Source organism: Streptomyces sp. NPDC091281 (assembly GCF_044757425.1).
In the GTDB taxonomy this organism is placed as follows: Bacteria; Actinomycetota; Actinomycetes; order Streptomycetales; family Streptomycetaceae; genus Streptomyces.
On record NZ_JBIVUY010000004.1, the window covers coordinates 229,196 to 286,866 of the forward strand.

Consider the following 57,671-nt stretch of genomic DNA (forward strand, 5'->3'; position numbering starts at 1 on the left):
ACGGCGTCGCTGATGCGGTCGGCGATCTTGTCCGGGTGGCCCTCGGTGACGGACTCGGAGGTGAAGAGGGTGCTGGGCATGGCGGAGGGTGCTCCTTTTCTTTTTCCTGGTCCTGGGGCGGGGCGGGGCGGGGTGGAGTGAGGGGAGCGGGGTGGGGGCCGCCGTGGTGGGACGGGGTCCGGGGCGGAGCCCCGTGGGAGGGCGGCCCGGCGGACCCGCACGGGCGGGTGGGTGGGAGAGGGACGGGGTCCGGGGCTGTGCCCCGTGGGAGGGCCGGTGGACTGGCCCGCACGGGCGGGTGGGTGGGAAAGGGACGGGGTCCGGGGCGGAGCCCCGTGGCGGGGCCGCAGACCGGCCCGCACGGGCGGCGGGCGGAGGGGTCCGGGCGCGGGCCCGGGGGTCCCTCCGGCCCACCGAGGGGGGACCCCCTACGCCCGCCCGGCGAGCAGCACCCGATGCATCGGCGTGTCCAGCAGCGCGACCCTGCGCAGCCCCGCGTCGGCGAGCCACTGGTCGTAGTCCTGGACGGTGTACGCGTCGCCGCCGCCGGTCGCCAGCATCGACGCGGCGAACAGGCGGAAGAACCGGTTCTGGACGTTCTCGGCGCCGGCCTCCTCGTCGACGATGTGGTCGACGACGGCGATGAGGCCGCCCTCGGTGAGGCCCTTGGCGGTCTTGAGGAGGAGTTCGTGCGCGGACTCGGGGGTCTGGAGGTGGAAGATGTTGACGAAGAGGGCGAGGTCGGTGCCGTTGCCCCAGTCGTCGTTCCAGAAGTCGGCGGTGAGGGGCTCGAACCGGTCGGCGACGCCGAGGCGTTCGGCCTGTGCGGAGGCGATGGCGGTGATGCGGGGCGCGTCGAGGCCGCGGGCGGTGAGCCGGGGGAACGCCTCCAGCAGGAGGTGGCTGTAGATGCCCGTACCGCAGCCGACGTCGAGGAGGAGGGCGTCGGTGTCGCCGTCCCAGCCGCGTTCGCGCAGCGCGTCCGCGAGGACGGAGACGACGGGCGGGGCCCAGAAGTTGATGCCGCGGGCGAGGGAGGTGTAGTCCTCCTCGGAGATCTGGTTGACCTGCTGTCCGCCCTGTTCGCCGCGGGCGCCGCTGCGGACGTTGTCGGCGAGGTTGCGCCAGGCGTGCCAGGCGACGTTGCGGTCGTGGGTGATCTTCCCGGCGAGGCTGTAGAGCCCGTCGGGGGCGAACACGGGGTGGAGGGCGGCGGGGAGGGTGTAGACGGCCTGGCCGTCGCCGCCGCGTTCGCGGCGCACGATGTCGTAGGCGTGGAGGCCGTCGAGGAGGACGCGGGTGGCGCGCAGGTCGGTGCCGAGGGTCTCGGCGAGGGCGGCGGCGGTGGCGGGGCCGCCGGTGAGGGTGGCGAAGACGCCGAGGTCCTGGGCGGCCTCGATGACGCCGGGCGCCCACATGCCGATGAGGTGCTCGTAGACGCGGTGGGTGGCGCGGGCGCCGCCGTCGTCGGTGGCGAGGAGCCGGGTGTCGACGAGCGGGGTGTGGTTGGCGGTGGCCTGGGGCGTGAGATCGACGGGCGCGGTCATGGCAGGTCTCCCGTGGTGGGGTGGGTGGGTGGCGTGGGTGCGGCGGGCGGTCATACGACGATCCCGCCGTCGATGCGCAGCACCGCGCCGGTGATGTACGCGGCCTTGTCGGAGACGAGGAAGGCGATGGACTCGGCGACCTCGTCGGCGGTGCCGAAGCGGCCGAGCGGGACGGCGGCGAGGGTGCGGGCGCGCTGTTCCTCGGTGAAGGCCCCGGCGGTCATGTCGGTCTCGATCATGCCGGGGGCGACGGCGTTGACACGGATGCCGAAGCGGGCGGCCTCTTTGGCGAGGGCGCAGGTCAGGCCGATGATTCCGGCTTTGGACGCCGAGTAGTTGCCCTGTCCGGGGTTGCCGGCGCCGGAGACGCTGGACAGGGTGACGATGGCGCCGGAGCGCCGTTTGACCATGGGGAAGAGGGCGGCCCGGCACAGGTGCGCGGTGCCGTCGAGGTTGGTGTCGAGGACGTCCTGCCAGTCCTCGTCGGACATGAGGAGCAGCGGCCGGTCGCGGGTGATGCCGGCGGAGGCGACGGCGACGGCGACGGGGCCGAGTTCCTTCTCGGTGCGCGCGACCCACTCCCGTACGGCCGGCGCGTCGGCGACGTCGAGGCGCTGGGCGAGCCACCGTACGCCGAGGGTGTCGAGTTCCTTGCCGAGGCCGGCCGCGGCGTCCTCGTCGGAGCGGTAGGCGAAGCTGACGGCGTATCCGTCGCGGGCGAGCCGTAGTGCGGTGGCCCGGCCGATGCCGCGCGAACCGCCGCTGATCAGCGCGACCTTGACGGCATCGGCCGTCGTGCCGGCCCGGTCGGCGCGGGCGGCGGTGGTCTCCCCCGTGGTGTGTGCGGTGTTCACCGTTCCTCCGCCTCGCCGAGCAGCCGGATCACCGCGCAGGCGACGGAGCCGTCGCGGTCGACGGAGGTGACGACGGCCGCCCGGCCGTGGGCCGCCGGGGTGCGGCGGGCGGTGGCGAGGAGGGCGGCGAGCTGGAAGGCGGCGGACGCGGCGGCGGTGTCGCCGATCCGGTCGTGGACGGTGACCCGGGTCGCCGCCTCGGTGCCGAACAGCCTTTTCAGCAGGGCGTTCTCAATGTGTCCGATACGGCCGGTGAGTCCGCCGCCGACGGCCGCCCACACCTCGGACGGGTCGACCCCGGCGGCGGTGAGGGCGTCCCGCACGCAGGCCTCGGTGGTCCCGGCGAGCGCGTCGTCGACGTCCACGCGGACGTCCACGGCGAGGAGTTCGGCGAGCGCGGTGCGTCCCTCGGGGATGCCGTCGCCGGGTTCGATCAGCAGCAGCGCGCAGCCTTCGCCGAGCGGTCCGGGGGTCTCGTCGGCGTCCCGGACGTGGTGCTCGATCCAGGAGCGGGACGGCGAGTAGTCCTCGACGGCGCCGACGAGGACGCGTTCGGCGCGTCCGGCGGCGAGGAGGCGCCGGGCGTAGCCGAGGGCGATGAGTCCGGTCGGACGGCCGCCCGCGAGCGTGGTGTTGGGGCCCTTGAGCCCGAACCGGATGGCGCTGGCGGCGGCCGGGCAGTTCATCAGCACGTTCGGCATGAACTGGGCGGGCACGTCGTACGGCTTGTCCTCGGTGAAGGAGGCCAGGGCGAAGTCGTGCTGGCTCTGGGCGCTGCCGAGGGTGGTGCCGAGGACCAGTCCGGTGCCGGTGCCGACGGGCACCGGCCGCTGCTCGCGGGAGGCCTCGTCGAAGAGTTCCCGTACGGCGGTGACGGCGAGGCCGGTGGCCCGGTCCATGGTGCGGGTACCGGCCTTGCCGAGGACCTGGCGGACCTCGAACCCCGGTACCAGGCAGGCCTGTTCGCCCGCGTGACCCTCGGGGACGGGGACGGACCGGATACGGCCGGTGGCGCGCGAGCCCGGCTGGGACGCGCCCGCGCCCGTGCCGAGGGTGGCGTCGCCGGTGCCCGTGCCCGTGCCCGTGTCGAGGGTGGCGTCGCCCGTGTCCGTGTCGTGGGTGGCGTCGGCCTGGATGCCGCGCGCGTAGTCGGCGCTGTGGACGCCGTAGGGCGAGACGGCCGACCAGGCGGTGATGTAGTGGCGGTCCGCGGGGACCGCTGCGGTCGTCATGATCAGGTCTCCCGGTGTCTGCCGAGGACGACGGCGGCGTTGTTGCCGCCGAAGGCCAGGCCGTTGTTGACGACGACCTTGAGTTCGGCGTCCACGGCGTGGTTGGGCACGCAGTCGACGGCGCACTCGGGGTCGGTGGTGCGGTGGTTGACGGTCGGCGGCACGAACCCGTGGGTCAGCGCGAGCGCGGACGCGGCGGCGCCGAGGGCGCTGGCGGCGCCCATCGAGTGGCCGAGCATCGACTTGAGGGCGACCGTGCGCGGCGGGCGGTCCCCGAACACCTGGCGGACGGCCCGGATCTCGGTGACGTCGTTGGTGGGGGTGCCGGTGCCGTGCGCGGAGACCAGGTCGACCTCCTCGGGCTTGACGCCCGCGTCGGCGAGCGCGAGCCGCATGACCTGCGCGACGCTGTCCAGGTCGGGCGCGGTGGGGTGGTGGGCGTCGCAGTTGAGGCCGTAGCCGAGGAGTTCGGCGTAGATCCGGGCGCCGCGGGCGAGCGCGGCGTCGCGGTCCTCCAGGAGGAGGACGCCCGCGCCCTCGGCGGTGAGCAGTCCCTCCCGGTCGGCGTCGAAGGGGCGGCAGCGGTCGGAGGCGACGAGGCCGAGCCGGTGGAATCCGGCGAAGGTCCGCCGGGTGAGGGCGTCGGCGCCGCCGACGAGCGCCCACTCGGCCTCGCCGGAGCGGACGGCGTCGTAGCCGTCGCCGACGGCGTAGTTGCCGGCCGCGCAGGCGGTGCCGAGGACGGAGGGCACCGCGCGCGGCAGCCGCAGTTCGCGGACGACGGCGTGGGCCAGCCGGTGGGCGGGCAGGCGGCGCGCGCCGACCGGGTCGAGGTCGGCGGGGGCGGTGCCCGCCGCCTGGGCCTCGACGAGCCGGTCGAGCGCGTCGGCCTCGCCGTCGGTGGTGCCGACGGTGACCAGGCCCGGCCCGCCGCGCAGGTCCGCCGGGTCGAGCCCGGCGTCGGTCACCGCCATGCGGGCGGCGGCGACGGAGAACTGCGTGGCGCGGCCGAGCTGTTCGGCCGGCGTGTGGCGGACCCATGCGGCGGGGTGGAAGTCGTGCACCTCGTGGGCGAGTTGCCGACGGAAGCCGGTGCGGTCGAAGCGGGTGATGGGGCCCGCCCCGCACCGGCCCTCGCGCAGGCCCCGGGTGAACTCGGTGACGCCGTTGCCGATGCTGGACAGGACCCCGATCCCGGTCAGCACCACACGCCGGGCGGTCATCGCGCCTCGGCCCGGGAGAGCACCTCGAGGACGGCCTCCAGGTGGATCATCTTGGGCAGTTCGTCCTGCTCGATCGTCACGCCGAAGGTGCGCTCCAGGGTGGAGAGCAGCTCGATCGCGGCGAGCGAGTCGGCGCCGTACTCGTCGACGAACAGGCCGGTCGGGGTCAGGTCCTCCTCCAGTTCGAGGGCGTCGGTGATGATCGCCCGGACCTGGGCCTCGACGGCGGTGTCGATGGTGATGGCACTCATGCGTGCGTTCCCTTCTCGGTGGTGTGCAGCGGGTCGTTCGGACGGGGTTGCGCGGTGCCGGCGGTCAGCCGGCCTCGGCGAGGCTCCTGGGCCGCAGGTCGGTCCAGGTGCGCTCGATGTGGTCGAGGGCCTCGGCCCGGCCGACCTCGGAGAGGACGGCGTTCCAGCCGTCGGGTATCTCCGCGAAGGCGGGCCACAGGCAGTGCTGGCCCTCCTCGTTGACCAGCACGTGGAATGTCCCGGTCTCGTCGTCAAACGGGTTTCCCATTACCGTGACGTGTCCTTTCTTTTCGCACGGTCCGCTTTTCCGCGGACCGCGCGGATCGCACGGACGCGGGCAGACTTATCCCGCGCGGGCCTTTCATGGATCGACCGGACAGGGATCGACCGGTCATGGCTCGACCGGAATCGGATCGACCGGTCATGGCTCAACCGGTCATGGCTCGACCGGAATCGGAATGCGGATTTCCGGGCGGGAATCTCCTCGGTGTTCTCGGTTCTTCCCTATTCCATGAGGTCGGTCAGCACGCGGGCGATGGCCGCCGCCGGGGTGGCGTCGAGCATGCCGTCGTGGTCGGCGTCCACCGCGTGCCGGACGATCCGGCCCGTGGTGTGCGCGGCCCAGGCGGTCTCGCCCGCGGTGCGCCGGTCCTCTTCGCGGGTGGCCGCGAAGAAGTGCAGGTCGCCCTGGTGGAGGCGGGGTCGGTGGCGTTCGGCGAGGGCGTCGAGGGTGCGGATGACGTGCAGCAGGCGGGTGTACTGGTCCTCGGTGAGGTCCGCCAGGGTGTCCCCGGCGGCGCCGAGCCGGGCGCGCAGCGCGGCACTCAGCCGGGCGTCGTCCTCGGGGCCGGCGGTGTCCCGGCCGTCGGCGCCGGTCCCCGCGGCGCCCCCGTCGGTGTCCTGCGCCGGGAATCCGTCCAGGTTCGCCAGCAGGGCGACCTTTTTCCCGGCTTCCGCCAATTGGCAGGCCATTTCATGGGCGACGACTCCGCCGAACGACCAGCCGAGAATATAGTAAGGGCCGTCCGGCTGGATTTCCACCATTCTTTCGACATAGTGGGCGGCCATTTCCGTGACGGATTCCGGCTGGGGTGTGTCGTCCTGGATGCCGCCGGCCTGGAACGCGTGGACGGGGGTGTCCGGGAGGTGGGCGGCGAGGCCGAGGTAAGGCCAGCCGAGGCCGACGCCGCCGTGCACGCAGAACAGCGGCGGGCGGCTGCCGTGCGGGCGGATCGGCAGGACGGTGGCGAACGCGGCGTCCCCGGCCGTCCCCCCGTCCCGGGCCGCCGTCTCGTACCCGGCCGTGCCCGCGGTGCCGCCGGTGCCGTCCGGGTCCTCGCCCGCCGCCCCGACGGGGACGGCGACGCGGGCCAGTGCGGCGGGTGTGCGGTGCACGAACACGTCGGCCGGGGTGAACCGGACTCCGGCCGCCCTGGCCCGGCCCACCAGCCGGATGGAGCGGATGGAGTCGCCGCCGCGGGCGAAGAAGTCGTCGTCGGCGCCCGCCCGTTCGGCGCCGAGGGTCTCGGCGAAGAGCCGGCACAGCAGCTCCTCGACCGGGCCCTCGGGGTCCCGTCCGGGCAGCGCCTCGGGTGCGGCGGGCGCGGGCAGCCTGGCCCGGTCCACCTTGCCGTTCGGGGTGAGCGGCAGGGCGGCCAGCTCCACCAGGACCGCCGGGACCATGTAGTCCGGCAGCGTCCGGGAGAGGTGGGCCCGCAGGGCGGCCTGGTCGACGCCCGCGGCAGCCTCTCCCGGCGCGCTCTCCTCCCCCGCGCCCGGTACGGCCGTGATCGGTACGACGTACGCCGTCAGCCGGTCGTCCCGCACCGTGACCACCGTCTGCGCGACGGCCGGGTGCGCCGCCAGCACCGCCTCGATCTCCCCGAGTTCGATGCGGAAGCCGCGCACCTTGACCTGGTGGTCGACGCGGCCGAGGTAGTCGACGGTGCCGTCGGCGCGCTGGCGGACCAGGTCGCCGGTGCGGTACATGCGGGCGCCGGGCGTCGTGGCGTAGGGGTCGGCGACGAAGCGTTCGGCGGTGAGGGCGGGCCGCCCGTGGTAGCCGCGGGCCAGGCCGACGCCGCCGATGTACAGCTCGCCGGTGGCGCCGGTCGGCACCGGGTCCAGGCCGGGGCCGAGGACGTAGACGCGGTTGCCGCCGAGGGGGCGGCCGACGGCCGGGGTGCCGGTGCCGTCCAGCTCGGTGGCGGTGGACCAGATGGTGGTCTCCGTCGGGCCGTACAGGTTCGTCAACTTGCGTGTGGCGGCGGCCAGTCGGGTGGCCAGGGCGGGGCTGATGGCCTCGCCGCCGGTCAGGGCGTGCAGTCCGGCGAGGGCGTCCGGGTGCTCGGTGACGAGGGCGTGCCAGAGGGTGGGCGTGGCCTGGACGACGGTCGCGCCGGAGGAGACGAAGAGGGCGGCCAGCGCCTCGGGGTCGCGGACGGTGTCGTGTCCGGCGAGGACCAGGGTGGCGCCGGAGACCAGCGGCCCGAACAGCTCCAGGTTGGCGATGTCGAAGCCGAACGTGGTCACCGCGACGAACCGGTCCCGCTCGCCGAGGCCGAGGCGGGCCCGCAGGTCGGCGAGGAAGTTCGCGAACGCCGCGAAGGAGATCACCACGCCCTTGGGGCGGCCGGTGGAGCCGGAGGTGTAGATCGTGTACGCCGCCTCGGCGCCCGAGGTCTCCGCCCCGGCGCCCGTCCCCGCCGCCGTGAACTCCGGTGCGTCCGGCACCGGTTCGTCCAGCAGCAGCCGCGGTACGGCGGTCAGCGCGGGCAGGGCGGCGGCCACGTCGGTCGTGGTGAGCGCGAGGACGGGACCGGCGTCCTCGACGACGTAGCCGATCCGCTCGGACGGGTAGGCGGGGTCGATGGGCAGATAGGCGGCGCCCGCCTTGTGGACGGCGAGGACGGCGACGACCAGGTCCGCCGAGCGGTGCAGGGCGACGGCGACGAGGCTGCCGGGTCCGGCGCCGCGGGCGCGCAGGGCGCGGGCCAGGCGGTCGGCGCGGGCGTCGAGTTCGCCGTAGGTGAGTGTCCGGTCCTCGGCGACCAGGGCGGTGCGGTCGGGGTGGCCGGCGGCCCGCTGCTCGAACCAGCGGTGCGGCGGGGTGGTCCAGGGGTGGGCGGGGGCCTGGTTCCAGTCGTCGAGCAGGGTGGCGCGCTCGCCGGGCAGCAGGGCGGAGAGCGTGCCGATCGGCTGGTCGGGGCGGGCGGTGAGGGTGTCGAGGAGGTGCGCGAACCGGTCGGCGAGGCGGCGGGCGGTGTCCTCGGTGAACAGGTCCGTGCTGTACTCCAGGCGCCCGGTGAGTCCGGCGGGGGCGCCCGCGCCGTCCAGGTCCTCGGCCAGGTCGAAGGCGAGGTCGAAGCGGGCCCCGCCGGTCGCCGCCGCACCGAACTCCACGGTCAGGCCAGGGAGTTCGAGGTCGGGGCGGGCGTTGTTGTGCAGGGCGAGCAACGTCTGGAAGAGGGGGTGGCGGGCGAGGGAGCGTCCCGGGGCCAGGGTCTCGGCGAGTTTCTCGAAGGGCAGGTCCTGGTGGGCGTAGGCGGCCAGGTCGGCGGCGCGGACCCGGTCGACGAGGGCGGTGAAGGTGGGGTCGCCGGAGACGTCGGTGCGCAGCACCAGCGTGTTGACGAAGAAGCCGACGAGGTCGTCGAGGGCTTCGTCGACGCGTCCGGCGACCGGGGTGCCGAGCGGCACGTCCTCGCCCGCGCCGAGCTTGGCCCAGAGGGTCGCGAGGGCGGCCTGGAGGACCATGAAGAGGCTGGCGTTGCCGCGGGCGGCGAGCGCGGCGGCCCGGCGGTGGGTGGCGGCCGGGACGGTGAACTCCACAGTGGCGCCCCGGAAGGAGGCGACCGCGGGCCGGGGCCGGTCGGCGGGCAGCGGGAGTTCCTCGGGCAGCGCGTCCAGGGCCTTGCGCCAGAAGGCGAGTTGTTCCTGGGCGAGACTGCCGGGCTCGTCCTCCGTGCCGAGCAGGCCGCGCTGCCACAGCGCGTAGTCCGGGTACTGCACGGGCAGCGGCACGAACCGGGGCGCGTGTCCGGCGGCGCGGGCGCGGTAGGCGGTGCCGAGGTCGCGGGCGAGGACGGCGTTGGACCAGCCGTCGGCGGCGATGTGGTGCAGGACGAGGGCGAGCAGGTACTCGTCCTCGCCCGTCACGAACAGCGCGGCTCGCAGCGGGAGTTCGCAGGCCAGGTCGAAGGGACGGGCGATCAGGGCACCCAGCTCGGGCACCCCGTCCCCGGAGGTCGGGCCATTCAGCTCCGGCATCCCGTCCCGGGCGGTCGGGGCGTCCGGCTCCGGCATCCCGCCCCCGGCGATCAGGCCGGCCGTCCCGTCGCCCTCGCGCCCGGTGGCGGTCTCGCTCACCGGCAGCGGTACGTCGGCCGTCTCCAGCACCTTCTGGTACGGCTCCCCGTCCGCCTCGGGGAACACGGTCCGCAGCGCCTCGTGCCGGGCGACCACGTCGTTCAGGGCCTGCCGCAGCGCCTCACGGTCCAGTGCCCCGGTCAGCTTCAGCGTCCACGGCAGGTGGTAGGCGCCCGCCGTGCCCTCCAGCCGGTTGAGGACCCACATCCGCCGCTGGGCGTACGACAGCGGGGGCCGCGCGGGCCGGTCGGCGGGCGTCAGCGCGGGCCGGGCCGGGCCCCCGGCGGCGTGCTCGGGCCGCTCGGCGAGGCGGGCGGCGAGCCGGGCGGGGGTGGGCTCCTCGAAGACCAGCGCCATCGGCAGTTCGGTGCCGAGCAGCGCGCGGACCCGGCTGATCAGGCGGGTGGCGAGCAGCGAGTGGCCGCCCAGGTCGAAGAAGTCGTCGTCGGCGCCGACGCGTTCGACGCCGAGGACGTCGGCGAAGGCACGGCAGAGCGCGGCCTCCTGCGGGGTGCGCGGTTCGCGTCCGGCGGCGGCCGGGTCGAGGTGCGGGGCGGGCAGCGCCTTGCGGTCGACCTTGCCGTTCGGGGTGAGCGGCAGCGCGGGCAGCACGACGACGACGGACGGCACCATGTAGTCGGGCAGCAGCCCGGCCAGCTCCTTCCTCACCCGCGCCGGTTCGGCGTCGCCCGCGAGGTGGGCGGCGAGGCGGGCGGTGCCGGTCTCGCCGTGGACCGTGACGACGGCGTCGGTGACGCCGGGCAGGGTGCGCAGCACGGCCTCGATCTCACCGAGTTCGATCCGGTGGCCGCGGACCTTGACCTGGTGGTCGCGGCGCTCCAGGAACTCCAGCGAGCCGTCCTCGTGGCGGACGACCCAGTCGCCGGTGCGGTACATGCGGGCGCCGGGCGTCCCGGCGAACGGGTCGGCGACGAACACCGCTCCGGTGCGGCGGGCGTCGCGCAGGTAGCCGCGGCCGACGCCGCGCCCGCCGACGTACAGCTCCCCCGGCACCCCGGCGGGTACCGGGCGCAGCGCGTCGTCGAGGACGTACAGGCCGGTCTCGCGGACGGCGCGGCCGATGGGGGCGCGTACGGCGCCGGGGGCGGCGGGGGCGGCGGGGCCGGTGATGAGGGCGTGGGTGACGTCGTCGGAGCACTCGGTGGGGCCGTAGGCGTTGACGAGGGGGATGCCGGGGTGGCGGGCCAGCCAGCGGCGGCACAGGTCGGCGGGGAGGGCCTCGCCGGTGACGACGAGGTGACGCAGGGCGGTGAGGGCCGGCGGGCGGGCGCCCGCGTCCCACGCGTCCAGGGCGGCGCGCAGCAGTGACGGCACGACCTCCAGGACGGTGACCCGCTCGTCGTCGGTGACGGCGAACAGGGCCTGCGGGTCGGCGGCCGTGGCCCGGCCGGTCACCCGGACCCGGCCGCCCGCGACGAGCGCGGCGAGCATCTGCCACACGGAGATGTCGAAGGTGACGGGCGCGTTGTGGACCAGCAGGGTGCCGGTGTCCAGGGCCAGGTCCTCGACCTTGGCGAGGAGGTGGTTGACCATGCCGTCGCGGTGCACCATCGCGCCCTTGGGGCGGCCGGTGGAGCCGGAGGTGAAGATGACGTAGGCGAGGTCGAGGGGGCCGCCGGGGGCGGCGGGGAGGGGCGCGCCGGGCAGTTCGTCGAGGACGGTGACGGGGATCGCGGGGGCGGCGGTCGTCGCCGCGCCGGGGAGGCCGTCGCCCGCCACGCCCGCCCCGGACGTGGCGGCGGCCGTCAGCACCTCGGCCGCCGCGTCCTCGTGGGCGGCGTCGGCCAGCAGGTGCCGTACGCCCGCGTCGCGGACGAGGCCCGCGCTGCGGGCCGTCGGGGCGTGCACGTCGAGCGGCACCCAGGCGGCGCCCGCGGCGAGGGTGCCGAGGACGGCGGCGACGAAGCCGCGGCCGGGCGCGGCGAGCACGCCGACGAGGGCGCCGGGGCCGACGCCCGCGTCGGTGAGGCGGCGGGCCACTCCGCCCGCCCGCTCGGCGAGTTCGCGGTAGGTGAGCCGTCCGTCGTCGTCGGTGACGGCGTCGGCGTCGGGCCGGGCCGCCGCCAGTTCACGCACCCGCGTGACGACGTCGGTGAAGGCGTCGCCCGCCGCGGGCGGGGTCGGCAGGTCGAGGACGTCCTCGCCGGGCAGCAGCGTCCCGATCCGGCCGAACGGCGTCGTGGGCGCGGTGAGCGCCGTGCGCAGGACGCCTTCGAGGCGGGCGGCGACGCGGGCCGCCTCGGCGGGGGCGTACCGGCCGGGGTCGTAGGACACCGTGAGGCGCAGCCGGTCGCCGGGGACGGCCATCAGGCTGAGCGGGTAGTGGGTGGCGTCCTTGGCGGCGAGGCCGGTGACGGCGAGGCCGGGCGCGGGGTCGCGCAGGGCTTCGGGGTCGAGCGGGTAGTTCTCGAAGACGAGCACCGTGTCGTACAACTCGCCGAGGCCGAGCGTGCGTTGGATGCGGGTGGCGCCGAGGTGCTGGTGGGGCAGGAGGGCGGCCTGCCGCTCCTGGAGCCGGGTGAGGATCTCGGGGAACGTCGCGTACGGGTCCAGGGTCACCCGGACCGGGACGGTGTTGATGAACAGGCCGACCATCGACTCGACGCCGGGCAGCTCCGGGGGCCGTCCGGAGACGGTGCCGCCGAAGACGACGTCGGAGCGGCCGGTGAGGGTGCCGAGGACGGCCGCCCAGGCGCCCTGGACGACCGTGTTGAGGGTGAGGCCGCGCTCCTTCGCCCAGGCCGTGAGGTCGGCGGTGAGGGCGGCGGGCAGTTCGAGGACGTGGTGTTCGGGCAGCCGGGACCCGGCGGCCACGGCACCGCTGCCGCCCCGCGCGCCGTCCCGGCCCTCGCCGGTGTTCCCCGCCGCGCCCGGCTCCCCCGCGCCCGGGTCGGCGGTGGTGCCCGGCGCGACGAGGGTGGGCTCGGTGAGCCCGTCCAGCGCCTCCCGCCAGGCCGCCTCCGCGCCCGCCGTGTCCTGGCGGGCGAGGTGGGCGAGGTAGGTCTTGTACGGCGCGACCGGCGGCAGCGGGGCCTCCGGGTCGCCGTACAGGGTGAAGAGTTCGCCGACGATGAGCGGCATCGACCAGCCGTCGAACAGGATCTGGTGGGCCGTCAGGACGAAGCGGTGGGCGTCGGGTCCGGTGCGGATCAGGCGGAACCGCAGCAGCGGCGGCCGGGCCATGTCGAAGGGCCGCAGCCGGTCCGCCTCCGTCAACTCCGCCAGCCGCCCGGCGTCTTCGGTGAGGGTGTCCTCCCGCCACGGCAGGGGTGCCGTGCGCGGGACGAGCTGGACCGGGTCGCCGTTCTCGCGGTAGCGGAAGCCGGATCTCAGGTGCGGATGGCGGTCCAGGAACCGCTCGGCCGCGGATCTCAGGCGGCCCGGGTCCAGCGGTCCGGCCAGGTCCAGCACCAACTGGACGGTGTAGACGTCCAGTTCGCGCCGCCCGGAGACCGCGTGGAAGAGCAGGCCCTCCTGGAGCGGGGTGAGCGGCAGGATGTCGCTCAGGTTGGATCGCGCGCGTGTCACAGGGAGGCCCCCCAGTCGTCCATCTCGTCCTCGAATGCGTCCAGTTCGTCCTGGCTGAGCGCCACCAGGTCCACGTCGCTCGGTGTGTGGCCGCCCGCGTCGGGGTCCTGGGCGTGGGCGACGAGCGCGGTGAGCGCCCGGAACCAGCCCTCGGCGACGTCGGCGGCGTCGCTCTCGTCGAGCAGCTCGCCCGGCCAGGTCCACACCGCCGTCAGCCGCGGCCCGTCCGGCCCGTCCTCGGTGACGGCGTTGAGGCCGAGCACGTGCGGCAGCGCGAGCCCCGGGTCGGCGCCCGCCGCGATCAGCGGGGACTCCGCGGTGGGCGCCCAGTCCGCGTCGGCGGGCGCGGGCAGCCGGCCCAGGTAGTTGAAGCCGAGCTGCGGGGCGCGGTCCAGGCCGGGCAGGGCCGCCAGGTGGCGCAGCACGCCGTGGCCGATGCCGTGGTCGGGCACCGCCCGCAGCAGCTCCTTGACCTGCTTGAGGGCCCGGCCCGCCGCCGGTCCGCCCGCCAGGGCGTCGGCCCGGTCGGCGGCGTCGAGACCGACCCGCAGCGGCCAGGTGGTGGTGAACCAGCCGACCGTGCGGCCGAGGTCGACGCCGTCGGCGATCTCCTCGCGGCCGTGCCCCTCCATCTCGATCAGCACCGGCCCGTCGCCGCCCCGGACGCGGGCCCGCCAGTCGGCGACGGCCAGCGCGTACGCGGTGACGAGGACGTCGTTGATCTCCGCGTGGAAGGCGGCGGTGACCTCGGTGAGGACCGCGCGGGTGGTGTCCGCGTCGAGGGTGCGGCGCAGGGTGCGGGCGGTGGCGTGGGTGTCCCGCGCCGGGTCGAGGGCGCGCGCGGCGAGCAGCGGGTCGGGCGCGGCCAGCGTCCGCCGCCACAGCTCGGCCTCGGCGTCCCGGCGCCCGTGCGCGGCCTCCTCGGCGAGCAGCCCGCTCCAGTGCCTGAGCGACGTGCCGACGGGCTCCAGTACGGTGGCCGCCCCCTCGGCGGAGGCGCCCCCCTCCTCGGCCGCCGTGTGGGCGCGGGCCAGGTCCTCGACGAGGATGCGCCAGGAGACGCCGTCGACGACCAGGTGGTGGGCGGTGAGGACGAGGCGGCCGGGCTGGTCGGCGCCCGCGTCGAGCCAGGTGGCCCGCAGCATCGCGCCGTCGCGGGGCGCGAGGCGTCCGGCGTCGCGGCGGGCGGCCCGGCGGACGGCGTCCGCGAGGCCCGCCGGGTCCAGCCGGGCCACGTTCTCCCGGCGCAGCAGCCACGGCGCGTTGACCGTGCCGGGCGGCCGGGTCTCCAGGGTCCACGTGCCGTCGGCGACGTGCAGCCGGGCGCGGAGCGCGTCGTGGTGGTCGAGGACGGTCTGGAGGGCGGTGGCGAGCCCGGCGCGGGTGGTGCCGGGCGGGGTGCGCAGCGCGACGGCCTGCCGGAACGCGTCGTACGGGCCGTCGAGGCCGCGCAGCCAGTGCGCGATCGGGGTCGGCGCGAAGGTGCCGGTGCCGTCGTCGGTGCCGCGCACCGTCTGCTCCTCGACCGGCCGGGCGACGAGGGCGAGCGCGGCGGGCGTGCGGTGCAGGAACACGTCCTGCGCGGTGATCAGCAGGCCCGCGGCGCGGGCCCGGCCGACGAGCTGGATGGAGCTGATGGAGTCGCCGCCGAGGTCGAAGAACCCGCTGTCGGCGCCGACTTCGGGCAGCCCGAGCACCGTCGCGAACACCGCGCAAAGTGCCCGTTCCGGCGCGGTGGCCGCGGCCCGGCCGCGGGTGGCGTCGGTGTAGTCGGGGGCGGGCAGGGCGCGCCGGTCGAGCTTGCCGTGCGTGGTCAGCGGCAGACCGTCGAGGGCGACCACGGCGGCGGGGACCATGTAGTCGGGCAACTGCCCGGCCACGTGGGCGCGCAGGGTCGCGGGGGCGGGGGCGGCGCCGGTCGCGGGGACGACGTAGGCGACGAGCCGCTTGTCGCCGGGGCGGTCCTCGCGGATGAGGACGGCGGCCCGGTCGACCTCCGGGTGGGACTGCAACGCGCCCTCGACCTCGGTGAGTTCGATACGGAAGCCGCGCAGCTTGACCTGGTCGTCGGCGCGGCCCACGTAGTCGAGGGCGCCGTCGGGCAGCCGCCGCACCAGGTCGCCGGTGCGGTACATGCGGGCGCCGGCCGGACCGGCGGGGTCGGTGACGAACCGCTGGGCGGTCAGGTCGGGGCGGCCGAGGTAGCCGAGGGCGAGGCTCGCGCCGCCGACGTACAACTCGCCGGTGACGCCCGGCGGGACGGGCCGCAGGTCGTCGTCGAGGACGTGCACGACCGTCCCGGCGAGCGGGGTGCCGATGGGCGGGCGCCCGCCGGGGACGAGGGGGGTGCTGACGGTGGCGCAGACGGTCGTCTCGGTGGGGCCGTAGGCGTTGAGCAGGACCGTGTTGGCGGCCCACTTCTCCACCACCGCGGGCGGGCAGGCCTCCCCGGCGGTGATGACGGTGGTGCCGGACGGCACCGGGCGGTCCTCCGGCCAGGCCGCCAGCACGGCGGGCGGCAGGCAGACCACGTCGACGTCCGCCTCCGACAGGAACGCGGCCAGCGGGTCGCCGGGCGCGCGCTGCTCCTCCGTGGCGAGGACCAGGACGGCGCCGGTGACGAGGGTGGTGAGGACCTCCCAGGCCGCCGCGTCGAAGCTGAGCGCCGCGAACTGCAGGACCCGGCCGCCCTCCCGCACCCCGAACCGCCCGGCCTGCGCGGTCAGCGCCGTCGCGGAGGCGTGCCCGACGACGACGCCCTTGGGGCGGCCGGTGGAACCGGAGGTGTAGATGACGTACGCCGGGTCGCCGGCCGCCGGTCCGGCGCCGGGGGCGCGGGCGGGCCGCCCGGCCAGGTCGGCGAGGACGGCGCCGTCGTCCAGGACCAGCGGCGCGGGGGCGTCCGCCGGGACGCGGTGGGCGACGGCGGCCGTGGTGAGCACCGCGGCCGGGGCCGCGTCACCGAGGACGTACGCGATGCGGTCGTCGGGGTAGGCGGGGTCGACGGGCAGGTACGCGGCCCCGGCGGCGAGGACGGCCAGGATCGCGGTGACGGTGTGCGCGGAGCGGTCGGCCATCAGCGCCACCACCTGCCCGCGCCCCACCCCCCGCTCGACGAGGAGGTGCGCCAGCCGGTGCACGCGGTCGGCGAGGTCGCCGTACGACACGGTGGTGCCGTCGGGCAGCGCCAGCGCCGGGCGGTGCGGGTCGGTCGCGGCGCGGGCCGCGAACAGGCGGGGCACGGTGGTCGGTTCGGGCCGGGCGACGGCCGCGCCGTTCCACTCGGTGAGCCGCTCCCGCTCGGCGGGCAGCAGCACGTCGAAGCCGCTGAGCGCGGTGTCCGGCCGCTCGGTGAGCGCGCGCAGGAAGCCCACCAGCCGCTCCGCGACCGACACGGCCGTGGCGTGCGTGAACAGGTCGGCGCTGTACTCCAGCAGGCCGCCGATCCCTTCCGGGCGGCCCCGCCCGTCCTGCTCCTCGGTGAGGTCGAAGGCCAGGTCGAAGCGGGCGGTGCCGGTGGGGAGCGCGCGGGTCTCCGCGACGGTGCCGGGCAGCGCCAGGTCCGCGGGGGCGTTGTTCTGGAGCGCCAGCAGCACCTGGAACAGCGGCTGCCGGGCCAGTGAGCGCTCCGGGTTGAGCGCGTCCACCAGCCACTCGAACGGCACGTCCTGGTGGGCGTACGCGGCCAGGTCGGTGGTGCGGGCGCGGGCGATCAGATCGCGGAAGGTGGGGTCGCCGGAGACGTCGGTGCGCAGCACCAGCGTGTTCACGAAGAAGCCGACCTGCCCCTCCAGGGCCGCGTCGGTGCGGCCCGCGACCGGGGTGCCGAGCGGGATGTCGGTGCCCGCGCCGAGCTTGCGCAGCAGCGCGGCGAGGGCGGCCTGGAGCACCATGAAGACGCTGGCCCCGGTGGCACGGGCGAGCGCGGTGACGGCCTCGTGCAGCTCCCGCTCCATCCGGAACTCCACCCGGCCGCCGCGGTGACCGGGCAGCGCCGGGCGCGGGAAGTCGGCGGGCAGCTCCAACTCGTCCGGTATCCCGGCCAGTTGTCCGGTCCAGTAGGCGAGCTGGCGGGCGGCGGGGGAAGCGGGAGCGATGGCGTCGGCGGTGCTCCCGGCGCCTTCGGGGCCGTCGCCGAGCAGCTCGCGCTGCCACAGCGTGTAGTCGGCGTACTGGATCTCCAGCGGCGCCCAGTCGGGGGCGCGGCCCTCGGCGCGGGCGGTGTAGGCGGTGCGCAGGTCCTCGGCCAGCGGCAGCACCGACCAGCCGTCGCCCGCGATGTGGTGCAGCACGACGAGCAGGACGTGCTCACCCTCCGCAAGGCGGAACAGCTCGGCGCGCAGCGGGAGTTCGGCGGCGAGGTCGAAGGGGCGGACGGCGCGGTCGGCGAGAAGGTCGTCGAGGGGGGCATCCAGGGGGGCGTCGTCACCCGGTGCGCCTGCGGCGTCGCCGCCTCCGTCACCGCTGCGCGGGACGTCCGTGACGGGCAGGTCGAACGGCCTGTTCTGCGGGGGCAGGACGACCTGGACGGCCCGGCCGTCGCGCTCCGGGAACACCGTCCGCAGCGACTCGTGGCGGTCCACGACGTCCCCGAGGGCGGCGGCGAGCGCCGCCGCGTCGAGCGGCCCGGTCAGCCGGACGGCGCGCGGCAGGTGGTAGCCGACGGCCGCCGCCGGGTCGAGCCGGTGCAGGAACCACAGCCGCCGCTGGGCGAAGGACAGCGGCAGTTCGGCGGGCCGCTCGCGGACGGTGACGGCGGGCCGGGCGGCCCCCGCCCCGGCGAGGTGCCCGACGAGCGCGGCCACGGTCGGCGCCTCGAACAGGGTGCGCACGGGCAGTTCGGCGCCGAGCAGCACCCGGATACGGCTGATCACACGCGTGGCGAGCAGCGAGTGGCCGCCGAAGGCGAAGAAGTCGTCGTCCAGGCCGACCTGTTCGACGCCGAGGACCTCCGCGAACACCGCGCACAGCACCTGCTCCTGCGGGGTGCGCGGCGCGCGCCCCGCGCGGTCGGCGGTGAGGTCGGGGGCGGGCAGCGCCTTGCGGTCGACCTTGCCGTTCGGGGTGAGCGGCAGCCGGTCCAGGACCACGAACGCGGCCGGGACCATGTAGTCGGGCAGGGTGGCGGCGAGTTCGGCCTTCACCTCGGCCACCTCGACGTCCCCGGTGACGAACGCGGCGAGCCGGGTGTGGCCCGCGCTGTCCACGGCGACGTCGACGGCCGCGTCGGTGACGCCGGTGACCTGCCGCAACGCGGCCTCCACCTCACCGAGTTCGATGCGGTGGCCGCGGATCTTGACCTGGTGGTCGACGCGCTCCAGGAACTCCAGCCGCCCGTCGGCGCGGTGCCGGACCCGGTCGCCTGTGCGGTACATGCGGGCGCCGGGCGCCGGGGCGAAGGGGTCCGCGACGAACACGGCCGAGGTGCGGCGCGGGTCGTCCAGGTAGCCGCGGCCGACGCCGACCCCGCCGACGTACAGCTCGCCGGGGGCGCCCACGGGCACCGGGCGCAGACCGTCGCCGAGGACGTACAGCCGGGTGTTGCGGATGGCGGAGCCGATGGGGGTGTGCACGTCGCCGAGGTCGGCGGCGGAGCGGATGAAGGCGTGGGTGACGTCGTCGGAGGCCTCGGTGGGCCCGTAGGCGTTGACGAGGGGGATGTCCGGGAAGTGGGCGAACCAGCGGCGGCACAGGTCGGCGGGGAGCGCCTCGCCGGTCACGACGAGGTGGCGCAGCGGGGTGAGCGCGGGCCGGGCGGCGCCGCTGTCCCAGTCGTCGAGGGCGGCGCGCAGCAGCGACGGCACGACCTCCAGGACGGTGACGCCGTCGGTGTCGACCAGCGCGAACAGGCCCTGCGGGTCGGCGGCGAGGGCGCGCGGCACGACCCGGGTCCGGCCGCCCGCGACGAGCGCGGCCAGCATCTGCCAGACCGAGATGTCGAAGGTGACGGGCGCGTTGTGCACCAGGACGTCGGCGGGGGTCAGCCCGAGGTCCTCGACCTTGGCGAGGAGGTGGTTGACCATGCCGTCGCGGTGCACCATCGCGCCCTTGGGGCGGCCGGTGGAGCCGGAGGTGAAGATGACGTACGCCAGGTCGTCGCCGCTGCCCGGCGCCGGGGCCACCGGCGGCGCCGACTCCTCGGCGGGCAGGGGCTGTTCGCGCAGCTCGACGATGGTCGGCCAGTGCTCGCCGGCCGCCAGCAGCTGGTGGGCGTAGCCCTCGCGGGCGGGGCTGAACAGCAGGGCGTCGGCGCCGCTGTCGGCGAGGAGGGCGGCGCCGCGGGCGACGGGCGCGTGCACGTCGAGCGGAATCCAGGCGGCCCCCGTCGCGAGGACGCCGAGCACGGCGGCGACGAACTGGGCGCCCGGATCGGCGGCCAGCGCCACCAGCGACCCGGTGGACACCCCCGCCCCCGCCAGCCGGCCGGCCACCTCGTCGGCGCGGGCGCGGAGTTCGGCGTACGTCAGCCGTACGGTGCCGTCGTCCACGGCGACCGCGCCCGGATCGGCGGCGGCCAACTCCCGCACCCGTGCGACGACGTCGGTGAAGCCGCCGGTGCGGGCGGTGGCGTTCCAGTCCTCCAGGACGAGCCGCCGCTCGGCGGGCAGGGTGACGTCGAGGCGGCCCAGCGGCAGGTCGGCCGGGGCGGCCGCGAAGCCCTCCAGGTGTCCGAGCAACCGCTCGCCGTGCGCGGCGAGTTCGGCCTCGGTGAACAGGCCCGGATTGGCGTCCAGGCGGAGCGTCCAGCGCCCGTCCGGGGCGTCCAGGTAGATCACCTGGAGGCCGGGGACCGGGCCGGTGGACAGGTTGTGCAGCCGGCCCGTGCAGGCGCCGAGGACGAGGTCGGCGCCCGACTCCAGGACGTTCACGGTCGGCCCGAACGACAGCTCCGCCTCACCGGACAGGCCGAGTTCGCGGCGCAGCCGGTCGCCCCGGTAGCCCTGGTGGCGCAGCGTGGTGCGCAGGGCGGCGGCGGTGCCCTCCAGGAGGGCGCCGCGGGTCAGCGCGGGCGGCACCGCCAGCGGCAGCGGCAGGAAGTTGGCGCGCATGCCGGGCACCGTGCGGGCGGCGGCCGTGGAGCGGGCGGGCACCGGCAGCGTCAGCAGGACGGCGCTGCCGCCGGTGACCTGGGCCAGATAGGAGGCGGTGGCCCCGACCAGGGCGGCCGGGAGGGTGACCCGGCTCTCCCAGGCGGCGCGCTCCAGCCGGGTGACCGTCGCCGCGGGAACGGGGGAATTCCACCGCAGCGTGTGACGGGTCCGGGCGGGGCGGCGCGGGGAGAGCCGGGTCGGCTCGGGGGTCTCCGCGAACCGGCCGGCCCAGAACCGGGCGTCCCGCTCGTGCCGCGCGGAGTCGAGATAGGCCCGCTCGTCGTCGACCAGGACGCGCAGGGCGGGCAGCGGAGTGCCGGGGACGGCGACGGGGGCCGCGGGGATGGCAGCGGCGGCGGGGGCCGCGTCGGTCCCGGCGCCCTCGGACGGACCGGTGCCTTCGGACAGACCGGTGCCCGTGCCCCGCGCCCCCGCTCCGGCCGTGCCGTCGCCCTCCCCCGCCGCGTACAGCTCGGCGAACCGGCGGTAGAACGGGGTGCGGCTGAAGCCGTCGAGGAGGATGTGGTTGGCGGAGACGTAGAAGCGGTGGTGCTCGTCGGCGAGCCGGTGCAGCTGCCAGCGCACGGCGCCGTCGCCGAGGGAGGACGGCAGCGCCAGGTCCTCGTCCATCAGCCGCCGGGACAGCGCGTCCGGGTCGTCCGCGCCGCGCAGGTCGCGCACCGCCACTCCGGGCGCGGCGAGCGGCCCGGCCGGGTCGGCGGGGTCCGCGCCGTACAGGCCGCCCTCGCGGACCTCCCAGGTGAACGCCCGCACCGTCTGGACGGCCTCGCCGTCGCGCTCGGTGAACCCGGCGCGCATGGCCTCGGTCTCGGCGAGCAGCCGGTGCCAGGCCGCGGCGAACGCGGCCGGGTCCAGCGGCCCGTGCAGGTCGAGGTGGTCGGCCATGGTGAAGACCGGGTTGCCGGGGTCGAGTTGCTGGGCGTACCACATCTCCCGCTGCGCGAGCGAGAGCGGCAGTTCGTGGCTGAACGACTCGCTCATCGTTGATTCACTCCAGAAGTGGCGGGGGTCGGCCCGGTCCCGAGGCCGAACTCGTCGAGGCCGTAGATGTCCTGGACCCAGTTGCTCTGGTAGATCGTGTCCAGGTAGCGATCACCGAGGTCGGGCGAGATGGCCACCGCGGTGACGTCCTCCCCGGGCCGGTGCTCGGCCAGCCAGCGCACCGCGCCGTTGACGACCGTGCCGGTGGAGCCGCCGAACAGGAAGCCGCTGCGGGCCAGTTGGTGACAGGTGCGGATGGTGTCGATCTCCGGGACCAGGACCATGTCGTCGACGTACGACTCGTCGAAGAGGGCGGGCCGCACCCCGGCGCCGAGGCCGGGGATCATGCGGTTCCCGGCGGGTCCGCCGAAGGTGACCGAGCCGACGCTGTCGACGCCCACGACCTTCACCCGCGAGCCGGGGCGGTCCTTGAAGTACCGGGCGCAGCCCATCAGCGTGCCGGTGGTGCCGGCGCCCACGAACAGCAGGTCCAGCGCGGGGAACTGCTTCTCGATGGCGGGCGCGGTGGTGCGGTAGTGCGCCATCCAGTTGTTGGCGTTGGCGTGCTGGTTGAGCCAGAGCACGCGCTCGTCCTCGGAGCAGAGGGAGCGTACGTGGTCCAGCCGGGCGCCCAGGAAACCGCCGGAGCCGGTGGCCTCGGTGATCACGTGCACCTCTCCGCCGAGCGACTCGATGGCCTGCCGGGTGGTGAGGTTCGTGCGGGCGTCGACGACGCAGATGAAGCGATATCCCTTGGCGGCGGCGATCATGCTGAGGGCCAGGCCCAGGTTGCCCGACGAGGACTCCACGAGTACGGAGTCCGGTCCCAGCGCGCCGCTTCGCTCGGCCGCGTCGATCATGGAGGCGGCGGCCTTGAGCTTCACCGAACCGGCGAAGTTGAAGGCCTCGCACTTCAGATAGAGCGGCCATCCGTACAACTGCCGCAGGTCTACGAAGAGATCCTCCTCGTGGAACTCCTGCGGGGTACCGATGATGGGCACCGTGCCCGACCTCCCCCGTCTACCCCGCTCAGGACCACTCGGGTTCGCGGAACATCTTCGGCAGGCCGCCGAGCAGGTCGGCGAAGGCGCCGGTCACGGCGCCGGTGACGGCCGGCACCGCGCCCGCGGCGGCCGGGCCCTTGGCGGCCGTTCCCTTGGCGAGCGGCTGCGCGGAGGCCGCGCCGGAGCCGAACGTGAGGGCGGAGACGACGAAGGCGGTGCAGGCCGCAATTCTGAGCATCGACCGCATAGCTAATTCCTCGTTTCAACTTGTCGGGAATTCCAAGGAGGAGCCCGCTCGGATTTCTCTGACGGAAAGTCCGGGGCATCTCGTCCGGTGCGATGATTCTTACAACCCGTCACCCCCGGGTTAAGGCTTTCGAGTGTCAGGGTCCTGCCGTGACAACGTCATGCCAGATTCTTTTCCGGGGACGCGGGAAGACGCCCGAAAAAGGGAATTGCCCATTCCCCCGACGGGCGCGGGAAGGGCGAAGAAAAGGGAGTTCAACATTCCGCGAACCGCGGACACCCCGGCCGCCCGACGCCCCGCAGGTCCGACACCCCGGCCGCCCGACGCCCCGCAGGTCCGGCGCCCCGCAGATCCGGCGGCTCCCCCAGCTCCCCCAGCTCCAGCGGACCGCGGGACGGCGCCGGGACGGAGCCCCCCTCACCCCGCCCGACCCACTCACCCCGCCCGCCCGCCGCGACCGGACCGACCGTCAGTCCACCCGCTCGTCCCGCTCGTCGCAGACGGCCTCGTGGATCGCCCAGCCGCGCAGCGACTCCCCCCGCAGCGACCGGGAGACCACCCGCCGGGCGGCGGCGTGCGCCGCGGCCTGCGAGGTGGCGGTCACGAACAGCACCAGCTCCGCGCCCTCGGCGCCGACCTCGGCGTACACGTGCTGGAGGCCGTCCCGCTCGCCGGCCACCGCGCGGACCGAGCGCCGCAGCTCACGGTCGTCGAGGGGCCGTACGCCCCGCGCCAGCCGGACATTAATCATGTACATAGCACGCTCACGCGGTCCCGCCACGGGCGCGCGCGGCCCGCCCGCGGGCTCGCGCAACCTGGCCGACAATCGGTCAACTTCGGGTGCAATCGCGCCACACGTGTCTCATTCCGGTTGGACAGCCCCAGGCTGTCACTGACGATCTACCTAGCCCGGGGGGACCGGGAGAGCGGGAGACCGGGTACGTGGTCCAAAGACGTACACAGGGGGCGAAGAGTGTTGCGGATTCTCGGGCTTGCATCAGATCCGGAAAGTCTGTATCGCGCCATGATCGCCGAGCCTCACCTCGACGTCCCAGGGCTCGCGTCGCACCTGGACTGGGCCGTGGAGCGGGTCCGCCACGCCCTCGACGAGCTGGCCCGCCTCGCCCTGGTCCGCCCCTCGGGGGACTCCCCGGGCGCACTCCTGGTGGTCAACCCCGAGCTGCGGCTGACCGCCCTGCTCACCCAGGAGGAGGTGCGGCTCGCCGAGCGCCAGCAGGCGATCGCCAACAGCCGCCAGGCCGTCACCGAGATCATCGACAGCTACCACAACGCGGTCCGCAACCAGCGGGGCCTGGAGGTCGAGCGGATCACCGGGCTCGACATGATCCGGGCCCGGCTGGAGGAGCTGTCGCAGGAGTGCACGGAGGAGCTGAGCGCGTTCATCCCGCTGAGCAGGCACCCGGCGGACTCGCGGCGCGCGGTCCGGCCGCTGGACGAGAACCTGCTGGAACGCGGCGTCCACATGCGGAGCATCTATCTCCAGGGCTCGCTGAGCGACCCGGACATGACGACCCACTTCGACTGGCTGACCGACCTGGGCGGGCGGGTGCGCACGGTGGCCACCCTGCCGCTGCGGCTGATCATCTTCGACCGGCGGGTGGCCATGGTGCCCTCCGACCCGGAGAACACGGCGTCCGGGGCGCTGCTGCTGCGCGGAAAGGGCCTGGTCTCGGCGCTGTGCTCGCTGTTCGAGCACGTCTGGGAAGCCGCGACGCCGTACGGCCAGGAGCCGATCACCGACAGCCGCACCGGCCTGTCGAGCCAGGCCCGCGCGATCCTCAGCCTGCTGGCGCAGGGCTACACCGACGACGTGGTGGCCAGGAAGATAGGGGTCTCGGTCCGCACCTCGCGCCGGATCACCGCCGAGCTGATGAGCCAGCTCGGCGCCCGCAGCCGCTTCCAGGCGGGCGTCCTCGCCGGTGAACGCGGCTGGCTCCGCGGCGCCACCGCGGAGAGCGGCCCCAGCTGACCTCCGCAGGACACGACAAGGCGGTACGGGAGCAGACGGCCGTACGGCACCACACGTCCGTACGGCGTGACACAGCCGTACGTGATCACACAGCCGTACGGGACCCCGTCGCCGTACCCGCCGCCGCTCCGCGCCGACGGCGAGATCCGGGCATCCGGCGACGGGCGCGGCACCCCCGGACGGCACGGTCCGCGCCGGGGACGCCGGAGCCGGGCCGGCCCCCCGCCCGGCGCGGGAGGCACGGGACACGCGACCCCCGGCACCCGGCCGCCGTACGGCGGACTCCAGCCGTACGGCGGAATCCCGGCCCCCCTGGATCGCGCCACACGCGCGGCGCCCCGGCCGGGCGGCCGGAGCGGGTGTCGCGGCCGGGGCGGGTCCGCGCGGGCCGGGGGCCACGACACCCACCCCTCAGCGCGCCGCGGCCGAGCGGAAGGACCGCAGGGCCAGCGGGACGACGACCGCGAGCAGGACGCCGAGGGTGAGGACCGACGCCAGCTCCGGGTGGCGCACCGGGAGGCTGGCGCCCTCGGAGGCGGGCGCGTTGCCCCACAGCACCCGGCAGGCCTCGGCGACCGAACTGACCGGGTTCCACTCGGCGACCGCGCGCAGCCCGCCGGGCAGGCCCCGCAGCGGCATGAAGGAGTTGGACAGGAACGAGAAGAGCACCAGCGCGAGCGCGGTGACGCCGTTGATGGCCTCCATGTTGCGCATGGAGAGGCCGATGAGGACGCCGAGCCAGAGCATCGCGTAGGTGAAGGCGAGGATCAGCGCGAAGCCCGCGAGGGCCTCCCAGACGGTGCCGTGGATGCGCCAGCCGACGAGCAGCCCGACCCCGGCGACCGCGCCCATCGCGGCGACGGCGGTCACCAGGTCGGCCACCGTGTACGCGAAGAGCACCGAGGTCCGCGAGATGGGCAGCGAGCGGAACCGGTCGGTGAGCCCGGTGCGCAGGTCGGAGGCGACACCGAGCGCGGTGGCGCCGACGCACGCGAGGCCCACCTGGGCGAAGACGCCCGCCATGACGTAGTCGTGGTAGGCGCCGCCCTCGACGCTGATGACGCTGGCGAAGAGGTAACCGAGGATCACCACCATCGCCACCGGGGTCAGCGACACCGAGATGATCTTCTCCGGCGTGCGCCGCAGATGCGTCATCTGGCGTCCCGTCAGGGACAGGACCTCACTCATCGCCGCTCTCCTCGGCTCGGTCCGTACGGGCACTCGCCCCGGTCAGCTGGAGGAACACCTCGTCGAGCGAGGGCCGCCGCACGGCGAAGTCGGTCACCGCGACGCCCGAGCGCTCCAGTTCGGCGGCGGCGCGGGCCACCCCGCCGATGCCGTCGGCGAGCCGCACCGCGACCGTGCGGGTCTCGCGGTCCACGACGGGCGCCTCGGACACCGCCCGGCCGAGGGCCGCGGCCGCCGCGCCGAGGTCGTCGGCGCCCACGACGCCGACCTCCAGGCGTTCCTCGCCGACCTTGCGCTTGAGTTCGTCGGCGGTCCCCTCGGCGATCACCCGGCCGGAGCCGAACACGGTGATCCGGTCGGCGAGGTAGTCCGCCTCCTCCAGGTACTGCGTGGTCAGCAGCACGGTGACCCCGCGGGCGACCTGCTCGCGGACCTGCTGCCACAGCGTGATCCGGCTCGCCGGGTCCAGCCCGGTGGTCGGCTCGTCGAGGAACAGCACCTCCGGGGAGGCGACCAGGCAGGCGGCCAGGTCCAGCCGCCGCCGCATCCCGCCGGAGTACGTCTTCGAGGGCCGGTCGGCGGCGTGCTCCAGGCCGAACCCGTCGAGGAGTTCCGCCGCCCGCTCCCGCGCGCCGCGCCGCCCGAGCCCCATCAGACGGCCGATGAGGACGAGGTTCTCGCGGCCGGTGAGGAGTTCGTCGACGGCCGCGTACTGACCGGCCAGGCCGATCCGGCGGCGCACCTCCTTCGGGCTGCGCACCACGTCGTGGCCGGCCACCGTCGCCCGGCCGCCGTCCGGCGTGAGGAGGGTGGCCAGGGTGCGCACGGTGGTGGTCTTCCCGGCGCCGTTCGGTCCGAGCAGTCCGAGGACCGTGCCCGGCGGTACGCACAGGTCGACACCGGCCAGTACCTCGTGATCACCGAATCTCTTTTTCAGCCCTTCGGCCTGAATGGCGAATTCCATGCCCCTCCCCGCCCTCTGTGGATCTTTCCAGGTGTGTGTTCCGGGTATGTGTTCCGAGTGCGTTCATTCGATTTCCGAGGCTGGAAGGTAGCAGGATAAATACCGGCCAGGTGCCCGTATTGTCCGCTATGTCATGGCAGCACCATGCAGCCGCAGCATGCTGCCTCAAGGAGAACTACGCAGAGCCTCCGCCGCGCGCCAAGCTTTTTCTCGGAAACCCGCACCCCCCATGCCGCAGGAGAGAAGAAGCGAATGGCAGCCAAACGGAACCTCGCAGCCGCACTCGGCAGGTGGAGTGCCGAACACCGGAAGACCGCGGTGTTCGGCTGGCTCGTCCTGGTCGTTCTGGTGATGACGCTGGGCAGCTCCGCGGGCCAGGTCAACCTCACCGAGGCCGACTACGGAACCGGCGACTCGGGCCGCGCCGAGCGCATCCTCCAGGACGCCGGCCTGACCGAGCCCGCCGGTGAGCTGATCTACCTCCACAGTGACGAACTCACCGCCGACCAGCCCGCGTTCACCAAGGCGATCACCGACACCAAGGCCGCCGTCGAGGGCACCGGCCTGGTCACCCGCGTCCTGACCCCCGACACCACCGGCCTCGTCTCGTCCGACCGCCACGCCGTGCTCATCCAGTACGACGTCAAGGGCGACCCGGACACCGCCGCCGACCGCGTCCAGCCCGTCATCGACGCCGTCGGGAAGACCGACGACGCCCACCCGGACGTGACGCTCGGTCAGTACGGCGCCGCCACCGGCCTGAAGGCCATCAACGACAGCCTCGGCGAGGACTTCGTGCGCGCCGAGTACACCGCGCTGCCCGTCTCCCTGGGCATCCTGCTCGCCGTGTTCGGCGCGCTGGTCGCCGCCCTGCTGCCCATCGCCCTCGCCGTGACCGCCTGCGTCGGCGCCCTCGGCCTGCTCGCCCTGACCAGCCACGTCGTGCCCGTCGACGGCATGACCAACTCCATGATGTTCCTGATGGGGCTGGCCGTCGGCGTCGACTACTGCCTCTTCTACCTGCGCCGCCAGCGCGAGGAGCGCGAGGCGGGCCGCGACAACGCCACCGCCCTCCAGATCGCCGCCGCGACCTCCGGCCACTCGGTGCTGATCTCCGGCATCACGGTCTGCGTCGCCATGGCCGGCATGTTCCTGTCCGGCCTGACCGTCTTCGAGGGCTTCGCCATCGCCACCATCGAGGTCGTCGTCATCGCCGTCCTCGGCTCGATGACCGTGCTGCCCGCCCTCATGGCCATGCTCGGCGACAGGATCGGCGCGGGCCGCATCCCGTTCCTCGGCCGCCGCCGCGCCCGCCGCGTCGAGGCGGGCACCCCGCGCCGCAACAGCCTGGTGCTGCGCGCCGTCCTCGCCCGCCCCGGCGTCCTCGCCGTCCTCGCCACCGCCTTCCTCCTCGCCCTCGCGGCCCCCGCGCTCGGCATGAAGACGGAGAAGCTCGGCACCGACAAGCTGCTCCCCCCGGAGAACCCGATCGTCCAGGTCTCCCAGGACATCGAGCGCGACTTCCCCGGCTCGCCCGCGCCCGCCAGCGTCATCGTGAAGGCCGACGACATCGACTCCGCGCCGATGAAGCAGGCCATCGCCGACTTCCGCGCCCAGGCCGTCGCCTCCGGGCAGACCGGCAAGTCCATCGACGTCACCGTGCACGCCAAGGAGAACATCGCCGAACTCGGCGTCCCCCTCGCGGGCAACGGCTCCGACGCCACCTCCAAGAAGGCCCTCACCACCCTGCGCGAGGACCTGATCCCGGACACCTTCGGCAAGGTCGAGGGCACCACCGCGCTGGTCCGCGGCGACCTCGCCTTCTCCGTCGACTACAACGACCAGCTGAAGAAGAGCATCCTGCCGGTCTTCGCCTTCGTCCTCGGCGTGACCTTCCTGCTGATGCTGTTCTCCTTCCGCTCCCCCGTCATCGCCCTCACCTCGATCCTGCTCAACCTGCTCTCCGTGGGCGCCGCGTACGGCGTGATGACGGCCGTCTTCCAGCACGGCTGGGGCGCGGCGGTCGTCGGCACCGAGGGCATCGGCGCGGTCGAGTCGTGGATGCCGCTGTTCGTCTTCGTGGTCCTGTTCGGCCTGTCGATGGACTACCACGTCTTCGTGGTCTCCCGCATCCGCGAGGCCTACGACCGCGGCGAGTCCACCCGTGACTCCATCGCGCACGGCATCCGCTCCACGGCGGGCGTCGTCACCAGCGCCGGTCTGATCATGGTCGCCGTCTTCGCGGTCTTCGGCACCCTGGAGATGCAGGACTTCAAGCAGCTCGGCGTCGGTCTCGCGGTCGCCGTCCTGCTGGACGCCACCCTGGTCCGCGCGGTCCTGCTGCCCTCGGTGATGCTGCTGCTCGGCAAGGCCAACTGGGCCGCCCCGAAGTTCCTGCGCAAGGCCCGCCCCGCCTCCCCCGAGGGCCACGGCGACCCGGTCGCCACCGGCGGCCCGCAGCACGCGGCGGCCGGCCGATGACCACCACCCCCACCCCGACGGAAGGGTCCCCCGTGTTCGAGTTCAGCGTGGTCGGCGGCACCACCGCCCGCGAGGTCATCGCCCGCACCCGCCCCGAGATCGTGCGCGAGGTCCGCTCCACCTACCTCGCCCACGACGCCGGCCAGTCGGTCAACCCCGACAGCTACTTCCTGCGCTTCCCCGACAAGCCCGACGCCCGCATCATCGCGCTGCCCGCCTACCTCGGCGGGGAGCACGACGTCGCCGGCATCAAGTGGATCGGCTCGTTCCCGCAGAACATCGCGGACGGCATCCCGCGGGCCAGCGCCGCCCTGCTCCTCAACGACTACGCCACCGGCTACCCGTTCGCCCTGCTGGAGGCCTCGCAGATCAGCGCCGCCCGTACGGCCGCCTCGGCGGTCCTGGCCGCCGAGCAGCTGTCCGGCTCGCGCACCGCGGGGCACCTGTCGGTGATCGGCGGCGGCATCATCGCCCGCAACATCCTGGAGTTCTTCGCCGCGCAGGGCTGGCAGTTCGGCGGCGTCACCGTCCACGACACGATCCCCGAGTACGGCGAGGCCCTCGCCGCGCACGCCGCCGACCGGCTCGGCTACCGCACGTCGACCACCGCGAGCCTCGAAGTCGCCCTGCTCAAGGCCGACATCGTGGTCTTCGCGACGACGGCGGCCGAACCGTACGTCCTGGACGCGGGCGCCTTCGCCCCCGGCCAGGTCGTGCTGAACATCTCGCTGCGCGACATCGGCCCGGAGCTGATCCACGACGCGTACAACATCCTCGACGACGTCGACCACTGCCTGAAGGCGAACACCTCACCACACCTGGCGGAGCAGAAGTACGGCAACCGCGCCTTCGTCACCGGCACCCTCGCCCAGCACATCCGCGGCGAGGTCACCACGGGCACCGACAAGCCGGTCGTCTTCTCCCCGTTCGGCCTCGGCGTCCTCGACCTCGCGGTCGGCCTGCACGTCTACCGCGAGGCCCGCGCCTCCGGCGAGGCCGTCCCCATCGACGGCTTCTTCGGCGAAACCACCCGCTGGCCGACCCGCCCCCCACAACACGGCTGACCCACCCCCGCACCCGGAGCCCCCGCCGCACCCCTCCCGGCGGGGGCTCCGCCCTGCCCGGACGGAAGCGACCGACGACGGCCGACATGGCCCCGTGGAGCCCCAGAATTCCCCCGGAAACGACAAAGATCCCGCCCGATCTTCCGATCGGACGGGATCTCGTCCATGTTCCTGAGATTCACTCAGAAACTGTCGCTGGTGGACCTGTGGGGATTTGAACCCCAGACCCCCTCGATGCGAACGAGGTGCGCTACCAGACTGCGCCACAGGCCCTTGCAACGAGTGAAACTCTAGCACCCCGATCGGGGTGCTCAAAAATCCGTTCCGCGAGGCCCGGAGTCCGGGGTCATTCGTTGGCGGCGCGGGGCCGCTCGCCGTCGCCGTACTGGTCGTACTGGTCGAACAGGGGGGTGCGGGCGCGCCCCCGCGCGCGGCGGGCGGACGCGGCGCGGCGGGCGTCGCCGCGCTCGTCGCCGCCGTCCGCGCGGGCGGCGTCGTCCGGGTCGCCGTCCGCCGCGGCGGACCCGGCGGACGCGGTGGTGTCGGCACCGCGTCCGGTGGCCGGCTCGGCCGCCTCGTGCTCGGGGGTGACGGAGCTGGAGCGGGCCGAGCTCCAGGTGTCGGGGGCGCCGAGGTCGACCCCGGCGGTGGCGCGCGGCGCGACCGGCGCGGTGACGTAGGTGGGCAGCGGCACCGGTACCGGGTCCCAGCTGTCGCCGTGGCCGGGCCTGCGCTGCCGTTCGCGCTGCTGGTCGACCCACTCGGCGTGGTCGGTCTGCTCGACGAGGGCGCGGCGGTCCGCGGCCAGCGCGAGCAGTCCGGGGTCGGTGTCGGTGGCCTCGGGGCCGTCGTGGGGCTCCTCTGCGCCCGCGTCGGCGGCCGGGGCCCCGGCGCCGGGCGGGGTGGCGGCCTGGGCGGCGGCCCGGCGCCTCGGCTGCCGCTCACGCAGCCGCTGCGCGGCGACCTCGGCCCGTCGGCGGTCCATCTGGTAGGCGAACCGGCGCCGCTCCTGGGACCGCAGGTACGCGATGTACGTGCTGAGCAGGACCGCGGGCACGCCGGGCGCCCACAGGAAGGCGAGCCCGCCGACGGCCGCGACGACTGCGCCGAGGGTGAAGGCGAGGAAGAGGACCACGGTGGTACGGCGTCGGCGCGCGAGGACCTTCGTGCGCTGGGCGCGCGCCGCGGCCGCCTGGGCCTGCGCGGCGGCGACCGCCGGTGAGGGCGACGGGGACGGCGTGGAGCCGGACGGCTCGTGCGGGGCCGCGCCCGGTGCCTCGGACGGGGTGCGCCGGGCGTCGGGGACGCGGGGGTGCGCCGGGGCCGACTCCTGGGCGGGCTCCGCCAGATGACCGCGCGGGGACCGGGCGGGCTGTTCGCGCGCCGGGATGCCGGACTGCTCCCGCCCGGGGACGCCGGACGTGCCGGACGGCTCGCGCCCGTGGTCGCGGGCCGGTTCGGGCCGGGCCTGGCCGGGTTCCGGGACCGTGGCCCTGGCCTGGGGGCGGGTCGGGGGCATGGCGAAGGCCCGGACGTCCACCGAGTCGGTGGCGGTGCCCGGCACGTCGGCGTCGGGCTCCTCCTCGTCGGTGGAGCGCGCCCGCAGGTCCTTGGCGTACCGGCGCTCCATGCCCGCCCGTCCGGACAGCAGCCGGATGGCGGTGCTGAAGCGTTCCGTCGGACGGGCCTCGTTCAGCTCGTCCTGCCTACGGAGCCACATCGGCACCAAGTAGGCGGCCCAGGCCCCGACGATGACTGCGTAGATGAGGCCGCTGCTGCTCACGCCTCACACGGTAGAGGGGTTTGCCGGAGGCCATCCGCCAATTGAGCCGGTGTGTCGCACGATCTGGCTGATATTTCGAGCTTTTTTTGCGACTGGTGCGATCAGCAGGCCGCCGAAGCCGGGAATTCCCGGCCTTCGGCCCGCCTTCGGACGGTCACCCGAACCCGCTTTTCGAACATTTATTCAATTCATGGGGCCGGGGGGATTCCGGGGCGTGTCCGGGGTGTTCTGGGGATCGCGGGGCGCGTCCCGCGCCCGCGTGCGCCGCCACCGGCTCAGCAGTCCTTCCGGCACCTCCTCCGCGGTGAGGGCGAACACGAGATGGTCGCGCCAGGCCCCGTCGATGTGGAGATAGCGCGGCCGCAGCCCCTCCTCGCGGAATCCGAGTTTCTCCACCACCCGGCGGCTGGGCCGGTTCTCGGGGCGAATGCAGACCTCGACGCGGTGCAGTCCGACGGTACGGAAACAGTGGTCGACGACCATCGCCACGGAGGTCGGCATCACCCCGCGCCCGGCGACCGACTCGTCGACCCAGTAGCCGACGTGCCCGGAGCACATGGACCCCCAGGTGATGCCGGCGACCGTCAACTGGCCCACCAGGCGCCCCTGGTATTCGATGACGAACGGCAGCATGCGGCCCGCGTTCGCCTCGGAGCGCAGGTGCCGGACCATCTGACGGTAGGTCGGCCGGTGCGCGATGGGGCCGCTCGGCGCGGGCGGCGGGATCGTCGCCTCCCAGCGGCGCAGCCAGTCCCGGTTGCGCCGGTTGACCTCGCGCCAGGCGCGCTGGTCGCGCAGCCTTATGGGCCGCAGGACGATCTCGCCCTCGGTCAGGACGACGGGCCAGGCCGCGCTGTTCAGCTCGCACCCCCGGAAGCGGCACCGGGTCCGGTGCGGTCCTCCCCAGTGCGGTCCTCGCCGGTCTGGCCCGTGGCGGCGGGGGTCGCGCCGGTGTGGTCGCCGCCGCGGAGCTGGTCGACGGCGTGGACGAGGAGGGGGCCGAGCACGGCCAGGCCGTCCTTCACCCCTCCGGTGGACCCCGGCAGGTTGATGACGAGCGTGCGCTCGGCCACGCCCGCGAGCCCCCGGGAGAGCGCCGACGTCGGCACCTTCTCCCGGCCGTACGCGCGGATCGCCTCGGCGATGCCCGGCACCTCGTGGGCGATGACCCGGCGGGTCGCCTCGGGGGTGCGGTCGGTGGGCGAGATCCCGGTGCCGCCGGTGGTGACGATCACGTCGTACCCGGCGGCGACGCCCGCCCGCAGCGCCGCCTCGACGGGGTCGCCGTCGGGAACGACCTCCGGGCCGTCCACGGCGAAGCCGAGCCCGGTCAGGCCCTCGACGAGCAGCGGGCCGCCGCGGTCCTCGTAGACCCCGGCCGCGGCCCGGTTGGAGGCGGTGACGACGAGAGCGGCGTACGGCGCCGAGCGGGCGCCGCCGGTCGACGGGACGGGGCTCATGTCCGGCTCCAGTCGCCCGACTTGCCGCCCGTCTTCTCCTCGACGCGCACGTCCGTGATGACCGCTCCCTTGTCGACCGCCTTCACCATGTCGACCACGGTGAGCGCGGCGACCGAGACGGCGGTGAGGGCCTCCATCTCGACGCCCGTGCGGTCCGTGGTCCGCACGGTGGCGGTGATCTCCACGGCGTCGTCCGCGACCGACAGGTCCAGTGTCACCCCGGACAGCGCCAGCGGGTGGCAGAGCGGCACCAGGTCGGGGGTGCGTTTGGCGCCCATGATGCCCGCGATCCGGGCGGTGGCCAGGGCGTCGCCCTTGGGGACGCCCTCGCCGCGCAGCAGCTCGACGACCCGGGGGGCCACCAGCACCCGCCCGCTGGCGCGCGCGGTGCGCGCCGTCACGTCCTTGCCGGAGACGTCGACCATGCGGGCGGCGCCCGCCGCGTCGAGGTGCGTCAGTCGGTCCTGCGTACTCATGCTCGTGTGCCGCTCCCGGTCCTGGCCCGCGGCGGTACGGCGCACGGGCCTGTCGTGCGCGACACGGTACCCCTCCGGGAGGGCTCCCACCGGACCGGACCGGCCCGCGGATGCGCGGGGGCCCGGCGGGCTCAGCCCAGCAGGACGACCTCGACGTCCGTCCCCGGCTCGACCGTCTCGACGTCCTCGGGGACGACGATCAGCGAGTCGGCGTGCGCGAGGGCCGCGACCAGGTGCGACCCGGCCCCGCCGACGGGCCGGACCGTGCCGTCGGCGTGGGTCGCGCGCAGGAACTGGCGGCGGCCCTTCGGCGAGGTCAGCGCCTTGTCGGCGGTGAGCGTCGCGCGCGTGGTGGGCCGGTGGACGTCGGGGAGGCCCATCAGCGTGCGGATCGCGGGCCGCACGAACAGCTCGAAGGAGACGTACGACGACACCGGGTTGCCGGGGAGGGCGAGCAGCGGGGTGTGGTCGGGGCCGACCGACCCGAAGCCCTGCGGTTTGCCGGGCTGCATGGCGAGCTTGCGGAAGTCGACGCCGGAGCCGGGCTCGTCCTCGTCACCCGCGTACGACAGCGCCTCCTTGACGACGTCGTACGCGCCGACGCTCACGCCGCCGGTGGTGACGACGAGGTCGGCGCGGACGAGCTGGTCCTCGATGACGGACCGCAGGGTCTCGGCGTCGTCGGCGACGGCGCCCACCCGGTAGGCGATGGCCCCGGCGTCGCGGGCGGCGGCGGTGAGGGCGAAGCTGTTGGAGTCGTAGATCTGGCCGCTGCCGAGGTCGCTGCCGGGCTGGACGAGTTCGCTGCCGGTGGACAGGACGACCACGCGCGGGCGCGGGCGCACGCGTGCCGTGCCGCGGCCGATGGCGGCGAGGAGGGCGATCTGCGGCGGACCGAGGACCGTCCCGGCGGCCAGCGCGCGGTCACCGGCGCGGACGTCGCTGCCCTGAGCGCGCACGTGCGCGCGGGCCTCGGCGGCGCGGTGCACGCGGACCTGGCCGGTGGCCTGCTCGGGGGCGAGGCTGCGCGCGCGCATGCCGTCGACGGGTCCGCCGCCGAGCCCGCCGTCGGTCCACTCCACGGGGACGACGGCCTCGGCGCCGGGCGGCAGCGGGGCGCCGGTCATGATGCGGGCGGCCTGTCCCGGCCCGACGTGGAGCAGGTCGGGCGCGCCCGCGGCGACGTCCCCGACGACCTCCAGGGCGGCCGGGTACTCCTCGCTCGCGCCCGCGACGTCCGCGACGCGGACCGCGTAGCCGTCCATCGAGCTGTTGTCGAAGGGCGGCAGCGACACCGGCACCGTGACGTCCTCGACCAGGACGCACCCCTGCGCGTCGGGCAGCTGGAGTTCGATGGGCTCCAGGGGGCGGACGGCGGAGAGGATGTCCTCCAGGTGCTCGTCCACCGACCACAGGCGGTCCTGACCGGCGGTGCGGGGCGCGGCGGTGCTCAAAGCTGCTGCATCTCCTCGGTGACGTAACGGCGGAGCCAGGTACGGAAGTCCGGACCCAGATCTTCACGTTCGCACGCGAGTCTGACAATGGCCCGCAGATAGTCTCCGCGGTCGCCCGTGTCATAGCGGCGGCCCTTGAAGACGACGCCGTGCACGGGGCCGCCGATCTTCTCGTCCTGGGCGAGCTGCTGGAGGGCGTCGGTGAGCTGGATCTCTCCGCCGAGGCCGGGCTCGGTGCGCTGGAGGATGCCGAAGACGGCGGGGTCGAGGACGTAGCGGCCGATGATCGCGTAGTTCGAGGGGGCGTCCGCCTGGGCGGGCTTCTCGACGAGGCCGGTCACCTGGACGACGTCGGAGTCCACGGTGGCCTCGACGGCCGCGCTGCCGTAGAGGTGGATCTGCTCGGGGGCGACCTCCATGAGCGCGACGACGCTGCCGCCGTACTGCTCCTGGACGTCGATCATGCGGCGCAGGAGGGGGTCGCGGGGGTCGATGAGGTCGTCGCCGAGGAGGACCGCGAACGGCTCCTGGCCGACGTGCGGGGCGGCGCAGAGCACCGCGTGACCCAGTCCCCTGGGGTCGCCCTGGCGAACGTAGTGGATCGTCGCGAGGTCGCTGGACTGCTGGACCTTGGCGAGCCGGGCCGCGTCGCCCTTCTTCTGGAGGGCATACTCCAGCTCGTAATTGCGGTCGAAGTGGTCCTCCAGGGGACGCTTGTTACGGCCCGTCACCATGAGCACGTCGTCGAGGCCCGCGGTGACGGCCTCCTCGACCACGTACTGGATCGCCGGCTTGTCCACGACCGGCAGCATCTCCTTCGGAGTGGCCTTGGTCGCCGGCAGGAACCGGGTGCCGAGGCCGGCTGCGGGAATGACAGCCTTGCTGATCCTGGGGTGCGACTGAGTCATGGCGGCAACCTTATCGGGTGGCTTTGTGCGGATTCTGTGGCTCCGGTCAATTCATGATCATATGAGCACACGGGAAGGGAGCGGAGTCACACATGAGCCACACCGAAGGCGGACCAGATTCTGACAAGCGTATGTTGCGGCGAGAGTTCCTGACGGTGAGGAACAGGTTGACGACGGATGAGCTGCGGGGGGCGGCGGAGTCCCTCGCCGAGCACGCCCTGGCCCTGCCGGAGTTGACGCGCGCGCGGACGGTGGCCGCGTACGTCTCGGTGGGCAGCGAGCCCGGCACGCTCGCCCTGCTGGACGCGCTGCACGCGCGCGGGGTGCGCGTCCTGCTCCCCGCCCTGCTGCCCGACGACGACCTCGACTGGGGCGCCTACGCGGGCGAGGGCAGCCTCGCGCGCGTGCAGCACGGCAAGCGGATGGCGCTGTTCGAGCCGGTCGGCGAGCGCCTCGGTCCGGACGCCGTCACGGAGGCCGACGTGGTGCTGCTGCCGGGTCTCGCGGTCGACGCGCGCGGCATGCGCCTGGGACGCGGCGGCGGCTCCTACGACCGCGTGCTGGCCCGTCTCGCGCGCGCGGGCACCGATCCCTCGCTGGTGGTGCTGCTCTACGACGCCGAGGTCGTCGAGGAGATCCCGGCGGAACCGCACGACCGGCCGGTGCGGGCGGTCGTGACGCCGTCGGGGGTACGGCGCTTCTCCTAGCCGGGTGACATGGGAAGGGCCCTCCACGCGCGCGTGGAGGGCCCTTCCCATGTCACCCGTGCGAGGCGGCTACGGCTTCAGCACCAGGGTGTCGCTGGTGCCGTCCTCGACCGCCTTCTCGCTGAACGACCAGTCGAGCAGTTCGCCCTTGGCCCACTTGTCGGTCTGGTCGGTGTAATGCGCGCTGAACGCGTGCCCCGAGGCGCCGGTGAGGTTGATCCACTTCGACTTGTCGAGGTCGGCGAGGTTGACCACCATGCGCATCGACGGCACCCAGACGACCTCGTAGCCGCCCGCCGCGTTCCAGCCGGTGGCGTTGACCGCGGCCTCGCCGCCGCCCAGCTTCCACGGGCCGCGGTTGAGGATGTCCTGGAGGACGCCGGGGCCGCTGGTGCCCAGGGTCTGGTTCTTCAGGAACAGGCGGTGCAGGCGGCCCCAGCTCCAGGTGTCGATGTCCTTGCCGAGCTTCGCCGTCAGCTCCCAGCGCGCGTCGATCATGGCGCGCTCGAAGAGCGCGGTCATGTTCTTGTCGGCGCCGGGGCGGGTGCCGGACTCGGGCGTCGTCCACCACTCGCTGTCGGGCTTCTGCATCAGGTCGCGGACCACCTGGAACCAGCGGTCGCCGCCGTCGGGCTGCGCCTGGTCGGCGTCGCGCTGGCCGCACTCGCGGACCTTGTCCTTCTTGTCGACCGGGCCGGTGGTGTCCACCGGGTCGACCCACAGGCACTGGCCCTCGACGCGCAGCTCCTTCGGCAGCTTGTGGCCGAAGGCCAGCTTCAGGATGTTGCGCCAGACGGCGTTGAAGTAGGCCGCGGCCGCCGAGTCGGCGTCCTGGGTGCGGTCCCAGCCCTGGAGCAGTTCCTGGGCGTCGCGGACGTCCGGGTCGTCCAGGTTGATCTTCAGCAGCTCGGGCACGATCAGCCGGGCGATCTCGCTGTCGTTGTCCATCTGCATCTGACGCATGTCGTCGGTGGAGATCTTGCCGTCGCCCTTGATCTTCAGCTTGATCAGGTCGGTGATCCGCTGACTGCGGGTTCCGTAGCCCCAGTCCGTGGTCAGCGTGTACGGGTAGTCGTCCGGGTCGACGACGGCCTGGTTGGCGGTGACGATGTAGCCGCGCTTCGGGTCGAACTCGTACGGCAGCTCGTCGAAGTCGAGGTATCCGGTCCACTTGTAGTCGGGGTCCCAGCCGGGTGCCGGGATCGCCCCTGTGGCGTTCTTCGCGCGCGTGGGGATCTTGCCGGGCAGCTGGTAGCCGATGTGGCCCTCGGTGTCGGCGTAGACGAGGTTCTGCGAGGGGACGTCGAACTTCTCGGCGGCCTTGCGGAAGCCGTCCCAGTCGGTCGCCTTGTTGATCGCGAAGACGGCGTCCATGGTGGTGCCGGGCTCCAGGGCGGTCCACTTGAGCGCGATGGCGTAGCCGTCGCCGCGGTCGGGGGCCTGGGAGTCGACGGTGGCCTTCTTGCCGACCTTGACGAGTTCGTCGTCACGGTCGGAGAGCAGCGGCATCTTGTCGGCGGTCTGCCGGACGACGATCTTGCGGGACGCTCCGCCGGCGACCTTGATGGTCTCCTCGCGGGTGACGAACGGCCGCACCTTGCCGTCGTAGTCGTAGCCGTCGCCGGAGAGCTTCTCCAGGTAGAGGTCGGTGACGTCGACGCCGGAGTTGGTCATGCCCCAGGAGATGTCCTGGTTGTGACCGATGATCACACCGGGCATCCCGGCGAACGTGTAGCCGGACACGTCGTACGCGCACTTCTCGGAGACCTTCCGGCAGTGCAGGCCCATCTGGTACCAGACGGACGGCAGCGCGGGCGAGAGGTGCGGGTCGTTGGCGAGCAGCGGCTTGCCCGTGATGGTGTGCTCGCCGCCGACCACCCACGAGTTGGAGCCGATGCCGTTGCCGTTGACGCCGACGGCCTCGGGGAGGTCGTCCAGGACGTCGTAGAGGCCCGAGAGCTGGCCCTCCAGGGCGGAGGCACCGGTGCCCGTGCCGGTGCCCGTGCCGTCGCCCGTTCCCGTGCCGCCGGAGAGGTCGCTTCCGCTACTGCTGCTGCCGGTTCCGTCGGAGTCGCCGGTGCCGCCCGTACCGCTGCCGCTGCCGGTCCCGTCGCCGCTGCCGCCCGGCTCGAAGGTCTTCGTCAGCTCGTCGTACTGGCCCTCCTGCACGATCGCCGTGTTCCGGTCGTACGGGTAGTCCGGGTACAGGTCGGCGATCTGCTCCGGGCCGAGACGGCTGGTCATCAGGGCGCGGTCGATCTCGTCCTGCATGTTGCCGCGCAGGTCCCACGCCATCGCCTTCAGCCAGGAGACCGAGTCGACCGGGGTCCACTGCGTGGGCTTGTAGTCGTTGGTGAAGCCGAGGGCCGCGTACTCCAGCGAGATGTCCGCGCCATCCTTGCCCTTCAGGTAGGCGTTGACCCCCTTGGCGTAGGCGTCGAGGTACTTCTTCGTGGAGGCGGACAGCTCGCTCTCGTACTCCTGCGCGGCGATCCGGTCCCAGCCGAGGGTGCGCAGGAAGGCGTCGTTGTCGACCTGGCTCGCGCCGAACATCTCGGACAGGCGGCCCGAGGTCAGATGCCGCCGGACGTCCATCTCGTAGAACCGGTCCTGCGCCTGGACGTAGCCCTGCGCCATGAACAGGTCCTCGTCGGAGGAGGCGTAGATCTGCGGGATTCCGTAGCCGTCCCGCTTCACGTCGACCGGTCCGGACAGGCCGGTGAGGGTGATCGAACCCTGGGTCTGCGGGAAGGAGGCACGGACGGTACTGATGGACCAGTAGCCGCCGTAGGCGATGCCTCCGACGAGGGCCAGCACCAGTACGAGCACGATAAGACGGGCTTTGCGCCCCTTCTTCCTGCCGGACTTGCCGGGCTTGTCACCCGATGTGGCGGTGGTGTCTGGGGGCATCGCTGTCCTTGCTGTCCTAACGCGAGCGGCAGGTCGGGCCATGACTGTGAATGAACGCTGGAGCAACCATAGGCGCAGGGGTCGGCGGGCCTTGACGCGGAGTCGGGTACCGGCACGGAAGGGTGTTCGATCTCGCCATCGGCCAACGTCAAGAAATCGTCAAGAGTTAGGTAAGGTAACGAAGTAGTCGGACCGCGGAACGGGGTGTTCCGTGTCCGATGTACACGTGTTCTCCCGCACGCGGGAGGCACGCGAGGGAAGGGAACCGCCGCTGACTGTCGACCATCTCAACCAGCTTCTGCTCGTCTGCTCGCTCGTCCTGCTCGTCGCCGTCGCAGCGGTCCGGATCTCCTCGCGCAGCGGGCTCCCCAGCCTGCTCGTGTACCTGGGCATCGGCGTCCTCATGGGCCAGGACGGCATCGGCAACATCCAGTTCGACAACGCCGAGATGACCCAGGTCATCGGGTACGCCGCCCTGGTCGTGATCCTGGCCGAGGGCGGGCTCGGCACGAAGTGGAAGGAGGTCCGGCCGGCGCTCCCGGCCGCCTCCGCGCTGGCCACGGTCGGCGTCGCGGTGAGCGTCGGCATCACCGCCACGGCCGCCCACTACCTGGTCGGACTGGACTGGCGGCAGGCGCTCATCATCGGCGCGGTGGTGTCCTCGACGGACGCGGCGGCCGTCTTCTCCGTCCTGCGCCGCATCCCGCTCCCCTCGCGCGTGACGGGCACGCTGGAGGCCGAGTCCGGCTTCAACGACGCCCCCGTGGTCATCCTGGTCGTCGCCTTCTCCACCGCGGGCCCCGTCGAGCACTGGTACCTGCTGCTGGGCGAGATAGCCCTGGAGCTGGCCATCGGCGCCGCACTCGGCCTCGCGGTGGGCTGGCTCGGCGCCTGGGGCCTGCGGCACGTCGCGCTGCCCGCCTCCGGCCTCTACCCGATCGCCGTCATGGCCATCGCCGTCACGGCGTACGCGGCGGGCGCCATGGCCCACGGCAGCGGCTTCCTCGGCGTCTACCTCGCGGCCATGGTCATGGGCAACGCCAAGCTGCCGCACTGGCCCGCCACCCGGGGCTTCGCCGAAGGGCTCGGCTGGATCGCCCAGATCGGCATGTTCGTCCTCCTCGGCCTGCTCGTCACCCCGCACGAACTCGGCGACGACGTCCTGCCCGCGCTGATCATCGGCCTGGTGCTCACCATGGTGGCCCGCCCGCTCAGCGTGGTGGCCTGCCTGACGCCCTTCCGGGTGGCCTGGCAGGAGCAGACCCTGATGTCCTGGGCGGGCCTGCGCGGCGCCGTGCCCATCATCCTGGCGACCATCCCGATGGTGAGCGGCGTCGAGGGCAGCCGCCGGATCTTCAACATCGTGTTCGTCCTGGTCGTCGTCTACACGCTCGTCCAGGGGCCCACCCTTCCGTGGCTCGCGCGCAAGCTGCGGCTCGGCGGCGACGCGGAGGCGGCCGACCTCGGCATCGAGTCCGCGCCGCTGGAACGGCTGCGCGGGCACCTGCTGTCGGTGGCGATCCCGCGGGGCTCCAAGATGCACGGCGTCGAGGTCAACGAACTGCGGCTGCCCGCCGGGGCGGCCGTGACCCTCGTCGTGCGCGACCGGGAGTCCTTCGTACCGCTGCCCACGACCGTCCTGCGGCGCGGCGACGAACTCCTCGTCGTCGCCACCGACCCGGTCCGCGACGCCGCCGAACGCCGCCTGCGGGCCGTGGGCCACGGCGGCAAGCTGGCGGGCTGGCTCGGCACGGGCGGCGACGTCCGGCAGGGCTGACACCCGTCGGTGCGGCGCGCGCGTGACGTACGCGTCACGCGCGTGAGGCGTACGGGACGGCCACGTATGCGCGTCACGCGCGCGGGACGTACGCGGATTGCGCGCGCGAGGCGCACGTCGATTGCGCGCACGTTTCGTACCGTTCACACCACCTTCATTCGGAGGGCGGGCGGTCCGTGGTGCTCGCTTTCACAGGTGCCACGCGCCGCCGCCCCTGTACGATGAAGGCACCTAGATCGAACCAACTCTGCCTGACGCAGAGCTGGCGCGACCGTATGGCGGCCGGAACACCTCTCGCGGTGGGACTGGTATCTACCGCAGTCCGCGCAAGAGGACAGCTCTCGGCGCTCCCGCGAGGCGACAGCCCGCCCCGGGACCGCGCTACCAGGCGGCAGAAAGGCACGGGCCGTGGCATCCACGGTCACCTCCGAGCCGTCGAAGGACTCGAAGGCCTCCCGCCCGGGATACGGGCAGTTGCTGCGCACCCGCGGCGCATGGACGTTCCTGCTCCCCGGCTTCGCCGCACGCCAGCCGTTCGCCATGCTCACGCTCTCCATCGTGCTCCTCGTGCAGCACACCACCGGCTCGTACGGGGCGGCGGGCGCCGTCGCGGCCGTCACCGGAGTATCCATGGCGCTGTGCGCGCCCTACACCGGCCGTCTCGCCGACCGGCACGGCCAGCGCGCCGTCCTGGTGCCCGGGGTGCTGGTGCACACGGTCGCGGGCCTCACCCTGACCGGACTCGCCCTCGCCGACGCCCCGCTGTGGGCGCTGTTCGCGGCGGCCGTGCCCACCGGCGCCTCCGTGCCGCAGGTCGGCCCCATGGTGCGGGCCCGCTGGGGCGTCAAGCTGAAGGGCTCGCCCCTGATGACGACGGCGGCGGCCTTCGAATCGGTCACCGACGAGTTCACCTTCGTCGTCGGACCGCTCCTGGCGACCGCCCTGTGCACCACCGTGAACCCGGCGGCCGGACTGGTCACCGAGGCCGCGCTCACCCTGGTGGGCGGCCTGCTCTTCGCCGCCCAGCGCGGCACCCAGCCCTCGGTCACGCCGTACGCCGCCGGACCGGCCGCCGGCACGGACGGTGCGGACGGGCACGCGCGCGTGCGGCCCGCCTCCGCCCTGCGCGTCCCCGGCGTGCGCGTGCTGATCGTCGCCTTCCTCGGCATCGGCTCCGTCTTCGGCGGCATGCAGGTGTCGCTCGCCGCGTTCACCGAGTCGATCGGCGAGCCCGGCCTGAACGGCGTCCTGTACGGCGTCTTCGCGGCCGGCAACATGCTGGCCGGTCTGGTCTGCGGCGCCGTCGCCTGGAAGACCGCCCCGCGCCACCGCCTCCTCGTCGGCTACACGGCCCTCGCCGTGACCGCGTCCGGCCTGTGGGCGGCGCACTCCGTGCTCGTCCTGGGCGGCCTCGGCCTCCTCGTCGGCATGTGCATCGCGCCCGCGCTGATCACCGGCTACACGCTGGTCGAGGGCCTGGTCCCGGCGGGCGCCCGCACCGAGGCGTTCACCTGGCTGACCGGCGCCGTCGCGCTCGGCCAGGCGGCGGCCGTCACCGTCGCCGGACAACTGGAGGACCGCCTCTGGGGCGGCGCCGGGTTCCTCGTCCCGATGGGCGGCACCCTGCTCGCCCTGGCCACCCTCGCGGCCCTGCGCACGCACCTGGTCGCACGGCCGCACGCGCGGACCGTGGCACGTGGCGTCGGTCACCGCGTGCCGGTCGCAGTGGACTGATCCCCGGGAATGCGTCACTATGGACCGTCGTTAGCACTCATCGAGTGAGAGTGCCAGGAGGAAGACAGTGCCGACCTACCAGTACCAGTGCACCGAGTGCGGCGAGGGCCTCGAGGCGGTGCAGAAGTTCACCGACGACGCCCTGACCGTGTGCCCCAACTGCGACGGCCGCCTCAAGAAGGTGTTCTCCGCGGTCGGCATCGTCTTCAAGGGCTCCGGTTTCTACCGCAACGACAGCCGCGGCTCCTCGTCGAGCAGCGCGCCCGCGTCGAAGTCGTCCACGACCTCGACGTCCTCGGACACGAAGTCGTCCACGGCGTCCTCCTCCGGCTCGTCCGGTTCCTCTTCGGGATCGTCGGACGCGAAGTCGTCGAGCAGCTCCTCCTCGGCCGGCACCTCCGCCGCGTAAGCCGTCTTTCCGGGACCCCGCCGTCGTAGACGTACGACGGCGGGGTCCTCGGCGTGTCCGGGCCGCGGGACGGGCCCGCCGGGGCCGCGCGCGGTGCCCGCTACTGTGCGGGCCATGGCGAATACAGAGATCGGCGTGATCGGCGGCTCGGGCTTCTACTCGTTCCTCGACGACGTGACCGAGGTCCAGGTCGACACCCCCTACGGGCCGCCCAGCGACTCCCTCTTCCTCGGCGAGGTCGCGGGCCGACGGGTCGCCTTCCTGCCCCGGCACGGCCGCGGCCACCACCTCCCGCCGCACCGGATCAACTACCGCGCCAACCTGTGGGCCCTGCGGTCCGTCGGAGTCCGCCAGGTCCTCGGCCCCTGCGCGGTGGGCGGCCTGCGGCCCGAGTACGGCCCCGGCACCCTGCTCGTCCCCGACCAGCTCGTCGACCGCACCAAGTCACGGACGGGCACCTACTACGACGGGCTGCCCCTGCCCGACGGCACGGTGCCGAACGTGGTGCACGTGTCGCTCGCCGACCCGTACTGCCCCACCGGGCGCGCGGCGGCGCTGGACGCGGCGCGCGGCCGGCAGTGGGAGGCGGTGGACGGCGGGACACTCGTCGTCATCGAGGGGCCCCGGTTCTCGACCCGCGCCGAGTCGGTCTGGCACCGGTCCCAGGGCTGGTCGGTGGTCGGCATGACCGGACACCCCGAGGCGGCCCTCGCCCGCGAACTCGCCCTCTGCTACACGACGCTGACCCTGGTCACCGACCTGGACGCGGGCGCCGAGACCGGCGAGGGCGTCTCCCACGAGGAGGTCCTCGAAGTGTTCGCGGCGAACGTGGACCGGCTGCGCGGCGTGCTCTTCGACGCGGTGGCCGCGCTGCCGTCGAACGACGCACGGGACTGCCTGTGCGCGGGGGCGCTGGGCGGGATGGAACCGGGGATCGTGTTGCCGTAGCCACCTGCGGGCGGGGAGGGACGGGCAGGGTTGGGCAGGCGAGGTGAATCCCTCGTCCCGCGGCGGGCGGAAGGGCCTCAGGCAAGGCCTGTCCCGGCGGGCGGCAGGCGGCAGGCGGCAGGCGGCAGGCGGCAGGCGGCAGGCGGCAGGCGGCAGGCGGCGGAACCTCTCGTTCGGGTGGCGGAGTTGTCCACAATCCGTGGGCTGTCCACCGGCTCCGACGGGCGGCGGCGGATTCGGTCATCGTGGCGTCACGGGTCACCGCGGTGGCCCGCATCCGAATCCCGATTCCCGATGGCCCATGGCCGCGGACGGCTGCCGATGGCCGTCGACGGCCAAGGTCCGACGGCCGATGTCCCCAGCCCGTTCCCGCACCCCGGTGGTGATGCCGCATGTCCCTCCGTCCGCTGTCCTCCGATCCCCTGTCCCCGCACCGTCTTGCCCTCTCCCTCCCTGTCCCGCCGACCTCCGAGGTGCCTCTGTTCGGTCCGGTACGGGTCCGGGGGGTACGGGGTCTGCCGGGGCGGCTCCTGCGGCGGCGTCGGCGCACGACCGCCGCGGGGCTCGCGATCATGGCCGCCGCGCTGGTGGCGGCGGCGTTCGGCGGTGGTCCGCCGCGCGGCGGACCGGACGGCCGAGCGGGCGGAAGCGCGCCCGACGGCGCGCGGTCGTCGGCGCGCGCCCCTGCCGGAAGCTCTCGCGCCGCCGCGCCGGTCGGGACGACGGTGCGGGCGGCGGTACGGATCGCGGACGCGGCGACCGTGCGGCTGCTGCGGCCCGGAGACCGGGTCGACGTGATCGCCACCGAGCCGTCGGAGGAGGACGGCCGGGCCAGGGTGGTCGCCCGTCGCGCCCTCGTGGCCGAGGTGCCGGACTCAACGACCGCGCGCCCCGGCGGCGTCGAGGCCGCTGACGAGGTCGGGGCGGCCGACGTCACGGTCGTCGGCGGCGGGGCGCTGGTGGTGCTGGCGGTTCCGGGGCCGACCGCGCTGCGGCTGGCCGGCGCGGGCGCGGCCTCCCGGCTGGCGGTGACCCTGTGGTGAACGGAACGGCACGGATTCCGCACGGTTCGGCGTCAAGTCCCTCGATCGAGGTACCGAATTGGACAGGCCCGCGGCACGGTGACGTAGGTTGCGGAGCTGTTTGTTCCACAAGCTGTCCATGCGAGGAGTGTCCCCGAGGTGAGCGAACAGAAGGCAAGCGTCCTGCAAGGCTTCAAGGCCTTCCTGATGCGCGGCAACGTGATCGACCTGGCCGTCGCGGTGGTGATCGGCGCCGCCTTCACGAACATCGTCAACTCGGTGGTGAAGGGCGTCATCAACCCGCTGGTCGGCGCGATCGGCACGCAGAACCTCGACAGCTACAGCTCCTGTCTCCAGGCCCCCTGCAAGGTGAACCCGGACGGCACGGTGGCGAGCGGTGTGCCGATCCTGTGGGGCAGCGTCCTCGGCGCGACGCTGACCTTCGTGATCACGGCCGCGGTGGTCTATTTCCTGATGGTGCTGCCGATGTCGCGCTACCTCGCCAAGCAGGAGGCGCGCCGCAAGGCCAAGGAGAGCACCCAGGAGGTCATCGAGGTGAGCGAGCTGGAGGTGCTCAAGGAGATCCGCGACGCGCTGGTCGCGCAGCGGAACACGGGGCCCGACGGGCGCTGACTCACCCGCGCGGGAGGCTGTGGACCCGCATCGCTCAGAGGTGGTGGGGCGGCTTCTCGTCGAGGAAACGACGCAGGTCGGCGGCGCTGTCGCCGCTCGCCGGGGGGCGTTCGCCCCAGCCGCGGTCGGTGTCGTCCGCGGATTGCTGGTCCAGCGGGTCGTCGAAGACCAGCGCGGGCTTCGGCTTCGGGGCCCGCGCGGCGTCCGCGGTGCGGTCGGACCGGTCCGGTCCGTCCGTCCGGTCGGCGGGGGCGGGGCCGGCGGGTCCGGCGGGGGTGCTCATCCCTCCAGGGTACGGCGGTGCCCGTCCCGTCCGGGGCCCGGTGACGTCCCGCCCGGGACCGGACGCGGACAGCGATTTTCGGCCGCGTATCTGCTGTGCTGGGACCCATGACGACCAGTCCCCCTCCGCAGCCTTCGCCGGGTGTGCCGTCCTCCGCGAAGCCGCTGCGCAAACTGACCGCCCGCGGGCGTGGGGAGGCCCACCGGGTCGCCTCGCCCCTGGAGCTGTTCTTCGACCTCTGTTTCGTCGTCGCCGTGGCGCAGGCGGGCGTGCAACTGGTGCACTCCGTGGCCGAGTCCCACGCGGGCCAGGGCATCGTCGACTACGCGATGATCTTCTTCGCCATCTGGTGGGCGTGAACCAACAGAACAACAGGTTACCGCAGGGCAGTTGACCAGCGCGGATGAACGCAGGAAGCCCCGCCCATGCGCCACGAGGGAACGACGCACGGACGGGGCCGCTTGGGGGCCGCCTAGGCGGTCAAGCCAGGGTCGAAGTAGCCCGGCGTACGGAACAAGCCCGCGAAGGTTCCCGGGCCGTGCCGTTCGTCCAGCCACGTTCCCAGCGTCGTCACGTCGCCGCTGACGATGGCCGCGAGTAGGCGCGTGTGGCACTCGTCCTCTTCCCCAGGGGCGAACTCCCCAAGGAAATGGGAGTACCGCCGATTAACGCCCCTCTCGTAGCCGCTGACAGCCGCCGCGTATCGCGTCTGTTCTTCGCTCTCCGGTACCTCCACCACGCGCCCGGTGTCCTCTTCGGTCAACGTTCCCGTCACGTCCCGGAACGCGAGAGCCCCGAGCGCGTCCGTGGGTGCCTTGATGCCGAACCGCTCGGCCGTCTGCCGGGTGATGGAACGCGCCTCCCTGTCGCACGCGCCTTCCATGACTATTCCGAGATTCCGCGTGTGCGGGGTTCCTCGCTGATCGGTAGCCGAGTAGGACTGCCCCGTTGCGCGCCGGTAGTTGATGCCGTACTGAGTCCGTACTAGCACCCCTGCCACTTCCACGTATCGCCGACGCGAGCCGTAGTGAAGGCAGTCATGCGAATACGCCCGCAGCAGATCGAGCAGGGCCAGGGCGGGACGCTCGGGATTTCGCCGTTCCATCGGCCCGTACATGGTGATGATGGCCACCATTTGAAGGTGCCGGTATCCCTGGTCCGAGTGATGGAATCCACCGAACGCACCAGCGCGTGAGGACTCATGACCAACCAACACGCGGTCATGGGGAAGCATCGCAGCCAGCCCATAACCGGCGTACCGGCGCTTCGCGTTCTCGACGCCCGCATGAAATAGCGTGGTGTCGATTCCCTCGGCCGCCCACCGGCTGAGCATTTCCGACAGGGGCCGGAAGACATGGGCCGGGTGCTTGCCCGTGAGCGACGATGTGTCGGCACGCGTGGCCGCCAGTGCTGCCATTGCCTTAGCGTCACTGACGGATTCATTCGGGGCGAGTTCCGTTAAGTCGGCGCACCCGCCTTGATGAGCTGAATGTGACTCTCTTGCATCCCCTCCGGGAGCGCGTCCGGGCTGAACCATTTCGCCTCCAGAATCTCGAAGCTGTCGAGCTTGAGAGATCCACCCACGCAGAGAGCTTCGTAGGCAATCTCTACGCGGAGCTTGTAGCCGCTGGTCACCTGAACCAGCCGCCCCGGAACGACGTCAAGTCCGGTTTCTTCCCGAACCTCTCGAACAATGGTTTTCGGGAATTCCTCGCTTTTGATCGCGTATCCGGTGGGAAGTCCCCACGGTCGATCAGCGGGCCACATGCGATGCTTTAGAAGCAGAACCTCTCCCGCCTCGTTCCGCACCACGCCCGTCACGCCGATCATGAATTTGGCGTGAGCGAACCACAGGACGCGCCATTGCAGAGGGCCGCGAATGAGTTTCCACACTCGGGCAATGATTCGCTTCATACGCACCCTTTCGATAGGGCAAGCGTTGACGCTTGCTATGCCGGTTCAACCTATGGCGTGAGGTGCGAGTCACGCCCGCACTTCGGTGATGAGGGTTGAAACCCGCCTCCCTCGGGTGCCTCTGCAATCAGCACGGGGGGAGCTGTGCGGCACCATGAGGGAGGCGGGAGTCAGAGGCGGCCTGTAGCGGCCAGCGTGAGAATCGCCGTACTCGACGCGGCGACCGTGAAGACGAACACGGCCCAGCCGAACCGGCGTACGCACTTCACGCGCTGTCCGCGAGGGGCACGCAGTTGGGGCAGTCGTCGGGGTGGAACTGCGACGGGGGATGAGTCGGGCCCGGCAGGTGCACTACCCCAGAGGCCACGTCCAGCGCACCGCCGCACTGATCCCACCAACCGGCTGGAGAGTCCGCATACGGGCTTCCGGGGCTGTCTATGAGGCTGACTAGCTCCGGGGGCGGGAGAGGCCGCGTACGGCGCTGCTGTGGCTTCACGGGGGCAGTCACGCGTGCACGTCCCCGAGGTGTCGCCGCATCCGCACGTTGCAGTCACTGACGCCGCTTGCGTCGCCGTTCGCCTTGGCCCGGTCTCGGTCCTGTGCGATCAGGTCGCAACCGGCGCACCCTGCAACGGGCTTGGGGTCGGGCTCCATCCCGGCCGGGAGGTCTAGGGGCTTCTCCGGGGTCGTCCGCGTCTTGGTCGACATGGTCACCGTTCCGCTCGGTCCGTCTCGTCCGCTGCGTGTGATCCCTCAGAGAAACGCCACTGCGGGCCATGCACCACAGCAGAAAGGCCGCACTCCTGCCGCACCCTGGCCGCACTGGATACGCTGACCAGGGCAGACGGGCATTCCCCGAGAGGAGACCGGCCACAATGACCAGCAGGCGGCGGAGGTTGGCGGAGCGCCGGAAAACGTGCGGGTACAACCAAGAGGAATTCGCGGAAGCGGTCGGCGTCGATCGTTCAACAGTTCAGCGCTGGGAAGGCGGAAAGACCGATCCCCAACCCTGGCAACGACCGAGGATCGCAAAGGCGCTGGCCGTCACGTCGGCCGAACTCGACGCGCTGCTAGTCCCGGACGCGTACGCCCCGCCGCAGTCGCGCACCGCTTGGCTTTCTGACATGCCGTCAGATAGTGATGACGAATTTGATGCGCTCGAATTGGCGCGGCGCGTATCCGCTAGCGACGTAGGCAAGGAAACACTGAGCCGACTAGAACACGCATTCGATGAACTGGCAATGAAATACCCGATGTCGCCGCCACAAGACTTGCTCGAAAGAGTAAGAAAGCATTCCGCTTACGTCTCACATCTCATGGATGCACGCATGACCCTCGCGGAGCAACGCCGCCTTTACGTGGTCGGCGGATGGTTCCAACTCTTGGGGGCCACGCTGCATATCGACCTGAAACAGGAACACGCAGCGACAGCCCGTTTGCAGACAGCGGCCACCCTCGCACAGCACGCAGACCACCGAGAAATTGAGGCGTGGTGTTACGAGACTGATGCTTGGCGAGTGCTAACGGATGGCGAGTATGCCCGTGCACTAGAACTCTCCCAGGTCGCACAACAATTGGCACCGGCCGGTACCTCGGCTGCAATCCAAGCAACAGCGCAAGAGGGGCGGGCGAGAGCCCGACTCGGGGAAGGGGCGGATACGTACGCGGCAATAGATCGAGTTCAGCGCATGGCGTCCGCAATGGTCCCACGCATGGGTACCGAGCATCACTACCAATACGACCCCGGTAAGGCATTGGCCTACACAGCAACAACGCTGGCATGGGTCGGAGATCCCGCAGCAGAGGACTATGCGCGACAGGTAATCGCGCGACTCGCCCCCGCTGACGATGTGGAGAAATGGCCGCGACGGGTGGCGTCCGCGAACATTGATTTGGCCCTGGCATTGCTCGGCGGTGACCGCCTAGATGAGGCGTGCAACGCGGCCCAGCGAGCCATACTCTCCGGTCGCATCGTTCCGTCAAATCACTGGCGTGCGCTGGAAGTCGTTAAGGCTGTTGAGCGGCGACAGCTCCCGGAAGCGCCAGACCTGCGAGAGGCGTACCAGGGATTGAAAGCACTTCCGAGCGGGAGCTAGAGGCCATGCCTTAGCCGGATCGCCTACGATTCAAAGGCAGCTAAAATCCTTGGGGGAACTGGCCGAGACAAGCCCCAATCCCCCAGCCGGCCAGAATGCCCACCTTTCTTTCGAAGGCGCACTAAAAACACAGAAAGCCCCGCACCGGCCACCGATAAGGCAGCGGGTGCGGGGCAAGCACCTAGGAACGTTCCTAGGTGGAAGGCAGCCGACGCTTGCGCCGTGCTTCCTGGTATTCGCGTACGAGGTAGGCGGGTATCCCGGCATAGCGGATGTTGTCGAAAGCCTGCATTCGGGACCTGCGCCTGCGGTCCTCTATCGCTTCCCGTTCTCGATACTTGCGCCGTGCCGCTGCCATTTGCTCAGCCCATCCGGCCGCCTCGGCGCGAAATTCATCGTCAATCATCGGTCAATTCCTCTCAATGCAGCAGTGTAGGGCCGGGCATTTCGCCCCGCAGAAACGCTCTGATTAGCCATCACAGGTTTTTCCCTCCCTGCCGCGCCGCATTTGGGTGGGAGGGGAGGCACCCCCCACCCCCAGGGGTCAGAACGGCGGCACATCATCGAACCGACCACGCTGCACACGCTGTTCCGCCTCGCGCTGCGAACGACGCTCAGCGAGGAATCCGCCCGGCTCGCGAATAGGTCGCTCCTTGGCATCACATGCCTTGCACAATGGCCGAAGGTGCGTCACGGCATCAGGGTTGGCCTCACCCCTCGCTATCAAGTCACGTCGACTGATCGGCCAATGGTCAGCTACCTGCGCCCGTTGTCCGCAGAGAACGCACCAAGGATTGCGGTAGATAAACCTTGGCTGCACGCGCTCACGCCAGTCACGGCCGTACGAACTACCGCCCCGATTCCCTCGCTGTGCTGCTCGCTGCTTTGAATGCTCAGCGCACGCGCCGTCTCTACCGCGCACCAACTCGGGGCACCCAGGCTGAGAACATGGACGGGGTGGCTTACTCGGCATGGGGGCTCACACTCCAAAGGGCGGGCAGGTAATCGCGCTGAACAATTCCTCATCCGTGAGTCCCTGCATTTCCTCTACGGCGTCCATCTCTTGCTGTATGTCGTCCAGTTCGTACAGGTCATCCAAGGCGGCGAGGATCACGTCATGGATTGCCTGAACGAGTTGTGCGGCTCTTTCGGAATCAGCGTTTCCCTCAACGAGCATGGCCCGGATTTCGTCGGCATAGCCGTGCGCATAACCCAAGGATTGGGTCAGAGACTCAGCGTGCGAGGGGGCACTTTCGTCAGCCAGCATGGGGCAACTCCTTCGCTCGGGCACACGCGGCAGGGAACCGGCTACAGGGGAAAACCGCAGGTCAGAAAACCAATGGATTCCGGCCGGCGTGGGGTGTGATCTTGCAACAGCGAACGGGCCGTGCCACGGGGCAAATGGCACGGCCACAGCGCTACACGGGCGGGATAGCCGGTGGATTAATCGGGTTACCCGCAGCGTCCCGAGGGGTCACATCGAATGCCACTCGCTCACCGTGTCGGGCCCCGCCGTACACGCGCACATACTCAACACCCCGCCGCATAACGGAACCGGTATAACCAGCGGGCACCGAATCGGCCCATGCCGGGGAACCATCGGGCAGGCGGGGGAAGTGCGGGTAATCGCCATTCGGGCCAGGGTCTAGAGAATCCTGGGGCATTACGGCACCCACTTAGGGATAGGCAACAGCGGAGGGCGACCATGGTCTAGGCAATGGGCCGCCGAAGACTCGATGTAATACAGCTCGCCGGTCAGCGCTCGGGCATAACGAATCGGGTTGCTGTTCTCGTCGGTCGGCTGCACAGGATTGCCGAATGCGTCGCGCGGCCAGTTCGGGTAAACACCCGCCGAACCAGGGTCAAGCAGGTTGTCAGCAGTGGTCGTCATTACACGCCACCGCCCACGAGCCACTTAGAGTCAAGCTCATCCGCCAAGTCGGCAGCGTGAAGACTGGCAGCGCGGGAAATCGCCTCTTCCAGCCGATCCGCAATCATCATGTCGCGGTCGCTTAGATGGCTGGCAAAGCCTCCCATCGGGTGCTCACCATGCAACCGGAAATACGCGCTCCGTGCGTGCTCTCGAACGGCATTCCGCTTAGCGCGCTCCACCCAGAAAACGGCCACAGCCGCGATCGGGTCGGTTCCCTCGTACACAGCGTCACTCGCGGACTTATTGCCCGACTCCTGTAGGTCAGCGTCGAGCCGTTCCCACTGCGCCAGAAACTCAGCATCTAGATCACGCTGCTTTGCCTCGCGCTCAGCAGCGATCTGCTCGGCCTTATCAGCGTCGGCCGCCTCCAGGGCCGCTAGCTCCTGCGCCGCCTTTTCAGCGACAGCACGGGCCTTCTGTAGCTTCGCGTCAGTCATCAGGCGTTGCCTCCGAGGTTCTTGTAAGCGGCTGCAATTCGATCCCCACCCGTCGAGTCAGCAGGGCCGGAAACGTCGCGGCCGGAAGCGGCAGCAGCCTTCTTGCCGTCCTGGTAGTAACCCAGCGCCATACGCGACTCAGGGCTAAGAGATCCGCCACTAGACGCAAGTGCGGCGGCATTCTCCATTGCAGTGCTGTAGTTCCAGGACTCGGCACGAGCGCGCAGAATGCTTGCAATGGCCGCGTCGGTCATCCCAGAATCAATGTGATCGCGGTTGGTCATAAATCCTCCTTGATAGCGAGACCAGCGAAATAGCCTCGCCGGTCAGTTTGGAAGTACGGGTATCCAGCACCGGCAACGAGCCGCACGAGCGATCCCATAGGCACCGGGCCGACACCGTTTTGCCCTGCCCACCGATTCACGGCGACAGATAGAGCGCGCTCCTCGACATAGCGGCCGTCCTGAGTGGCCGCACGCAAAGCATTGAAAACGACAGCGCGATATGCGGCATCGACGTCCATTGCGGAACCTCCAGGTACGAAAAAAGCCCCCTCGCCCGGTCTCCTTTACAGACCAAGCGAGGGGGCTAACCAGCGAGCGTCACGCCGTCCATGCGTGCGTGAATACAACTCGCCGAAGATTAGGGGAATGCGGGTAAAGGCCGCATGTGACAGCACCTAGGAACGTTCCTAGGTGGTGGTAACCGGTCAGGGGGCATGTGGCGATCCCGCCTGACCAGTCATCACCGGGTGACAGGTATCCGGCTGTCCGAACTCCAGAGAGTGAGCTGGTTTAGCGCGAGGATCGGAAAAGCCACGAAAGGCGAACTGCGCAGGCCAAGCGTTACGAATTCGATACCCGAGCCGGCTCGGACCCTCAGCGCCTTTCTAAGCGCCTCACGGGAACGCCTTGACGTAGAACTACAGCGGGCCGGTAAACGCCGCTCAGGGAGCCGCACAGGGCCTTTAACTAGGCCGCACGCCTCCGCTGTCGATAAGCCTTTTGCTTGTGAGCGTTCGAGCAGTAGCGGCGCGCGCGGCCGGACCCATCCCAACCGGCGCTGTTCTCGCACTCGTCCAGTTCGCAGACAGCTTCCCAGCGGGACTCTTCCGCCTCCGCCCTTGCCCGCTCGGCGCACTCCTCGGAACAGAATCGCTGACGGCTGTTCTTGGGGTCGTACGCGTCTCCACAGCGCTCGCAGTCACGACCCAATAGCTTCGCCTCGCATTCAGCGGCCGTCAGCTTGCGTGCGCGCTTCCGAGCCTGCCTACAGGCATTCGAACAGACGACTTCCTGTCGGCCGGTTAGGGCGGTGTCGCAGACCTCGCAGCGAGGATCGCCGAAAATCAAGGGCAGGTCGCTCCTTCCAAGGGGGTGTTACGTTGCGGCATGTAGTTGTACCTAGTTCCCGTATTACTAGTAGGACTCCTATAGGTATATCTAGAATGTAGTTCACTTCTACACAAACTACATTTCTAGAGTTTCTGAATTAGCTCCCCCACGCTCCTCGCTGCTCCCGCTGCTTCCTGGCTCGGTACTTCGCCCGGTCCCGACAGCGAGTCGAGCAATACAGCGCAGGGCGGCCTATTCCCTTGTCAGGCACGGGGTTAGAGCAATCCGGCCCGGCGCAGCCACCAGCGGGGAACAGCACGGACTCAACGAGATTTAGAGCCTCGCGTATCTGCGCGTGGACCGCTTCCGCTGTCGGGTGGTCCGTTCCGATCGCTTTCCATGCTGTAGCTTCGGCGCGCCGGAGGACTCCCCGTATTTCCTCGTAACCCGGATTCGACATGTTTTCGTTTCCTCTTTAATCCCCGCAAGGGGTTCGACTCCTCCTCGAAACTCCCCGTAACGACCGGGGCAGTTCCCTGATATTCCTTAAAGTCACCCAAAGAGAACCCCCGCCATCGCTGACGGGGGTGTCTTCTAGGCCGCTTCCGCGATAAGCAGCGCGAGGCGGGCCGCCTGTAGGTCCGGGGAGTTACCCAGGTTCTTTCGGAACGCGCGCACGAGTCGGCCGCGCTTGGTGCCTCTCTCGCTGGCCCATGCGTTCATGCGCACGCTCAGCGTTTCGAGATCAAGCGTGTTCGTAAGGGGCACGGCGCAACCTCTCTGTCGTCTCTCCTGTTGCGTGGCTTCCAGAGAGGGAGTTGGTTAAGCAGGAGTTTTCTGACGCACCGTCAGATACGCCTAGGCCGTGGGGACTGGAAGCTCTGTACGCCCGGCTGCGGGCACGAGAAAGCCCCGGCGGGAAAATCCCTCACCGGGGCTCTCAGCAGCTCTCAGGGCGTCTTACGCGGCCTCTGCTGCCTTACTGCGCTGGCGGGTCCGCTCCACGAGATCCATTGCCTTGTCGATGGCGGCCAGCGCTGCCGGGTCCTTCTCGTCCCGCCACTCGACCACCAGCCGGTCAAGGATCGGCGTCCGGTCGCCCTTGTACTTGGCCGGGGTGATCGTGACCGACTTGACGGCCGCTTTCAGGAGAGCGCGCCGCCCCTCGATTCCCTCGCTGTCCCAAATCGCCGTCAGCGCCTCGGGGTCCATGAGCGGGGAGAGGTCCGCTTCCTTGGTCAGTTCGGCCAACTCCGCCTTAAGTTCGGAGATTTGGGCGGCGACCATTTCGCGCAGACTCTCGAACTGTTCTTCGGTCATCTTCTGGAGTACGAAGAACTCCTTTTGCAGCTTCATTTCCCGGCCGACGGCACTTTCCAGGACAGCGGACACCTGACGCTTACGCGCTTCCTTGGCCGGGTCCTGGTAGTTGAGCCAGCGCCGAGCGATGTTCTGAATGGTGTCCGAGTCGGGCGACAGGCTGAGAATGTGCCTAGTCCAGAGTTCCGCCATTGCGGTGTCCACCCGCTCCCTCTGAGTGGCCGCACCCTGGCAAACGGACTTCCCCAGCATGGCCCGATTCCGGCAGTTGTAGTTCCGCCCGCCGTTTCCGAGGGGGCCGCCGCAGTGAGGGCACTTAAACAGTCCGCTCATGATGGTGACCGGCTGACGGACACCCCGCCGCTTGTCCCCGATCGCAGAACCAGACGCAGCGCGGGACCGACCGGAGATCAACGCGTTGATCTTCACGAACTCGTCGTAGGTGACGACCCCCTGACCACAGGAGATCGGATTGCCCTTGGCGTCCCTCAACGGCTCGATGCTGCGGAAATACTTGTCGATTGGGTTCCCGTTGTCGTCCGTCGCGCGTTCACGGTTCGGAATGAGACCGGCCCAACTGACGGACTTGGCAAGGTGGATGATCGTCTGAGCCCGCCACATAGCACCCTTACGTGTCCGCTTCCCTTCCTTGTTTAGCATGTCCGCGATCTTTGCGGGCACCATGGCAGCGAGCAGGCATTCAGCGATCCGGCGCGCTGTCGGGTATTCGCTGGCAAGGTGACGCAGCTTCCCCGTTCCCTTGGGGCATTCGAGACCGTACGGGGTGACTCCTCCCGGCCAACGTCCCTCGGCCTTATGTGCATCGATACCGAGCTTGGTGAACTCGGCAATGTCCTTTGCCTGATCCCGTGCTTGCTCCGAGAGAAATCCCAGAACGGTTCGGGAGTACCGCGAATCCAGGTGCTCGGCCACAAGGTAGATGCGCGCCTGTTGTTCCTCGAACGTGTCCAGCAACAGCCCAACCTGCCCCATACCCCGGCGGGAAAGTCGGGAGGTCTTGAACACGTACAGCGTCTTTGAGAGGCCGTCCACGATCGCCGCCGTGGACTTCTCGAATTCCTCTCGCCGGACGTACGCCTTGCTGGCCGACTTCTGTTCAAACCACACGTGCCGGACCCTGATTTTGTCGCGGTCGGCCTGCGCGCACATCTGCCGGACCATGCTTTTCAGCACTGAGAGCGTGTCCTTTTTCTTGGACCGCCGGACGTACATCTCTGCCAGCGTCGCCGGGTCACCCGTGTAGACATCCCAGAGTCCGAGTTCCTTGAGTTCGTCGTCCTCGAATCCGAGAGCCTTGAGGGCGTGGTAGTCGTCCCGTTCCATCTGTCATCCGTTCGCCGAAGTCGTACCGCCCTCGGCTTGGGGTCCTGCCTCACTGCCCGCCGTGGGTCCTACGGACCGCAGAGGGAGTGGGTTAATAACCCCAGGTCAGAGCGGTGTTGCTCCGTTGGCTCACGGGTGGGCGTGGATGAACTTCACCTGGTTCGCCTCGGCGTACGACAACGACGACGTGCTGTACCGGGTGGTGACCCTGGTGCAGATCGCGGGCGTCCTGGTGCTGGCCGCGGGGGTGTCCCGGGCGGTGGAGGAGCACGAGTTCCTCGCCGTCTGGCTCGGCTACCTGATCATGCGGCTGGCCCTGACCACCCAGTGGCTACGGGTCGCGCGCTCCACCTCGGGCGCGGAGCGGACGACGGCGCTGCGGTACGCGGGCGGGGTGGCGCTGTGCCAGGTCGGCTGGCTGGGGCTGCTGATCCTGCCCGAGGGCGGCCGGGGGTGGCTGTTCCTGGTGATGGCCCTGCTGGAGATGTGTGTGCCGCTGTACGCGGAGAAGGGGCACATGACGGCCTGGCACCCGCACCACATCGCGGAGCGGTACGGCCTGTTCACGATCATCGTGCTCGGCGAGACGATCGCCGCGGCGACGGTCGCCGTGAAGTCCGGTGTCGACGAGAGCGACGAACTGGGCACCCTGCTGCCGATCGCGGCGGGCGGCCTGCTGATCGTCTTCGCCGCCTGGTGGATCTACTTCGTGGTCCCCGTCCACGGCCGGCTGC

At 71.9% G+C, this 57,671-nt stretch carries 41 protein-coding genes, 1 tRNA gene and 2 pseudogenes (2 of these 44 running past the window's edge); 13 read left to right on the forward strand and 31 right to left on the reverse strand.

All coding sequences use genetic code 11. From position 1 onward, the window contains the following. From metK to ACIQPQ_RS12655, 12 genes are all read right to left on the reverse strand, one after another. On the reverse strand, positions 1-80 hold the 5' portion of the coding sequence (metK, locus tag ACIQPQ_RS12600; RefSeq protein WP_401302986.1) for a methionine adenosyltransferase. 1,117 nt of this gene lie to the left of the window's left edge; the window shows 80 of its 1,197 coding nt (coding positions 1-80); its start codon is at positions 78-80; the stop codon falls past the left edge of the window. Positions 81-428: 348 nt separating this feature from the next. After that, positions 429-1,547 (reverse strand): class I SAM-dependent methyltransferase, encoded by a 1,119-nt coding sequence (locus tag ACIQPQ_RS12605; protein ID WP_401302988.1) that lies wholly within the window; start codon positions 1,545-1,547, stop codon positions 429-431. Positions 1,548-1,597: 50 nt separating this feature from the next. Next, positions 1,598-2,317 carry a 3-oxoacyl-ACP reductase FabG gene (fabG, locus tag ACIQPQ_RS12610; protein WP_401303569.1) on the reverse strand — a complete coding sequence of 240 codons (720 nt, stop codon included), beginning with the start codon at positions 2,315-2,317 and terminating at the stop codon, positions 1,598-1,600. Between the two features lie 80 nt (positions 2,318-2,397). Next, a complete protein-coding gene (locus ACIQPQ_RS12615; protein ID WP_401302989.1) occupies positions 2,398-3,633 on the reverse strand; it encodes a beta-ketoacyl synthase N-terminal-like domain-containing protein in 1,236 nt (411 codons plus the stop codon). 2 nt (positions 3,634-3,635) lie between these two features. Next, positions 3,636-4,856 (reverse strand): beta-ketoacyl-[acyl-carrier-protein] synthase family protein, encoded by a 1,221-nt coding sequence (locus tag ACIQPQ_RS12620; RefSeq protein WP_401302991.1) that lies wholly within the window; start codon positions 4,854-4,856, stop codon positions 3,636-3,638. After that, complete coding sequence (locus ACIQPQ_RS12625) at positions 4,853-5,107, reverse strand: acyl carrier protein (RefSeq protein WP_383773226.1); 255 nt, start codon at positions 5,105-5,107, stop codon at positions 4,853-4,855. Before ACIQPQ_RS12625 ends, ACIQPQ_RS12620 begins: the two co-directional genes overlap by 4 nt. Positions 5,108-5,171: 64 nt before the next feature. Further along, the gene (locus ACIQPQ_RS12630; protein ID WP_383773228.1) at positions 5,172-5,375 is read right to left on the reverse strand and encodes an MbtH family protein; all 204 of its coding nucleotides are present in this window, start codon (positions 5,373-5,375) and stop codon (positions 5,172-5,174) included. 236 nt (positions 5,376-5,611) lie between these two features. Then, positions 5,612-13,024, reverse strand: coding sequence for an amino acid adenylation domain-containing protein (locus tag ACIQPQ_RS12635; RefSeq protein WP_401302993.1), 7,413 nt, complete (start codon positions 13,022-13,024; stop codon positions 5,612-5,614). Beyond that, entirely contained in the window at positions 13,021-21,117 is an 8,097-nt protein-coding gene (locus tag ACIQPQ_RS12640) for an amino acid adenylation domain-containing protein (RefSeq protein WP_401302995.1), read from the reverse strand. The genes ACIQPQ_RS12635 and ACIQPQ_RS12640 overlap by 4 nt, the downstream gene beginning before the upstream one ends. Further along, a complete protein-coding gene (gene sbnA, locus ACIQPQ_RS12645) occupies positions 21,114-22,118 on the reverse strand; it encodes a 2,3-diaminopropionate biosynthesis protein SbnA (protein ID WP_401302997.1) in 1,005 nt (334 codons plus the stop codon). Before sbnA ends, ACIQPQ_RS12640 begins: the two co-directional genes overlap by 4 nt. A gap of 28 nt (positions 22,119-22,146) precedes the next feature. Beyond that, positions 22,147-22,359, reverse strand: coding sequence for a hypothetical protein (locus ACIQPQ_RS12650; protein WP_401302999.1), 213 nt, complete (start codon positions 22,357-22,359; stop codon positions 22,147-22,149). Between the two features lie 478 nt (positions 22,360-22,837). Next, on the reverse strand, positions 22,838-23,125 hold the full coding sequence (locus tag ACIQPQ_RS12655) for a hypothetical protein (RefSeq protein ID WP_401303000.1): 288 nt from the start codon (positions 23,123-23,125) through the stop codon (positions 22,838-22,840). Positions 23,126-23,392: 267 nt separating this feature from the next. Between ACIQPQ_RS12655 and ACIQPQ_RS12660 the strand changes: the two genes are divergently transcribed. Continuing rightward, the gene (locus ACIQPQ_RS12660) at positions 23,393-24,358 is read left to right on the forward strand and encodes a LuxR family transcriptional regulator (protein ID WP_383773240.1); all 966 of its coding nucleotides are present in this window, start codon (positions 23,393-23,395) and stop codon (positions 24,356-24,358) included. 411 nt (positions 24,359-24,769) lie between these two features. Here the strand turns inward: ACIQPQ_RS12660 and ACIQPQ_RS12665 are convergent, their stop codons facing one another. Further along, positions 24,770-25,546 carry an ABC transporter permease gene (locus ACIQPQ_RS12665; protein ID WP_401303002.1) on the reverse strand — a complete coding sequence of 259 codons (777 nt, stop codon included), beginning with the start codon at positions 25,544-25,546 and terminating at the stop codon, positions 24,770-24,772. Further along, the gene (locus tag ACIQPQ_RS12670) at positions 25,539-26,510 is read right to left on the reverse strand and encodes an ATP-binding cassette domain-containing protein (protein ID WP_383773244.1); all 972 of its coding nucleotides are present in this window, start codon (positions 26,508-26,510) and stop codon (positions 25,539-25,541) included. Before ACIQPQ_RS12670 ends, ACIQPQ_RS12665 begins: the two co-directional genes overlap by 8 nt. A gap of 252 nt (positions 26,511-26,762) precedes the next feature. On the opposite strand from ACIQPQ_RS12670, the gene ACIQPQ_RS12675 reads away from it, so the two are divergent. Together ACIQPQ_RS12675 and sbnB are read left to right on the forward strand one after the other, a co-directional pair. Beyond that, on the forward strand, positions 26,763-28,991 hold the full coding sequence (locus ACIQPQ_RS12675) for an MMPL family transporter (RefSeq protein ID WP_401303004.1): 2,229 nt from the start codon (positions 26,763-26,765) through the stop codon (positions 28,989-28,991). 32 nt (positions 28,992-29,023) lie between these two features. Then, positions 29,024-30,055 carry a 2,3-diaminopropionate biosynthesis protein SbnB gene (gene sbnB / locus ACIQPQ_RS12680; protein ID WP_383773248.1) on the forward strand — a complete coding sequence of 344 codons (1,032 nt, stop codon included), beginning with the start codon at positions 29,024-29,026 and terminating at the stop codon, positions 30,053-30,055. Between the two features lie 196 nt (positions 30,056-30,251). Here sbnB and ACIQPQ_RS12685 read toward each other — a convergent pair. The 7 genes from ACIQPQ_RS12685 to galU all read right to left on the reverse strand — a co-directional run bounded on the left by ACIQPQ_RS12685 (position 30,252) and on the right by galU (position 36,136). Further along, a tRNA-Ala gene (locus tag ACIQPQ_RS12685) sits at positions 30,252-30,328 on the reverse strand. Between the two features lie 73 nt (positions 30,329-30,401). Beyond that, positions 30,402-31,838 (reverse strand): gephyrin-like molybdotransferase receptor GlpR, encoded by a 1,437-nt coding sequence (gene glpR / locus ACIQPQ_RS12690; RefSeq protein WP_401303005.1) that lies wholly within the window; start codon positions 31,836-31,838, stop codon positions 30,402-30,404. Between the two features lie 183 nt (positions 31,839-32,021). Beyond that, positions 32,022-32,699, reverse strand: coding sequence for a GNAT family N-acetyltransferase (locus ACIQPQ_RS12695; protein WP_401303571.1), 678 nt, complete (start codon positions 32,697-32,699; stop codon positions 32,022-32,024). Next, entirely contained in the window at positions 32,696-33,298 is a 603-nt protein-coding gene (locus ACIQPQ_RS12700; protein WP_401303007.1) for a molybdenum cofactor biosynthesis protein B, read from the reverse strand. Before ACIQPQ_RS12700 ends, ACIQPQ_RS12695 begins: the two co-directional genes overlap by 4 nt. Beyond that, the gene (moaC, locus tag ACIQPQ_RS12705; protein WP_383782514.1) at positions 33,295-33,774 is read right to left on the reverse strand and encodes a cyclic pyranopterin monophosphate synthase MoaC; all 480 of its coding nucleotides are present in this window, start codon (positions 33,772-33,774) and stop codon (positions 33,295-33,297) included. Before moaC ends, ACIQPQ_RS12700 begins: the two co-directional genes overlap by 4 nt. A 131-nt stretch (positions 33,775-33,905) precedes the next feature. Further along, positions 33,906-35,228: a gephyrin-like molybdotransferase Glp gene (gene glp, locus ACIQPQ_RS12710; protein ID WP_401303009.1), complete on the reverse strand. Its 1,323-nt coding sequence runs from the start codon at positions 35,226-35,228 to the stop codon at positions 33,906-33,908. Continuing rightward, complete coding sequence (gene galU / locus ACIQPQ_RS12715) at positions 35,225-36,136, reverse strand: UTP--glucose-1-phosphate uridylyltransferase GalU (protein WP_401303011.1); 912 nt, start codon at positions 36,134-36,136, stop codon at positions 35,225-35,227. The genes glp and galU overlap by 4 nt, the downstream gene beginning before the upstream one ends. A gap of 92 nt (positions 36,137-36,228) precedes the next feature. Between galU and ACIQPQ_RS12720 the strand changes: the two genes are divergently transcribed. After that, positions 36,229-36,843, forward strand: coding sequence for a 5-formyltetrahydrofolate cyclo-ligase (locus ACIQPQ_RS12720; RefSeq protein WP_401303013.1), 615 nt, complete (start codon positions 36,229-36,231; stop codon positions 36,841-36,843). Between the two features lie 69 nt (positions 36,844-36,912). On the opposite strand, the gene ACIQPQ_RS12725 is transcribed toward ACIQPQ_RS12720, so the two are convergent. Continuing rightward, positions 36,913-39,753 (reverse strand): penicillin acylase family protein, encoded by a 2,841-nt coding sequence (locus ACIQPQ_RS12725; RefSeq protein ID WP_401303014.1) that lies wholly within the window; start codon positions 39,751-39,753, stop codon positions 36,913-36,915. Positions 39,754-39,964: 211 nt separating this feature from the next. Between ACIQPQ_RS12725 and ACIQPQ_RS12730 the strand changes: the two genes are divergently transcribed. The 6 genes from ACIQPQ_RS12730 (at position 39,965) to mscL (ending at position 46,276) form a co-directional block, all read left to right on the forward strand. Then, positions 39,965-41,530, forward strand: coding sequence for a potassium/proton antiporter (locus ACIQPQ_RS12730; protein WP_401303015.1), 1,566 nt, complete (start codon positions 39,965-39,967; stop codon positions 41,528-41,530). A gap of 408 nt (positions 41,531-41,938) precedes the next feature. Next, on the forward strand, positions 41,939-43,264 hold the full coding sequence (locus ACIQPQ_RS12735; RefSeq protein ID WP_401303017.1) for an MFS transporter: 1,326 nt from the start codon (positions 41,939-41,941) through the stop codon (positions 43,262-43,264). Between the two features lie 67 nt (positions 43,265-43,331). Next, on the forward strand, positions 43,332-43,673 hold the full coding sequence (locus tag ACIQPQ_RS12740) for an FmdB family zinc ribbon protein (RefSeq protein ID WP_401303018.1): 342 nt from the start codon (positions 43,332-43,334) through the stop codon (positions 43,671-43,673). Positions 43,674-43,787: 114 nt separating this feature from the next. Continuing rightward, the gene (locus ACIQPQ_RS12745) at positions 43,788-44,621 is read left to right on the forward strand and encodes an S-methyl-5'-thioadenosine phosphorylase (RefSeq protein ID WP_401303020.1); all 834 of its coding nucleotides are present in this window, start codon (positions 43,788-43,790) and stop codon (positions 44,619-44,621) included. Positions 44,622-45,013: 392 nt separating this feature from the next. After that, the gene (locus ACIQPQ_RS12750) at positions 45,014-45,664 is read left to right on the forward strand and encodes a hypothetical protein (protein ID WP_401303021.1); all 651 of its coding nucleotides are present in this window, start codon (positions 45,014-45,016) and stop codon (positions 45,662-45,664) included. 138 nt (positions 45,665-45,802) lie between these two features. Next, positions 45,803-46,276 carry a large conductance mechanosensitive channel protein MscL gene (mscL, locus tag ACIQPQ_RS12755; RefSeq protein ID WP_401303023.1) on the forward strand — a complete coding sequence of 158 codons (474 nt, stop codon included), beginning with the start codon at positions 45,803-45,805 and terminating at the stop codon, positions 46,274-46,276. Positions 46,277-46,310: 34 nt separating this feature from the next. On the opposite strand, the gene ACIQPQ_RS12760 is transcribed toward mscL, so the two are convergent. Then, complete coding sequence (locus ACIQPQ_RS12760) at positions 46,311-46,559, reverse strand: hypothetical protein (RefSeq protein WP_401303025.1); 249 nt, start codon at positions 46,557-46,559, stop codon at positions 46,311-46,313. Between the two features lie 107 nt (positions 46,560-46,666). On the opposite strand from ACIQPQ_RS12760, the pseudogene ACIQPQ_RS12765 reads away from it, so the two are divergent. Beyond that, a pseudogene (locus ACIQPQ_RS12765) lies at positions 46,667-46,915 on the forward strand (low temperature requirement protein A); the annotation flags it as partial. A gap of 116 nt (positions 46,916-47,031) precedes the next feature. Here the strand turns inward: ACIQPQ_RS12765 and ACIQPQ_RS12770 are convergent. Beyond that, positions 47,032-47,976 (reverse strand): hypothetical protein, encoded by a 945-nt coding sequence (locus tag ACIQPQ_RS12770; protein WP_401303027.1) that lies wholly within the window; start codon positions 47,974-47,976, stop codon positions 47,032-47,034. Positions 47,977-48,017: 41 nt separating this feature from the next. Continuing rightward, on the reverse strand, positions 48,018-48,473 hold the full coding sequence (locus ACIQPQ_RS12775; RefSeq protein ID WP_401303028.1) for an NUDIX domain-containing protein: 456 nt from the start codon (positions 48,471-48,473) through the stop codon (positions 48,018-48,020). Between the two features lie 875 nt (positions 48,474-49,348). Between ACIQPQ_RS12775 and ACIQPQ_RS12780 the strand changes: the two genes are divergently transcribed. Beyond that, a complete protein-coding gene (locus ACIQPQ_RS12780) occupies positions 49,349-50,569 on the forward strand; it encodes a helix-turn-helix domain-containing protein (RefSeq protein ID WP_401303030.1) in 1,221 nt (406 codons plus the stop codon). A gap of 193 nt (positions 50,570-50,762) precedes the next feature. Here the strand turns inward: ACIQPQ_RS12780 and ACIQPQ_RS12785 are convergent, their stop codons facing one another. From ACIQPQ_RS12785 to ACIQPQ_RS12810, 6 genes are all read right to left on the reverse strand, one after another. Continuing rightward, complete coding sequence (locus ACIQPQ_RS12785) at positions 50,763-50,975, reverse strand: hypothetical protein (RefSeq protein ID WP_401303032.1); 213 nt, start codon at positions 50,973-50,975, stop codon at positions 50,763-50,765. Positions 50,976-51,548: 573 nt separating this feature from the next. Beyond that, positions 51,549-51,836, reverse strand: a complete 288-nt coding sequence (locus ACIQPQ_RS12790) for a hypothetical protein (protein ID WP_401303033.1) — start codon at positions 51,834-51,836, stop codon at positions 51,549-51,551. A 623-nt stretch (positions 51,837-52,459) separates the two neighbouring features. Continuing rightward, positions 52,460-52,939: a hypothetical protein gene (locus ACIQPQ_RS12795; RefSeq protein ID WP_401303035.1), complete on the reverse strand. Its 480-nt coding sequence runs from the start codon at positions 52,937-52,939 to the stop codon at positions 52,460-52,462. Then, positions 52,939-53,223 (reverse strand): hypothetical protein, encoded by a 285-nt coding sequence (locus ACIQPQ_RS12800; protein ID WP_388337103.1) that lies wholly within the window; start codon positions 53,221-53,223, stop codon positions 52,939-52,941. The genes ACIQPQ_RS12795 and ACIQPQ_RS12800 overlap by 1 nt, the downstream gene beginning before the upstream one ends. Further along, the gene (locus ACIQPQ_RS12805; RefSeq protein WP_401303037.1) at positions 53,220-53,462 is read right to left on the reverse strand and encodes a hypothetical protein; all 243 of its coding nucleotides are present in this window, start codon (positions 53,460-53,462) and stop codon (positions 53,220-53,222) included. Before ACIQPQ_RS12805 ends, ACIQPQ_RS12800 begins: the two co-directional genes overlap by 4 nt. Positions 53,463-55,233: 1,771 nt before the next feature. Beyond that, positions 55,234-56,937 carry a recombinase family protein gene (locus tag ACIQPQ_RS12810; protein WP_401303039.1) on the reverse strand — a complete coding sequence of 568 codons (1,704 nt, stop codon included), beginning with the start codon at positions 56,935-56,937 and terminating at the stop codon, positions 55,234-55,236. Positions 56,938-57,073: 136 nt separating this feature from the next. On the opposite strand from ACIQPQ_RS12810, the pseudogene ACIQPQ_RS12815 reads away from it, so the two are divergent. Further along, a pseudogene (locus ACIQPQ_RS12815) lies at positions 57,074-57,671 on the forward strand (low temperature requirement protein A); its annotated part runs 401 nt beyond the window's last position; the annotation flags it as partial.

Coding starts and splice junctions, on each gene's coding strand:
- ACIQPQ_RS12720 (WP_401303013.1), top strand. CDS start 36,229: ATGAGCCACACCGAAGGCGGACCAGATTCTGACAAGCGTATGTTGCGG.
- ACIQPQ_RS12700 (WP_401303007.1), bottom strand. CDS start 33,298: ATGAGCCCCGTCCCGTCGACCGGCGGCGCCCGCTCGGCGCCGTACGCC.
- ACIQPQ_RS12665 (WP_401303002.1), bottom strand. CDS start 25,546: ATGAGTGAGGTCCTGTCCCTGACGGGACGCCAGATGACGCATCTGCGG.
- ACIQPQ_RS12655 (WP_401303000.1), bottom strand. CDS start 23,125: ATGTACATGATTAATGTCCGGCTGGCGCGGGGCGTACGGCCCCTCGAC.
- ACIQPQ_RS12725 (WP_401303014.1), bottom strand. CDS start 39,753: ATGCCCCCAGACACCACCGCCACATCGGGTGACAAGCCCGGCAAGTCC.
- ACIQPQ_RS12805 (WP_401303037.1), bottom strand. CDS start 53,462: ATGGACGTCGATGCCGCATATCGCGCTGTCGTTTTCAATGCTTTGCGT.
- ACIQPQ_RS12750 (WP_401303021.1), top strand. CDS start 45,014: ATGTCCCTCCGTCCGCTGTCCTCCGATCCCCTGTCCCCGCACCGTCTT.
- ACIQPQ_RS12785 (WP_401303032.1), bottom strand. CDS start 50,975: ATGATTGACGATGAATTTCGCGCCGAGGCGGCCGGATGGGCTGAGCAA.
- ACIQPQ_RS12625 (WP_383773226.1), bottom strand. CDS start 5,107: ATGAGTGCCATCACCATCGACACCGCCGTCGAGGCCCAGGTCCGGGCG.
- ACIQPQ_RS12760 (WP_401303025.1), bottom strand. CDS start 46,559: ATGAGCACCCCCGCCGGACCCGCCGGCCCCGCCCCCGCCGACCGGACG.
- ACIQPQ_RS12640 (WP_401302995.1), bottom strand. CDS start 21,117: ATGAGCGAGTCGTTCAGCCACGAACTGCCGCTCTCGCTCGCGCAGCGG.
- ACIQPQ_RS12660 (WP_383773240.1), top strand. CDS start 23,393: ATGATCGCCGAGCCTCACCTCGACGTCCCAGGGCTCGCGTCGCACCTG.
- ACIQPQ_RS12780 (WP_401303030.1), top strand. CDS start 49,349: ATGACCAGCAGGCGGCGGAGGTTGGCGGAGCGCCGGAAAACGTGCGGG.
- galU (WP_401303011.1), bottom strand. CDS start 36,136: ATGACTCAGTCGCACCCCAGGATCAGCAAGGCTGTCATTCCCGCAGCC.
- ACIQPQ_RS12670 (WP_383773244.1), bottom strand. CDS start 26,510: ATGGAATTCGCCATTCAGGCCGAAGGGCTGAAAAAGAGATTCGGTGAT.
- ACIQPQ_RS12605 (WP_401302988.1), bottom strand. CDS start 1,547: ATGACCGCGCCCGTCGATCTCACGCCCCAGGCCACCGCCAACCACACC.
- ACIQPQ_RS12775 (WP_401303028.1), bottom strand. CDS start 48,473: ATGAAGCGAATCATTGCCCGAGTGTGGAAACTCATTCGCGGCCCTCTG.
- ACIQPQ_RS12800 (WP_388337103.1), bottom strand. CDS start 53,223: ATGACCAACCGCGATCACATTGATTCTGGGATGACCGACGCGGCCATT.
- ACIQPQ_RS12675 (WP_401303004.1), top strand. CDS start 26,763: ATGGCAGCCAAACGGAACCTCGCAGCCGCACTCGGCAGGTGGAGTGCC.
- moaC (WP_383782514.1), bottom strand. CDS start 33,774: ATGAGTACGCAGGACCGACTGACGCACCTCGACGCGGCGGGCGCCGCC.
- ACIQPQ_RS12745 (WP_401303020.1), top strand. CDS start 43,788: ATGGCGAATACAGAGATCGGCGTGATCGGCGGCTCGGGCTTCTACTCG.
- ACIQPQ_RS12615 (WP_401302989.1), bottom strand. CDS start 3,633: ATGACGACCGCAGCGGTCCCCGCGGACCGCCACTACATCACCGCCTGG.
- ACIQPQ_RS12630 (WP_383773228.1), bottom strand. CDS start 5,375: ATGGGAAACCCGTTTGACGACGAGACCGGGACATTCCACGTGCTGGTC.
- ACIQPQ_RS12650 (WP_401302999.1), bottom strand. CDS start 22,359: ATGCTCAGAATTGCGGCCTGCACCGCCTTCGTCGTCTCCGCCCTCACG.
- ACIQPQ_RS12810 (WP_401303039.1), bottom strand. CDS start 56,937: ATGGAACGGGACGACTACCACGCCCTCAAGGCTCTCGGATTCGAGGAC.
- ACIQPQ_RS12795 (WP_401303035.1), bottom strand. CDS start 52,939: ATGACTGACGCGAAGCTACAGAAGGCCCGTGCTGTCGCTGAAAAGGCG.
- ACIQPQ_RS12770 (WP_401303027.1), bottom strand. CDS start 47,976: ATGGCAGCACTGGCGGCCACGCGTGCCGACACATCGTCGCTCACGGGC.
- ACIQPQ_RS12790 (WP_401303033.1), bottom strand. CDS start 51,836: ATGCTGGCTGACGAAAGTGCCCCCTCGCACGCTGAGTCTCTGACCCAA.
- ACIQPQ_RS12620 (WP_401302991.1), bottom strand. CDS start 4,856: ATGACCGCCCGGCGTGTGGTGCTGACCGGGATCGGGGTCCTGTCCAGC.